The sequence below is a fragment of the Microcoleus sp. N3A4 genome (assembly GCF_036701805.1).
GTDB lineage: Bacteria > Cyanobacteriota > Cyanobacteriia > Cyanobacteriales > Microcoleaceae > Microcoleus.
Genome location: NZ_JAUBRJ010000030.1, coordinates 1 through 57671, shown reverse-complemented (window position 1 = coordinate 57671; position 57671 = coordinate 1). Strand labels below are relative to the sequence as shown.

The following is a 57671-nucleotide window of genomic DNA, read 5'->3' as shown; positions in this document are numbered from 1 at the left end:
GTAGAAGTGGCGATCGCCCAAAGTGCCAAAAAACAGGGTTCTCGCGCTGTCTACATCTGGGATTTTGTAGACGGCTACCAAGGCAATCCCAACGATGCTGGTTTTGGCAAGCGCAACCCGCTGCAAGCTTTGGAATTTCTCGAAAAATTGCCCCCCACCGCGCCGGCAATTTTTATTCTGCGGGACTTTCAGCGGTTTTTGGAAGATGTCTCGATTTCCCGCAAGCTGCGAAATTTGGCGAGACTCCTCAAATCTGTACCCAAAAATATTGTCATCGTATCTCCTATAGTTTCGATCCCGGAAGACCTCAGCGAAGTGATGACAGTTTTGGAGTTTCCCCTGCCTGCTGCAGCGGAAATCAAAATTGAGGTGGAAAGGCTGTTAGGGGCTACCGGACAGGCGATAGAAGGGCGTTTGCTGGACGAAACGGTGCGCTGCTGTCAAGGATTGTCGATCGAACGCATCCGCCGAGTTTTGGCAAAGGCGATCGCCACCAGAGGCGAACTCCATCCCGACGACGCGGAACTGATTTTAGAAGAAAAGCGCCAAACAATTCGCCAAACTCAAATTCTGGATTTTTACCCAGCCCGCGAAAATATCTCCGATATCGGCGGTTTGGACAATCTCAAAGAATGGCTGCTGCGGCGCGGCGGTGCTTTTTCCGATCGAGCCCGCCAATACGGTTTGCCGCATCCCAGAGGTTTATTGTTAGTCGGAATTCAAGGAACCGGAAAATCCTTAACAGCAAAGGCGATCGCCCACCACTGGCATTTGCCTTTACTCCGTTTGGATGTCGGGCGCTTGTTTGCCGGATTAGTCGGGGAATCGGAATCGCGCACCAGGCAAATGATTCAGCTAGCGGAAGCTTTGGCCCCCTGCGTGCTGTGGATTGACGAGATTGACAAAGCTTTTGCCGGATTGGACGGTAAAGGAGATTCCGGGACAACCAGCCGGGTGTTCGGAACATTTATTACTTGGTTGGCAGAAAAAACTTCTCCGGTGTTTGTGGTAGCAACCGCCAACAACATCCAGTCTTTGCCGCCAGAAATGCTGAGAAAAGGCAGGTTTGACGAAATATTTTTTGTGGGTTTGCCCAGCCAGGAGGAACGGCGGGCGATTTTTGAGGTACATTTGTTGCGGTTGCGATCGCACAGCATCAAAAATTACGATGTAGAGCGCTTGGCTTACGAAACTCCCGATTTTTCAGGGGCCGAAATCGAGCAAACTTTGATTGAAGCAATGCACATTGGGTTTAGCCAAAATCGAGACTTTACGACAGATGATATTTTAGAATCAGCTAGCCAGATGGTACCCTTAGCCAGAACGGCTCAAGAACAAATCCAGTTTCTCCAAGATTGGGCCGCTGCTGGGAAAGCTCGCCTTGCTTCTCGATACGGCAGTTTGAGCCGCCGGATTCAGGGGTAAGCTTTTGAAGTCAGTAGTCAGTAGTTAGTAGCCAGTTGTCAGTTGGCAGTTACCAGATTTTACTCAACATTCAGCAGTCAACATTCAACAGTCAACCCTCTTCCCTCTTCCCTCTTCCTTCTTCCTTCTTCCCTCTTCCTTCTTCCCTCTTCCCTCTTCCTTCTTCCCTCTTCCTTCTTCCCTCTTCCCTCTTCCTTCTTCCCTCTTCCTTCTTCCTTCATTTGCGGATTTATGAACAGTGTATATAGCGTTTTCAAATTTTTAGTAGGTTTTCTGCTAGCGATCGTCCTGATGGCAGGTGCTAGCGTGGCGGCTGCACTTTACTTTGCCGCTAAGCTAACTACTGTGCCCGAAAGACCTGTTTTTCCCAACGATAAAACACCTGTTCAGATTGCCGGCGCTGGGCCGAATTCAACAGCCCAGGCTAGCCCTGTTTCTACATCTAGCGATGCCCCGTCTCCGAAACCGCTGGAACCGGGAGCTTACCGAGCGATGGTGACTCAGCCGATCGGCTTAATTCTCCGGGATACTGGTAGCCGAGATGCGAACCGCATTGGCGGTGTTGGTTACAAGGAAAAAGTGGTAGTTTTGGAAGATTCGCCCGACAAAGAATGGCAGCGAATTCGGGTTGAGGATGGCAATCGCGAAGGTTGGGTCAAGGGCGGGAATACTGAAAAAGTTGAGGGGGAATAGGACCAGCGCAGTCCATATCACAGAGTTATAGCAAGCGCCAAGGTGGTTAAGCCCTATACTGGAAGTATCCCTTAATCTTGCTCCGCCTGTACCGGAGCGAGACCCATGCCCAAACCCTACAGTTACGACCTCCGTCAAAAAGTGATCCAAGCAATCAAGCTTGATTGCTTAAAGATTAGTGAAGCTTGCCTTATATTTAGCATGAGTCGTAACACTATTCGTTTATGGTTGAAGCGGGAACGCGAGACAGGGGACTTTCAAGCCTTGCCTAATCAACCGCCTGGTAATGGACACAAAATTACTGATTGGGAAAAATTTACCAAATTTATCGAGGTTAATGGAGATAAAACTCAAGTAGAGATGGCTAAACTATGGACGGAAGAAATTAGCGATCGCACTATATCACGGGCATTTAAAAAAATTGGGTTTACGCGAAAAAAAAAACTTATGGTTATCAAGAAAGGGATGAAGTTAAACGACTTCTATTTAAACAAGAGATAGCGCTGTATGTACCACAGAACATAGTGTATATAGATGAGTATGGGATGGATAGTAGAGAAGATTATAGCTATGGTTGGAATGCTAAAGGGAACCGCTTTTATGCTTTAAAAAGTGGCAGAAGACAAGGGCGAGTTAATATGTGATCGCTGCATATTGTGATGGTGAGTTATTGGCTCCATTTACTGTTGAGGGTTCTTGTAATCGAACAGTGTTTGAAACACGGGGCTAGAAACTTGTTTAATCCCAACGCTAAAACCGGGACAAATAGTGATTGCAGATAATGCCACCTTTCATAAAGGTGGGCGGATTATTCAATTAATTGAAGCCGCAGGTTGTCAGTTAAAATACTTGCCCTCCTATTCACCGGATCTTAACAAAATTGAGCGATGCTGGTCATGGTTAAAAAGTCGAATTCGCAAACAACTAATTAAATTCGACTGTCGAGCGGGATGCCATGGAAGCTGTGCTGAGTACAGTGGCTTAACCGCCTTGGCGGTTGCTATAACTGTTGAACAGTGTAGCGTTTGGCAGGAGAGCAATGTTGTGACTGCAATGATACGCTCAACTCGCTCATCCACGGCGTTTTATAGGCATCGCAGACTTCTCGGACGATGAAATGAGACAGCAATGCCTCAAAGTCTTAATTACCTGTGCAGATCGATCGACCCAATTGCCAGAGCAGGATAGTAAAGCCCTCTCCCTCTCGCCAAATCGGGACGTTTCCCCTGCCTTTACAGTGTTGTGAGAGATGGATGTCTGGACAGATAGATTTCGGAGAGATATATTCTTAATACTGGGTACAGCGAGTGACATTTAACAAAAGTTTGGAAGTATAGAAAATGACCAAAAACGTATCAGTAGTGATTCCCTCCTATAACAGCGCCCAATTTTTACCGGAAGCAATTGAGAGCGTACTTGAACAGAGTTACCCTCCTTTTGAGGTCATTGTAGTAGACGATGGCTCTACTGATGATACGAAAGAAATCTGCGATCGCTACCCGAAAGTAACATACGTCTATCAAAAAAACCAAGGCGTTGCTGCTGCACGCAATACTGGTCTGCGGGTTAGTACGGGAGAGTATATTCTTTTCCTGGATAGTGATGACTGCCTTTTACCTGAAGCGATTGAGATTGGAGTCAAGCACATCAACGCCCTGCCAGAGGTGGGCTTTGTATTTGGTCGTTATTTCTTCTATTCCATTCAAGCTGATGGCTCCTACAAAGTAGAAGAGAAATATGAAAATCAGCCTGAAATTGCTAATTATCAAACCATTTTAGCCACCCAGCACAAGATTCAATGCGGTTGTATTATTTTTCGGCGCGTGGCTCTGGAGGCCGTCTCTATTGAGTCTGTTGGTGCATTTGATCCAAGTCTAGTGCCGATGGAAGATATCAATTTATTTCTGCGGGTGGCCCGTGAATTTCCGATATATTTTCACGGTGAAGTCGTTTCTAAATATCGCTACACTGGCAATAACCTATCCAGTAAATCGGCAAAAATGCTGCTCCAGGCAAGACTATCTCACGGTCGGCAATGGAGTTACATTCAACAGACTGGAAAAGAAGAATATATAGCGGCATACGAACAAGGTAAAAAATCTTGGACTAAGCTTTTTGGCGATCGATTGCCTTACGAAATCCAGAGATATATACGAGCTAAAGAATGGGTCGCAGCCTTGGGGATTCTGAGATTAATCTTGTATTACGATCCCAAATTGCAATGTATCGATCGGGCAATCTACGAAACATCCTATACAACTCTGATGTCAGAGCTACGAAAGCTCCCCCTTCAAGACTCCCTCGCCTATTGGCAAAAACAACTTGCGGGTGCTCCCCCTTTATTGCCCCTCCCCACTGACCGGCCACGCCCCCCAGAGCAATCCCTCCAGGGAGCTTCTGTATCTTTTGGCATTTCTGGGGAAATCACGACGGCCCTGGGCAGATTGGGCGGGCAGGAAGGGGTCTCCCTATCAACAACCCTGTTAGCTGCGTTTAATATTTTGCTGTATCGCTATACAGGGACGGAAGATGCGATCGTTGGCTCCCCCTTTGTGAGCCGTGTGAATTCAGAAAATTTTGTGAATGCTGTCCCCCTCCGTACAGATATGTCCGGCAATCCCACGTTCCCAGAGTTTCTGGGACGAGTGCGGAAAGTCGTTTTGTTAGCGCAAGCCTATCAAGATGTACCCTATTGCTTGTTGGTCGATCAATTTTGTCCAGAGATCGACTTGAGCTATTCTCCTCTGTTTCAAGTGACCTTTGTCTTTGAGGAAAATATTCCCTTCCAAAAAATAGATCTGTCAAGATTAACGGCAAGTCCTTGGGTGATTGAAAATAACGAAGGGAAGTTTGACTTAACTTTGTTCTTAAAACCAACCAGCGAAGGATTGGAGGGGAGTTGGTCTTACAGCACGGATTTGTTTGATGCAGAAACCATTGAACGAATGAACGAGCATTTCCAGATTTTGTTGGCTGGGATTGTGGCTCATGCACAACAACCGATTTCTGCATTGCCGTTGTTGCCAGACAAAGAGAAAAATTTGTTGCTTGTGGAATGGAATCAGACTCAAACAGATGAGTCACAAGATCGATGCCTCCACCACTTAGTGACCGGGCAAGCAGAAGCAACTCCAGAGAAAATTGCGGTTTCCTTTGAAGGTCAAACATTAACTTACCAAGAACTGCATCAACGCTCCAATCAACTGGCCCACTATTTACAAAAAAAAGGGGTAAAACCAGATGATTTAGTTGGCATTTGTGTCGATCGTTCTCTGGAAATGCTGGTGGGATTATTAGGTGTGCTGAAGGCGGGCGGAGCCTATGTTCCCATAGACCCGAACTACCCTCCCGATCGCGTGGAATACATGATCGAGAATTCCGAAGCCAAACTATTGTTAACACAACAGCAGCTTGTCAAGAACCTGCCTACCAAAGCAGCCAAAGAAGCATTGGTCATCTGTTTGGATGCGGATTGGCCCCTGATTGCTCAAGAGAGCCAGGAAACACCGATCGCAAGTGTTAAGCCAGAAAATATGGCCTACGTCATTTACACGTCTGGTTCTACGGGTAAGCCCAAAGGCGTACAAGTTCTTCACCGCGGGGCAGTCAATTTTTTAAATTCGATGCGCGAGCAACCGGGAATCTGTGAGGCGGATATTTTGCTGTCTGTCACCACTCTCTCTTTTGATATTGCAGTCTTAGAACTGTACTTACCCCTGACTGTGGGAGCGCAGGTTGTCATCCTGAGTCGGGAAGCTGCCATGGATGGCAGAAAGTTATTAAAGACGATCGCCCAATCGGGGATTACGATCCTGCAAGCGACCCCAGCGACTTGGCGATTATTGCTGGAATCGGGTTGGGAAGGTCAGTCCCCGATGAAAATGCTCGCCGGTGGGGAAGCCGTGCCTAAAGAATTGGCTGCCCAATTGTTAACCAAAGGTACGGAACTTTGGAATATGTACGGGCCGACAGAAACAACAGTTTGGTCAACGGTTTATCAAATCAAAGATGCCCAACAGCGAATTTTAATTGGTAAGCCGATCGCCAACACCGATATCTACATCTTAGATCCTCTCCTGCAACCTGTTCCCGTTGGGGTGGCTGGGGAATTACATATTGGTGGTTCAGGATTAGCCCGAGGCTATTTGCAACGTGACGATTTAACGACAGAGAGATTTATTCCTAATCCCTTTCGGGAAACCGAACGAATCTACAAGACGGGGGACTTAGCGCGTTATTTGCCAGATGGAAATATTGAGTGTTTGGGTCGCCTAGATTTTCAAGTCAAAATTCGCGGTTTTCGCATCGAACTCGGTGAAATCGAGTCTGTTTTGGTCAAACATCCCAATGTGCAGCAGGCGGTGGTCATCGTCAGGGAAGATTTTCCTGGCGACAAGCGTCTAGTGAGTTATATTGTCGCCGTCAACAATCAGAACCCAACCATCGAAGAACTGCGAAGTCTGCTCAAGGAGTATGTACCAGAATATATGGTGCCGTCTATCTTCGTTTTCTTGGAAGCTCTACCTCTAACACCTAATGGTAAGGTCGATCGTAAAGCTCTACCCGCACCTCAACAATCTGCCCAACCACCAATCACACCCGCCACTCCAACTCAAGCAACGCAAGAAAAGCCAGGAGAATTTGCCAAGCCCCAGGATGATTTGGAAGTTCAACTCGTCAATATTTGGGAAGAAGTATTGCATACTTCACCCATCAGTACGACAGATAATTTCTTCGAGATGGGAGGACATTCCCTATTAGCGATATCCCTAATTCGTGAAATAGAGAAAACCTACAATAAAGAGCTACCTTTACCTATCCTTTTCCAATCGCAAACGATTCAGCAGTTGGCTAACACCCTTCGTAAACAAAGATTCTCGTCTGCTTCGCAGGCTTTAGTCACGATTCAGAAAGGTAGTTCCAAACTGCCTTTATTCTTTATTTACGGCATATTCCTTTACTATAATTTATCAAGACACCTGGGCAAAGACCAAACCTGTTATGGAGTCTATGTCAAAGAGGAAGTCAATATGTTCCAAAGGAATAAACTTGACCAATCACCAACGCCTTCAGTGAGTATTCCAGATCTGGCCACTCGCTACCTCAAAGAAATACAAAAACATCAGCCTACAGGCCCTTACCTCCTAGCGGGTGAGTCATTGGGTGGCTTAGTAGCCTTTGAAATGGCACATCAACTTCATTTACAGGGTGAGGAAGTAGCTTTACTGTGCCTTTTGGATAGTGCGATTCCAGGGCAAAACCAACTGTCATTGAGTCAGAAGCTTGCTTTTCATGCCAAAAAGCTGCGCGAAAAAGGGCTTACCTATGTTTTCCAAAAGATACAACAATTTCAGAAGGCTAAATCGACTTCTAACATTAATAATGCTCCTGTAGATCCTCGATTAGAGTTTCGGGATTACGCTTTCAACAGTTACAGGCCACAGCCTTACCCAGGCAGGGCGATTTTGTTCCGGGCGATGGAGGAAAGTCACTTTAGCACTTTGGAAAACTGGAATGAACTGTTGGTTGGAGGATTAGACATATATGATATCCCTGGAAATCATCTAACTATCCTTCAAGAACCCAATGTCCCTCTCTTGGCGGAAAAAATGAGACTGCATATCGATCGAGCCTTAGCAAAACTTTAGGCTGCTATCTGAGCTGCTATCTGCCTCTGGTATGCAGCAGCTCATACCATTTCTCTATTAAGCTGCGCTTAATAGAGAAAGTGGCGATCGCATCTTTAGCTGGATAGGATTATCGGCTCTCCCGTAGTTGTGGTGATAACGTAAGCTTATAATCTAGCAGTATCAAGGGTTTTATTTGTCTGGCCAGGCTTTCAAGTTGGTTGTCACCGCAGTATTTTTAATAAGGCTCCTCGATAAATTTTTCTACCTTCAGAGTTAAGATGGACGCCATCTTTTGTTGCATTTTCTTTTAAGACTGTCCCTTCATAAAGGGGCTGAATTTCTTTTTCTACTATCAAAACTTTCTCTGTCGCTGCCACTTGACGAGTGAACGATCTAATTTTTTCCACTCTTTCCAAAGGACCCGCTAGTGTGAGATCGTGGCTGGCTGCAACCGTTGAGTAAAATGAAGGGATTAACAGCACTTTTTTGGCGTTCATTTTTGTTCTAATAATGCTGATGATTTGCTGCATATTGTTAATAAATTGTGCATCCGTCGTTCGATAAATCGCATCATTAGTACCGAGGGCAATAATGGCTTTATTACATTTAACTCGATCGGCAGTTAATTGTTTTAGCTGTTCAAGCTGAGAAATTGTTGACATACCGGGTAAGGCAAAATTAAAAGTATCATTACCCATAGTATTCCCCAGCCCATAGGTAATAGAATCGCCAAAAAAGCAAGTATCAATTTGAGTTTGTTTAGTCAGATCGAGTTGATACTTAACTTCATCCTCCCACCAAGGGTTAGAACTGAGGGTGTCTGTGGGTAATTCGATATAAGTTTCATTAAACATGACGAGGATTCTACCTAAATACCCCGTCTTTATTGCCCATCCTAAAATCCCTGTTAAGACAATGACATTCAATAGCAGTGAAATGGTCGCGAGCAGTTTTTTCATACAGGTATTAGCAAGGAAACTAACAGAACCGATCGATCAATATGCTACCCTAACGTAATTCATAATTATCATCAGTTTATCTCATCACGAATTAAGCGGTCGCAGTCCTCCATCTCGTTTGAGATTAATCGGCTTAAACCCTTGTATAGCTAAGCTTTCAAGTTGCTTGTCACCCCGTCAGCTTGATGAGGCAACCGTCACCTTCGTACTACTCAGATATTGCACCATTCTCAATAAAGTTCTACAACCCTCGATCTTTCCTCCATCGAATGACCAAAAACCTAGTTTTTTGAGGCTGATTGACTGGCGTGCAATATCTGAGTAGTACGAAGGTGTCTTTTTTGTGCCAGCACCTATCTTAATTATCTGGTCTTTAATATCATAACTAAATGTTGACCCGTCGGCTATCCATATATTTTCAAACTTTCTCAAGGCAAATTGTACGCTGTCGGGTAAGGGTATTGATTTTCTTGACAGCCATGAACTACTAAAATGAGGCAGTAATTATTTGAAAAATTTTTCAAATATAATGGCCGGGAAAGTTAGAAATATGAGCGATAATGCTTGTTGAGTAATTTCTTGTGGCTCACACCATAAAAATCCCTCTCTCTTTAATAATCTCGCACTCCTCAATGCCAATGGAGTTTGTGCCGTAAGCTAGCGCTCAATCTTTGCGATCCATGCCCTCTGGAGACGAACAAAACAACTGTGATGTTAGCATTAGGGAATAAATTGGCATCAAGCAGACTGCCCTTTTGTCAAGGCGATGAAGAGTAAAAATTGTTGGAAAGAGAATGGACGCAGGATTTGGCATACGCTTAGAGAGATATTTTGGTTTGTAAGGCAACGATCTATGTATATCTTGCCTTACAGCTTTTTTGAGCTCGCTTGAGCAGTGCCATTAAACTTTAGTCCTCATGATTTTACTAGACAAGATTGCATTCATTCGCTAGTTGGGATTGCCGTCTGAGACGCTGACATTGTGGGTGCTATCGCCCCAGCCAACTCCTCAATTTCACATAAAAGCTCAGCAGACAAAAGGTTTCACCAGCTAAAACTCAACAGAAAAACTCATGAATAACATAAGTTTAAATTATGTGATTGATGAGAGTATGTTAAGAAACTTAGCAAAATTTTAAGCTTAGTTGCAAAACGCAGGCTGTTGTCACCTCCGCAGAGGCAAGAGTGGTAGCTTTGATCGCAAGATGTAAGTTTTCAGCTTAACAGCTACCAACCATAAAAAATATGTACGACAAACGTCCCGATCGAGATTTGGCGACTGCTGCTGTTACTGCGGCTTTGGGAGCTGGGGTTGTCACCTCTTTTGCAGTTAGCCGAGGGCAAAATCCACTTTTGGCATTAGGAATTACGGTTTTTGCAGCGGGAGTAGCTTTAATTTGCGATCGGTTCGGCTTAATTTAAGCGATGTCAATTTTTTAATACAAAGTCAACTTATCAAAAAATCCCCGTCCTATTGGCAACTAGCAAGGGTGGGGATTTTTATTTGCTCGTTTTTCTGTCGATCGGCGGTACTTTCCCAGACGCACTCGCAACATGAAGAAACCGCGTTTATTAACAAAAAAACCTGCGCTTTCAGGCTCTTTCCCAGACAACAAATTAAGGTAATTACAGCTTGCGCGCAAGTCTTGTGGTAATTTCAGCGGCAGCCAGATAAAATATTAGCCAGCACTACCCTAGAACTTATCGTCTTTTGGTCTCAAAGGCTAAGACTGTGCCTGCAAACTTTTTTCTTGACTCGCGTCTCTATAAACAGCGATGCTATCTTGGTTGTTACCTGTAATTATTTTTGAAGGCAAATTTTTTCAAAAACGGGTGCTTCGCGCAAACAGGTAAAACTTAGCCTCGATCGATCCGCAGCAGCCCAAAGCTCAGCTTGAGTTTGCTCGTACACCTCAACCACAATTTCACACTAAAAAGTTATGGAATCCCTCGCCTACCTCGAACTTGCTCTTGTTTGCGAAGCACCCGCAGAGTCGAAAATTTTTGATTGGCCCAAGTGGCAAAACCTATCGAGTCAGACTTATGTCCGTTTGCTGTCTCTGGCTTTGATGGTGTCGGTTTTGAGTGCAGCCGGTGCGGCTTTTGCTCAAATAGATCCGAGAAACCCAAATTTGCGATCGGTTCAAGACAGGTTGCGGGATCTCGGCTATTTTCCCAGGTCTTCGACAGGTCAACTCGGCCCGGTTACTAGACAAGCTCTGACTAATTTTCAGCGAGACTATCAACTGTCGCTAACTGGCAGGCCCGATCGAGCTACTGTGATAGCACTCAACAGTTTTGCCGGGGATGACGATCGACCTTTTAAAACCTCTTTGACAACATACCATACAAATTATCGGGAACTGGGTTTTGGAGACGCGGGTGCAGATGTTTCGGCCCTCCAGCGCAGGTTGCATCAGCTAGGCTACTTCAACGCGCATCCCACAGGGAGTTTTCGCGAAGTTACTCAAAATGCGGTTAGATACTTCCAGCGAATTAATCGACTGCAGGTGACTGGAGTTGCTGACAGGCAAACTTTAGCTTTGCTGTTTGGTTCCACCAGGCCGATTCCCCCCGTTACGCTTCCGGGGAATATTTCGGGACATGGCGGTTGCAAGGGGCTGCGGTTCGGGGACAGAGGGGCGACGGTAGACTTGATCCAGCGGCAGTTAAAAGCTTTGGGCTATTTTGAAGGTGGCGTTGACGGCAAGTTTCGCGAACGCACTCTCTACGCTGTGACTCGTTTTCAGCAAGATTACAATCTGGTTTCTGACGGCTGCGCTGACACTGCTACTTTGACTGCTATAGATGCCCAGATGAGGGAAGCTCAAATTACCTCATGGACTGAGGAAAATGACCTACAGACTAATGACGGAGATTTTCTGGAGTTGGGCGATAGAGGCCGACAAGTAGAATTTGTGCAGCGGCGGCTGCAAGAATTGGGTTATTACAGGAGCCAGATTCACGGTTGGTTCGATCGACCGACTCAGGCAGCTTTGATCCGCTTTCAGAGGGATAGCGGGCTGTTCGGGACTGGGAGGGTCGATCGCAGCACTCGATCGGCTTTGCGACAAGCCAACAAGCAGGCCTCCGCGCCTGTGCCGCAAATCGCCGCTGGTCTACGGCGGGGCGATACTGGATCTGCTGTCGCACAGCTTCAGTCTGCGCTCAGAAGTCTGGGCAAAAACCCCGGTCCGGTGAACGGAGTATTTGGAGCCGAGACCGAGTTTGCGGTGCTGTCGTTTCAACAGGAACGCAATTTGTCACCGGCGACGGGTATTGCCACTCCGGCGACTTTGGCTGCGCTCCAAAACGGATTACCTGGGCGGGTGGCTGTTCGTGCTGTTCCAATTAGCAGCAGTTTTAACTCTCGATCGAGCATTCAGCAATGACAAAGGCGGCTGCAAGACCTCGGCTTTTACACAGGCCCGATCGGCGGAGTTTTTGATGCTTCAACGAAAAACGCCATCGATCGAGCGAGCGCGCAGTTACGGGGTCAGCAGCGACGATTTGTTGAGCCAAACTTTTTAGCCCCGGACTTGCGGATGCTACATCAAAGAAATCGGGTTTCTGGTTTCCGACTCATTCCTGAAATGATGTATTTTTCTTAAGAAACCCGGTTTCTGCGTAACTGCGATCGCACTTGCGCCGAAGAGTTTTGTTAAAAAAGGTAACAAGCCGTACTTGAAATCAGAAAATAGTGCACTGTCACTCGATTACATCCGTGGCGCTGATGCCGTGCTGGGCGATCGACCTCGGACAAGACCAATTGCTGGAAACCAAAGACGGCCATCCCATCCGCAAAGCTTCGTGGCAAACCGTATGAATGGTTAGCTGGCAGTCTAGCAAGTGCAACCCAGACTTTTCAGCTTGCTTCATGCCAATTTTCAAAATCGAGTCGTTGTTAAATTCGATCGTTCTGTTGCACTGAACGCAGACTAAGTGGTGGTGGTGGTGCGGGTAAGGCTGATTTATTTCATAGTGTTTGTGACCTTCGGCTAGTTCGAGTTCGCGGAGGAGGCTCATCCTTGCCATTAACTTTAAAGTTCGGTAAATGGTGGACAAGCTAATGTTTTCTCCGCGATTTTTTAACAAAGTGTACAAATCCTCGGCGCTCAGGTGATTGCCTTTGGGGAGGTTCTGAAAAACGTGCAAGATAGTTTCCCGTTGGGGAGTCATCCGCCAGCCTTTGTCATTGAGTTCGGATTTGAATGAGGACGCGGTGTAAAGTGCCATAGTGACCCTCTCAAGAAAGTCTGCCTATTGACAATAATACACAACGATCGAGATATTTGCAAATATCGAAGCTTATTGAAAAAAAGGTTGAGGAAAAAATTTGGTTTTTGATATTTTTTGACTTTTGACTGACTTTATGCCTTGCGGCAGAGGACAGAGAAGTTGTTTAGAAGTTATGAAAATTTTTACTTCTGCCGAATTCCTTCTGCCTTCTGCATAAGTGCCTAATGCCTCGCTCCGCGCTCCGGCGGGCCCGCGGGCAAATTTAAGTCAGAGACTCCAGATAGTCGCGCACGCGGTTGCGGCGCTTGGGTTGACGGAGTTTTTGCAAAGCTTTTGCTTCAATTTGGCGCACTCGCTCGCGGGACAAGTCGAGAGCGCGACCAATTTCTGCCAGCGAGTAGGGGTGTCCGTCGCCCAAACCAAAGCGCATCAGAATTACATCCCGCTCTCGGCTGGTCAAATCTGCCAGCAGTTGCTGCAAGTCGCGGTGCAAAGCTTCTCGCATCAGCATTTCTTCTGGGGAGATGCTGTCGGTTTCGAGCAAGTCGCCCAACTCTGTATCTTTTTCGTTGCCCACTTTAGTTTCCAGAGAAACAGACCGGGGGACTCGCAGCAAAACTTCTCGGACTTGGGGCGCTGTCATGTCCAACTCGACAGCGATATCTTCGATCGTAGCTGTCCGACCTTTTTCTTGAGAAATTTTGCGCTGGGCTTTTTTGATTTTGTTAAGTTTTTCGGTGATGTGGACGGGGAGGCGGATGGTGCGGCTTTGAGTGGCGATCGCCCGCGTAATTCCCTGCCGAATCCACCAGTACGCATAGGTGCTAAACCGATAGCCCCGCGTCGGATCGAACTTTTCTACCGCTCGCTCCAGTCCTAAAGTACCTTCTTGTATTAAATCGAGCAATTCTAAACCGCGATTTTGATATTTTTTCGCCACCGAAACCACCAGGCGCAGGTTCGCCTTAATCATGTGGTCTTTAGCTTCAACGCCTTCAGCTTGAATTCTTTCGATCGTCTCGACCGTCATTTCTGCTAACTCGGCCCACTGGCGCTTACCTTCGGCCATAATTTTCTTGAGTTCTGGTACGTCAGCGACGCCGGCGGTTAATGCCCAGCGTTCCAGGGAAGGTTTGTGTCCCAACTGTGCTGCCAACCGATCGCGCACCTCAATTAAATGCACGAAACGCTGAATCAGCCCTTCTTCCTGGGAAGCAGTGGTTTTTCGCAATTCCAGCAATTTGATATAGCGCTGAACTTTTTGAGCTTCCGAGACTTCTTCGTCTCGACCTAAAAGACGAACCCGACCTATTTCTTGGAGGTACAGGCGCACTAAATCTGTAGTGCGGCGGCTGGCATTTTTTTGCAATTTGGCTGCTGGGTCTGCATCCTCTGTATCTGCTGGGTCTTGGTCGATCTCGTCTCCAGCTTCTTCAGCATCTTCATCCAACACATCATCTTGCAAGGGATTGACTCGCAGTTGTTCGTCGAATTCAGCTTCAGCGTAAAAAGAGGTGGCTGGCATAGTGATTTTCTCAGTTGCTCCGGGTGAAAAGATGCTACGCTTAGCGGTTATTTATAATTATGATGCCCACTTTGTTAAGACGAAGCATCACCGCTTTGTGTTTCTTTACTAACTTTCCTGACTTTTCTGCTGTTGTTCGATCGAACTTTTGCTGCCCCACTTGTTTTACCAAGATTCTGGAAAACGCTAAGAACTTTCTGATGTAACAGGTTGAAGGCCCGAAAAGTGTGTTGTACTTCTTTGTTTATGTAGCTAGTATAGATAGTGACTGGCTAGAAACAAGTGACGTTCGTCAGAAGTTAAGTTAATCTTCATCACCAATAAGCTGGTTCCCGATCACTTCTGAAAATTAGCGATTTTTTTAATAAAACTTTATATAACTCGGCGCTCTCGATTAAATATCCCGCAGCGAGAACGCAAGTTTAATCTCTTACAGAATATGACATCCAGAGTTTGTACAGTCCGCAGTACCGAGTTAGTGGCTGACGCAAAAACCGGGTTCCTGGATGTCTTTTGCGTCAGTCGCGAGTTTGAGGGGGCGATCGACCGATAATTGTTTTGCAGTTGGCTGCTGCTTCCCCGGCGATCTCCTTCAAGATCCCCAGGATCGGAAACCGGGTTTTTTGCACTGGGCTTGCATAGAAAGCGCAGGTTTTTCCTCGCTGTTACCCGATCGATCTGGTCTGATTGAGAATGGGGATCTGCGCGTCAGTTCACTCAAATTAAAATTGCTAGCGCGGGTAAAGTTTCATCAGTTCCCTCACCTGTTCGGCGTGATACGAACTGCGAGTTAAGGGAGAAGCGACAACTTGCAAGAATCCCAAAGATTCGCCAAACTTTCTCCAAGCATCAAACTGTTCTGGAGGCACAAAGTTTTCTACGTTCAAGTGCTTTTGAGTCGGCTGCAGGTACTGTCCAACTGTTAAAATATCGCAGCCGACAGCCCGTAAGTCTTGCATCGCCTCCCGAATTTCGGCGTCAGTTTCTCCGAGGCCCACCATGATGCCGGATTTGGTGTACACCCCAGGTGCGAGTTGGCGGCTTCGCTGCAATAGTTCCAAGGTGCGATCGTACTTTCCTTGCGGCCGCACCTTGCGGTAAAGTCGCTTTACGGTTTCGGTATTGTGGTTTAGTACCTCTGGGCGGGCTGCAAGAATAATTTCTAAAGCTTGCCAGTTGCCGCACAAGTCGGGAATCAAAACTTCTATAGTTGTATCGGGCATCGCCGATCGCACCGCTTGAATGCACTCGACAAACTGAGACGCGCCTCCATCTGGCAAATCGTCCCGGTTGACAGAAGTAATCACAACGTGGTTGAGTTTGAGCCGCTGCACAGCTTGCGCCAATCTTTCGGGTTCCGTCGGATCTAAAGGTTTGGGCTTTTTCTCAAAATCGATGTCGCAGTAAGGACAGGCGCGGGTACAAGCCGGGCCCATAATCAAAAATGTGGCAGTACCTGCGTTGAAGCATTCGCCGATGTTCGGACACGAAGCCTCTTCGCAAACCGTATTCAGGGCTAAATCCCGCAAAATTTCTTTGACGTTGCCGACGCGCTCCCACTGGGGGGCTTTAACTCGCAACCACTGGGGCTTAACTGTCACGTCTGTCTCCGCCTGAGTAGTGTTTTACTAATTATTATATACGAGCTTGCTCAATTTTGACTTGAATGTGATATCCTAAAGAGATAGTGACTAAATTCGGGATGTAGCGCAGCTTGGTAGCGCACCTCGTTCGGGACGAGGGGGTCGCAGGTTCAAATCCTGTCATCCCGATTGACTTTAACTCTTTACAGGTAACGGGTTTCAGATTTATTGCTCTCTAAGATATTCCATTTTCCGCTCATCCTTCGCTCAGTCCGACTTTTCCAAGTAGCTGAGTATCTCCAACAGTGCCTCCATATCAGCCAAGTCCGCCCTCGACTTTTTACGCCGCGCTTTCAACTGGTTGAGCAAGTCGGCCGGCCCTGCAGGGTAAGCTCATCTAATTTGGTATAAATTGTACTTGACAAAACCAACAAAATATACAGGTAGCCCGATCGTCAGTAACGGTTCTATAGAACCCATTTGAGATATAAAAGGCTGCAAGCCTTGTAACCATCAGCCTAATAAAACAAAGATTAAGCTGTCGCGCATTTAAATTGCATATTCTGGGCGCGACGCCCAACCCTACTCCCCACTCATTGTTTGATTGTTTTTTTACAGACAATTTAAATGCCGCAACAGCTTAACAATAGTATTTATTGCTCCCAACCAATTCATTGTTGTCTTAATGTCGCGAATCTCTACTGAGGTAAATTTAGGCAGGAAAATACCTAAATCTCTATTAGGGATTGAAACGAGCTTTCTTTTAAAGAAATATAACCATCTTCAGAGCTTATCGCCGGAAAATACCTAAATCTCTATCAGGGATTGAAACCCTCAGTAGCCTTTTTGGCAGTAGCAGTATAAGATGTAGGGTGCGTGACTGTGAATAGATTTGGGCTTGTGTAAAAAGCCTCAACCGTCACGCACCGTAACTCGCGAGTGGAGTGCTAGCATCCCACTCACACAAAATAAGTAGTAGGACACAATTAATTACACAAAAGTTGGGCTACAAGCCTTGTCTAGTAACAAATTAGCAAAAAATCAGTGTGTAATTAATTCTGTCCAATTACTTATGACTGCCGACTAAATCAATCATTGATAAATTCACCTTCACAGATAATCGAGTCTCTCTTCTCCAAATCTTCTTGATTCCATACCGCGTTTAATGCAGCCGAACTTAAGGAAGTTGACATCGTATTTAAGGTTGTATTGTAGTATTCGACAGCATTATTAAGTTCTACCTGCGGCGCTTCCTTAAAGTACGAATTAATATCAGGCGTGCACCGCTGGGCCTGGTAGTATAAATAAGATTCAGCATTGATGCACATGACGTGGTAAAAATCCTTATTTGCTGTCGCAATATCTCCAAGTTTATACAGCGCTAAACCCCGGTTGAGATAAGCTTTAACATAGTTAGGATCGAGTTCCACTGCTTTGTTAAAGTCTTCAATTGCAAGCTGCATTTGTTTTAATTTATAGCGAACGCAACCTCTGTTATAATACGCATAAACATTGTTTGGATCGATGCCGAGTGCAGTGTTATAGTCGGCGATCGCCTGCGTATTGTCTCCTAATTGGTGGAAAGAAAGGCCGCGATTTATGTAAGCTTTGATATATCTAGGGTTCAACCGCAGCGTTTCGTTAAAGTTCTCCGTTGCTGCCTCTTTTTCTCCCAAAAGGTAGTAAGCGCGCCCCCGGTTGTAATAGGTTTTATAATTGTGGGAATTGATAGAGAGAGCTCGATTGTAGTCTTCAATTGCTTCTTCGTAATGTCCTAAATTAGCAAGTACAAGTCCCCGGTTGTTGTAGATAGCGTGGCTGTTAGGCTTACTTGCTAAAGCGCAGTTGAGATCCTCAATGGCTTTTTCGTGTTCTCCGAGATGGCGCCAAGCATTACCTCGATTCAAGTAAGCCTCGAACAAATTAGGATTGATATCTAGGGCTTGGCTGAGGTCTGCGATCGCCTTTTGGTAGTCTTTCATGTAATAGTAAACCAAGCCGCGATTGTTATAGGCTTTGGCATCGGCGGGATTGACTTGCAATATCTGATCGAAGTCCTCAAGTGCCGCTTCATAGTTTCCTTTCTTGGCGCTGTGCAAACCGCGTTTGTAAAATTGTTTGAGGTTCATAGGTCAACTTTCAGGATTGCTTGATTCTGGGGGTTGATTCCTTTGCAGTCAGGGTTTAGTTCGACAGCCGTTAATCTGTTGAAAGATCGCCCGCCTGCGGTCAGAGTAACTCTTGACTGATTCTAGGCAATCTACCGGAAACAGGATTTTATGTTTATTTTAACAGCAGTTAAATCCTCTTGAAAGAGTATGCACCTCGGCTGGATTTATTTCGTCAGTTCGATTGTTTACCCGATCGACTTTCGCTTAAAAGTCTAGCTTAATTTTGCGATCTGTATCTTTTGATTGGGCTGCGATCGGCTCGATCGCCAAATTAAGTTTGAGACAGCTACTCAGTATAAATTGTTGCCAGCAGTCCCACTGAGTAAAATTTATATCTTTTTGATAAACTTCGTCTCAGTATTTGCCGCAGCACGTCTCTACAAACTTTTGTTGCCTAATTACCCATTACCGATTACCCATTACCGATTGATTTCCTCTTCCACATAAACAGTCAATTTCTCCAAATCTGGAAGTTCGATCAATTCTTGTTCCTTTTCCTTAACCGACACGGGCATCATCACAGGTTTACGGTGTTCGATCCAGCAACTCGCCAGCGGCAAAGTTTGCTCCAAATCTTCCAAAGGCCTCGGAATTACCATCACCGCGTTCAACTCGCCAATTCGCTCAGCTTCGTACATCCCCGCTTCTACGGCTACTGCGACATCTGCGACTGCACCGCGAATAATTGCCGTACACAAACCGGCGCCAATTTTCTCATAGGCGGCCAAATGTACGTCTGCGGATTTGAGCATAGCATCGCAAGCGCCGACCATTGCCGGAAATCCCCGGGTTTCGAGCAAACCGATCGCCTGATTGCTAAGCCGAGAATAACTGCCGCTTTCGGAAAGTTCCGTCAGCCGAAAGCCGATCGGCAAAACCACTTCCAAATTAGCCAAAGGCCTAGGAATCACCAACTTAGAAACAAACTGCCCGAACTGTTCAGCAGTCTGAGCTCCAGCTTCCACAGCCAAACGCACATCCGAAATTCTGCCCCGGACGATCGCCGTACAGTGACCGGAACCAATTTTTTCGTATCCTACCAAAATCACCCCTGCCGACTTCAGCATCATGTCAGCAGTCCCCACAATTGCCGGAAAACTCTTGGTGGATACCAAACCCAAAGCAGTGTCTTTGAAGTATTCCTGGCGCTGCGATCGCTCTTCGTGACTGTTACGATCTGTTTGTCCGTCCATCTTCTATTACCTTTAGAAACTGCCCAAAATAAAAATTTGTTGATAGTTTTAGTTTCTCAGATGAGAAGACAGACTGCACGAGCTACAAGACACAGATTTCCGCTGCAATGCCTGACAAATTTCTGAGCTGCGAATAATATGAGATTACCTATTTATATTTGATCTTTCTGCCTTCAGCATAGCTGCCTTTTGCCGAAATGAGGGCTACCCGGAACCGCCCGAGAGACTTTGACCGTTTTCCTCCGATCGATTAAAAGCTTGCCGGTGCGGAAACAGCGTTCCCAGCAGCCGATTGATGTGAGCTTGGCCGTAGAGAATAGTTGGCGTCTCCCCTGGTTGGGGCTGCTCTGCGGCTGTGGATTCCGGCGGCTCAGGGGCAGTCTCCGGCGCAGTTTGAGGCGGTGTTTGAGAGGGTTCTGGTGGATCGATCGGCTCGATCGGTCGATCGACCGGTGGCGTACTGGCGGAGGGTGTTTCCGGTGCTGCGGTTGCTGCTGCGGTTGCTTCTGGTGCAACTTGGCGGCTGGTATCTCCGATTAGAGAACCTGCTGGCAAAATTTGCATTTTGTCGATACAAGGATCGATCAGCGTCGTCCCCGCGCCAATACAGGCATTTGCCCCGATCGTTCCCGCACCTACCACTAGCACCCCTGCACCCAGAATCACGCCTGCCCCGATGTCCAGAGTACCTTCACGGGCGTGAAGGATAACTCCCATGCCGATACACGCACCGGCGGCGATCGAAATCCGGCTGCCCGGATCTGCTTGCAGGATTGCTCCAGGGGCGATCGTCGCACCCTCATTCACAACTACATCGCCACTCATCAAAATCTGAGAGTTGCTACTTAATTGCAGTGGCGATAAATACATTCAACTTCACCATGACATGAGCTATAATTTTAGATACAAGGACTTTAAATTACTGCGTTTTCTCGACTGATAAATTTAACGCGGTCAATCTAAGAAACGAGAATTTACTATATTGAGAAGCTTGATGCTTTAACGTTTTCTAGAAAGTTTCAGCAGATTCTAGATTTTGACCAACTGTTCTCAATCGAGCTCTCTAAATATCTAAAATCCAACTTAAATTTGCTTGGGTTTCTCCCGTGGGCCCAGCGCGAGGACTTAACGGGAGAAACAACCTAAATACCTTGCAAATTAAGGTCGCTGGATAATTTCTTCGAGCACCCGGCGCTTGGCCTTGGAGTCGATACCCAGCAAGCGGACGTACTCGCCGCTGTGTTCTTTGAGACAGCTTTCGAGGGCGGAAATCACTTCGGATTCGCGGTTGGAGGAGATCGGCGCGCAACTGCTCCAAGAACCGGTGCGGAAACGGCGCGCGTCGGCGTGTTCCGTACCAATTTTGTAGCCTTGGGAAAGCAGGTTGCGGATTTGGTCGATCGTCTTGCCGGTCAAACTTCCGCTGCTCGCCGAACCAGTCGAAGCTGCTTTGTATCCCGATGTTCCAGCCGGCTTAGATGTTGCTGCCGGCTTAGCCGATTGAGCAACCGGGCCGTCGGGACGCTGAATAATTTCTTCAACTATGCGCCGCTTAGCTTTCGGGTCAATCCCGATCAAGCGCACGTACTCGCCCGGGTACTGGTTCATCACATCTTCCAAAGCGGCGATCGCCTCAGATTCATTTCTCACTTGCAGCGAAGCCCCGCTTTGCCAAGAACTGGTGCGGAAGCGGCGCGCGTCGGCGTGTTCTGTCCCCACCTTGTAGCCTTGAGCTAGCAAGCCGCGAACCTGAGCCACTGTTTCGGCACTCAATTTGCCGCTTGACACGGAACCGCTATTGTGGTGGCGAGCTTGTGCAACTTTACCGTTAGACTTGTGAGTTTGCGCGCCGTTAGAACCGTTAGAGCCGTTGTCTCCCGGTCTTTGGACGATTTCTTCTAGTACGCGGCGCTTGGCTTTAGTGTCAATTCCGATCAAGCGGACGTATTCTCCTTCGTGCTCAGCCATGCAAGCTGACAAAGCCGCGATTACTTCAGAGTCGCGCTTTGAGGAAATCGGGCCGCAAGTGCGCCAAGAACCGGTCCGGAAGTGTCGCACGTCGGCGTGTTCGGCTCCCACGCTGTATCCTTGAGCTAGTAAATTGCGGATGCTATCGGCTAGAGAAGAACTCAATTGGGTGCCGGCATTGGTAGAATATTTGGTTTGAGTCATATTTGGGTTTTTAGTTTGTTCGTTGCGAATTGGTGCTAGACAGGCGATGTTCTCAGCGCAGCGATAACCCGTTCTCAGAGCGTCATTGATGCCGATGACATGGGTCGCAAATTGAACGTCAGAATCTAGAACGTCAGGCAAGCGATCGGCCTGCTTCTGATTAGTGATGATGGCTCCCGAAGGTACGTACTTACCGGGGGGAATCTCCACATCTTTAATTAGTACGTGCATCATGACAATGCAGCCGTTGCCCACTCTGGCATTGAACACCGTAGAGCGAAAGCCGATAAAGCAGTCGTCGCCCACGTAGGCAGGGCCGTGAATTAAACTCATGTGGGTGAGGGAAGTATTTTTCCCCACCCACACAGAATAGGATTTGTCGTCGTCTCCTGTGACTCGGCCTTGTTCTAGGCCGTGAATCACTACTCCGTCTTGAATGTTGCTTCCTTGTCCGATATAAAAAGGAGTGCCTTCATCGGCGCGGATAGATGTCCCGGGAGCAATCATCACATTAGAACCGATATGCACATCCCCAATAATGTTAGAAAAGGAATGTACGAAGGCGGTATCGTGAATTTTGGGCTCAGCCAAGTTTTTCGACCAAGGCGTCGGGGGAGCCGCAACGTTGCGGACTGCCATAAATTAAGTTCTCCTAAGCTGAAAATTTTTTTGTTAGTTGTTAGTTGTTAGTTGTTCACTGTTAGTTGTTCACTGTTAGCTGTTCACTGTTAGCTGTCAACTGTTCACTGTTAGCTGTTCACTGTTTACTGCCAACTATCAACTGCCAACTATCAACTGCCAACTGTCAACTGCCAACTGCCAACTGCCAACTGCCAACTGTCAACTAGCGGTACGGGTCGTCTTTTTTACTGTAAATGAGGCGGTTTTCTACATTGACAGTATCTATAATGCCTACTACCAGAGCGTCGATCGGACGGTTTTCGCTCCCGGGCGCGATCCGGGCTGCGCTGCCTCGGGTTACTAAAACCCATTCATCTATACCAGCGCCCACACAGTCAGCGGCTACCTCATAGCCGGGAACTGGTGAACCTTCTTCATTGATGAATTGCAGCAGTAGAAATTTCGATCCTCTCAGCGTCGGCTCTTTTTGGGTACTGACAACTGTGCCGAGAACTTTGGCCATTTGCATTTTAGGTAATAGGTAATAGGTAATTGGTGATTGTCATTTTTAAACTGTCACTTGTCTTTTTTAATTAGCTTTACTCAGTCCGCTGTCCGCCGTTTAGAGTTCTTCGTCTAGTAACTAATGACTCATGAATGATGACTAATAACCAATATCCCATGCCCACCTCAATTAAAAATTAAAAATGCTAAATCAAAAACAGCGCGCTTTTTAATTTTTAATTTTTAATTTTTAATTACCAAACGCCCCTAACAGCCGTGAAGCGAAGCTATCCCGTAGGGAATCGCCACTCTTACGATCTGTTGAGAGGGCGAATGCCGCTTACGCCTTCGCGGAACTGTTCTACAGCTTCGGTGTAGCGAATCGGCAGCACGTACTCCAAGTTTTCGTGAGGGCGGGCGATAATGTGGGTGGACATCACTTGTCCGCCGTTAACGCGCTTCACCGACTCTACTCCGGCGGCGACGGAAGCTTGCACTTCCGAGACATCTCCTCTTACAATGACTGTAACGCGAGCGCTACCGATTTTTTCGTAGCCTACCAAGGTGACGCGGGCTGCTTTGACCATCGCGTCAGCAGCTTCTACCACTGCGGGGAAGCCTAGGGTTTCGATCATGCCAACTGCAATTGCCATTGGTTTTACTCCTGATTGAATATTTGGGGAACTAAACAGTTAATTTTTGAAGATCGCACTACTTTTCGTTTTACGAAATTTTTGTGCGCTAAGAACTTAGTAGCCTCGGAACTGTTCTACTGCTTCTGTATACCGAATCGGCAGAACGTATTCTAGGTTTTCGTGGGGGCGAGCGATGATGTGGGTAGAGACGACTTCTCCGCCGTTCACCCGCTTTACTGATTCCACTCCTGCTGCGACTGAGGCTTGGACTTCCGACACGTTGCCGCGCACAATTACTGTGACGCGGGCGCTGCCGATTTTTTCATAGCCCACGAGGGTAACGCGGGCTGCTTTGACCATAGCATCGGCAGCTTCCACAACAGCGGGAAAACCTTTTGTCTCAATCATTCCCACGGCAATTGACATTTTTGAATCTCCTTTGAGGATTAGCGAAATTACCGTTACAAATCTTTGAGAAATCTAAAAATTTGGACGGGGAGGCCCACATTATTTAGTAATGCAGTGTAAAGCTTCCTATCCTTTAAGAATAGGGGAAGCTGTCCACCTTGACAATATAAACTAACATCATAATGTTTAATAACAAAAATTAAATTTTTTTATGTTACTTTGAAAAATTTAATATTTCTTTAATAATCTTAATATTGAGAGGAGTAGATGTCGGCGGCGATCGGGGAGTAAAGTAAGTAAAAATACTTGAAAAGTAGAGTTCGGTAGGTACAAGGAAGCGCTTCTCAGTGTCGGGAAACTTGGGGATTTCCCAAGGGGGATCGCGAGGAAACGGGCAAAACAGGCAGTCTTGGCGCTCGGCAGGCATTTTTTTCTTTGAGCGCCGAACTTGAGAAGCCTGTAATTTTGTATTGAGAAAATTTTCACTTTTGATGCTTTAATGTATAGTTAATCTTGTTGAGTGCAAATTATTTTGCCAGAACTATACGATCGGGTTTAGTCAAAGTTTTAGGGTATCGGGCGATCGCCCGCGACTGTTTTTGTATAAAGGCAGCCGGTAATTTGAAGTTTAAGGGATAGATTAAATGACTCAATTTCTCCTCCAAGCCTGTTGGTGGGTACCTTTATATAGCTTAATAGGCGCAATTTTAACTTTGCCGTGGTCTACCGGCACCATTCGCAGAACAGGCCCGAGACCGGCGGCTTACTTTAATTTGCTAATGACTGTGTTGGCTTTCCTACACGGGTCAGTTATTTTTACAGCGAGTTGGGATCGACCGCCCCAACAGTTGCTCGTGCACTGGGTGCAAGCAGCAGGTTTAGATTTATCTTTTGCAATACAAATCTCCACGGTCAGCGTCGGAGCAATGGAGTTAGTTTCAGTTATAAGTTTACTAGCACAAATTTATGCTCTCGGCTACATGGAAAAAGACTGGGCGCTAGCTCGATTTTTTGGGCTGATGGGTTTTTTTGAAGCGGCAATTAGCGGCATTGCGATTAGCGACTCGCTGCTTCTAACTTACGCTTTGTTGGAAATGCTGACGCTTTCAACTTACTTGCTAGTAGGATTTTGGTACGCTCAACCGCTCGTAGTAACAGCCGCTAGAGATGCCTTTTTAACAAAGCGTGTAGGAGACGTGCCGCTGTTGATGGGAGTAGTGACGCTTTCAACTTTAGCGGGAAGTTTGAATTTTTCCGATTTGGAAAAATGGGCGGAAACTGCAACTTTGTCTCCTGTAGTGGCGACTCTTTTAGGTTTGGCTTTAATCGCCGCACCTACGGCCAAGTGCGCTCAATTTCCCTTCCATTTGTGGCTCGACGAGGCGATGGAAGGGCCCAACCCGGCTTCCATTATGCGGAATACGGTAGTTGTGGGCGCAGGGGCTTATGTTTTGATTAAACTTCAGCCTGTTTTAGCGCTGTCGCCCGTGACTGATGCGGTGCTGGTGGTTTTGGGTGCGGTGACGGCTGTTGGCGCTTCCTTGGTGGCGATCGCCCAAATCGACATCAAAAGAGCACTATCGCATTCTACCAGCGCTTCTTTGGGTTTAGTGTTTATCGCAGTGGGGCTCAATCAAGTTGACATTGCTTTGCTGTTGCTGTTCGCGCACTCGATCGCCAAGGGCTTATTATTCATGAGCGTAGGGTCAATTATTACCACAACTAACACTCAAGATTTAACAGAAATGGGTGGGTTGTGGTCGAAGATGCCTGCCACGACTACGGCTTATTTAGTAGGCGCTGCGGGGATGGTGGCGCTGTTGCCTCTGGGCAACTTTTGGGCGATGCGGCGCTGGCTCAACGGTTTTTGGACGGTGCCTTTGTGGCTGGTAATTGTGTTGCTTTTGGTTAATGGTTTGACGGCGCTAAATTTAACTCGCATATTCGGTTTAGTGTTTGTCGGAAAACCGCAGCCGAAAACTCGCAGAGCTCCAGAAGTTGGTTGGCCGATGGCTTTGCCAATGGTAATTTTGACGGTGATGGGGCTGTTAGTGCCTTGGATGTTGCAGAAGTGGCAACTGTTAATTAGTTGGAGCGGGCCTTGGGCGGAAACAGGAGATTTTGATGCTTTAAATTTGCTTTTGAAGACGCTGGATACGCCGCTGTTGATGTTATCTGGGTTGATTGGCTGTGCGGTTGGGGTGGCGATTTATTGGTACGGGGTGTTACCTCGACCGGTACGGCTACCTGTTCCGGTTTTGCAGGATTTGTTTGCTTACGATTTTTATATCGATCGAATTTACCGCTTGACTGTCGTTTGGGCTGTGGCTTCTATTTCTAAAATCAGCGCTTGGACAGACAGGTATTTGGTGGACGGGGCGGTTAATTTGTTCGGTTTGGCGACAATTTTCAGCGGCGAAGGGTTGAAGTACAGCGGCACCGGTCAGTCGCAGTTTTATGTGTTGACTATTGCGGGGGGGGTTGCTGTGTTGCTGGCGTTGATTATTTGGCAGTTTTAAACTGTAGAGGTTGGCAGATGAATTTTTCGGGGTTTGTCTGCTTTTTGTCTGATGTTATTTAATTTTCAACCGCAGATGAGGGCGGATGAACGCAGATGAACGCAGGTGATTTTCTTCTGGGTTTGTCTGCTTTTTTATCGATTTTTACTCAAACTCGATCGGCCACAATTCGGCAACGGGAACTTCCCAACCGGGCAAAAGATCGGGAATTGCAATCGTGTCGCCGTCTCTCAATACAACTGGTTCGGATGTCGGAGTGTAAATTGTTACTGTGCGCTTGTCCGGGTCGATTAATATTCCGACTTTGGCTCCGAGTTCGATGAATGATAGAATTTTTTCTTGCAGGGGTTTGAGGCGATCGGACTGAGATTTGATTTCTACAACTAAGTCGGGAACGAGTTCGGCAAAATACCTTTTACTTTGTTTGAGGCGATCGGCTACCACAAACGAAACGTCCGGTGCTCTCAGATCGGAATTGGGGAGGATAAACCCGCCGCTAGATTCAAATACTCGTCCGAGTTTGCGAGGTTTGACCCAGTTCCCCAAAAGTCTGCCAAACTCAAGTCCAATTTCGCTCGATACAATGTCTGATGGGCCCATAACGATAATCTTCCCGTCTACCAGTTCTAATTGGTAGTCTAGATGTGCTTCCGAGAGTATAACTTGCACCCGTTCTAAGTCGGCAACTGTTAAGTGGGTGGAAGGATAGTCGGATTGAATTTGCAAATCTTCCCGGTCTGTGAGACTTTCTGTAAGACTTGAGGTCATGGGACGGTTCCAAATACATCTGAAGCTATGTTAACAAAAAAAATTAGCCGATCGCTTTTATATTTAGTTGCTTTGCGTTAATGTTAAATATAGTTTAAAAATCTGTAGTAAAGGAAAGTTTTAATTGATGCTCAGTGCTTTAATCTGGATACCAATGTTGGCTGCCGCCGTGATTGGGTTGTGGCCCGGTTCAGTGAGTTCTAAGATAGTTCGGAATGCCGCGCTCGCTATTGCGGGCATAACTTTTATTCTCTCGGTGATTTTGGCAACTCAGTTTGATGCTAGTACCGGTCATTTACAGTTTTCGGAATTTGTTCTTTGGATAGATGCTTTGGGATTGAATTACAATCTCGGCGTTGACGGTTTGTCTCTGCCTTTGGTAATTTTAAATACTCTGCTGACAGGGGTAGCTATTTATGCTACGGATGAGTCTATCCGCAGACCTAGATTTTATTATTCTTTGATGCTGTTAATTACCGGCGGCGTAACGGGGGCTTTTTTATCTCAAAACTTGCTGCTATTTTTCCTGTTTTTTGAGATAGAATTGATTCCGCTTTACCTGTTAATTGCGATTTGGGGAGGCGAGCGCCGGGGTTATGCTGCTACTAAGTTTTTAATCTATACTGCTTTTTCGGGCATTGTACTGCTGGCTGCTTTCTTGGGAACTGTTTGGCTGAGTGGTGCTTCTAGTTTCGATTTGGTTGGTGGAGCGGGCGCATTGCATTTGCAAGGAGGATTGCCTTTACCTTTGGTAAGGCAAATTATTTTACTGGCTGGGGTGTTGCTGGCTTTTGGGATTAAGATGCCTTTGGTGCCTTTTCATACTTGGCTGCCGGATGCTCACGTAGAAGCTTCGACGCCGGTTTCGGTGCTGCTGGCGGGGGTGCTTTTGAAGCTGGGAACTTACGGGATGCTGCGCTTTGGTTTGGGTTTGTTTCCCGATGCGTGGGCGGTGGCGGCGCCTTGGTTGGCGAGTTGGGCTGTGGTAAGCGTGCTTTACGGGGCGAGTTGCGCGATCGCCCAAAAAGATATGAAAAAAATTGTAGCTTACAGTTCGATCGCTCACATGGGCTACATTTTGTTAGCTAGCGCTGCAGCTACTCCGATTAGTATGTTGGGAACCGTTTTGCAAATGGTTAGCCACGGTTTAATTTCGGGGCTGCTATTTTTGAGTGTCGGCGTTGTTTACAAAAAATCCGGCACCCGCAACATCGATGTACTCAAAGGTTTGTTCAATCCCGATCGCGGTTTGCCGATGATTGGCAGCTTAATGATCCTCGGCGTGATGGCGAGTGCAGGCATTCCGGGTTTGGCTGGATTTATTGCTGAATTTTTCATATTTCGGGGCAGTTTGCCAGTGTTTCCCGTGCAAACTTTGCTCTGCATGATCGGCACTGGTTTAACTTCAGTTTACTTTTTAATTATGGTCAACCGCGCCTTTTTCGGCCGCCTTTCGGATTTGGTGGTAAATTTGCCGCAAGTCCGCTGGGACGATCGCATTCCTTCGCTGGTTTTAGCAATAATTATTGCAATCATGGGAGTACAGCCGGGAGTTTTAGTTGCTTTGAGCGAAAAAACTGCGATCGCAATGGCAGCTCCTGGGCCCGCGCCAGTTAAAGTTTCTCAAAACTTAGACTGATAGGATGTCCGGTCGATCGACCGCAATCCAATTCGTTTGTAGTGAGGAATGCAAGTTTTCATAAAATTCTGATGACTGTTGTACTCACTACAAACAAACGCACTCTGCAGAAACCGTAAAAAACCCGCTTTATGCGATCGAGAGTGCGTCGAGGAGGATAAGTATTTTTACATCAAAATAAAATAAATATTTATGTTTTTAGGTAGCAACTGTTGCAAAAAATGATATAATTGCACTGTTATAAAGAGTAAAAAAATAGTTATTAAATTCAGGCTGAATCCAGATGACAAGTACCGTATTAAAACCGTCTGTCCATCCCCTAGCCGCATACATTGACCTCTTGGAGTCAGGCAAAGCTTTACTTCCTGAATCTGCGGAAAATGTAGTAGAAGTTGTCGGGGTTCTCAAAAGTTACGGTGTGGTTCTCGATGCTTACTCCCGCAATCTCAACTACATCGCAGAAGAACAGTTTTTAGTGCTTTTTCCATTTTTCAAATATTTCAACGGAGAGGTGACGCTGCCGAAGTTAATCCGCTATTGGTGGCACGATCGCATTAATTTTGAGTATGCGGAGTATTGCATGAGAACAATGCTTTGGCACGGCGGCGGCGGTTTGGACAGTTATTTGGATTCGCCGGAATTTAGCAGTTTGACAGAAAGGGCGATCGCGGCTAAATTGAAAGGCAATTTTTTCATGCAGGGACTCCACAAAGCATTTCCCGATTTTTTGCCCGAACAAGTGCGGATGCTGGCTTACTACACCGGTCTCGGTCAGTTTTGGCGGGTAATGAGCGATTTATTCATGGACTTATCTGATTCCTACGATCGAGGGGAAACTAAGTCTATTTCTGATGTAGTTGATTTTGTCAAAGCCGGTTTAGTCGCCGCGGCCAGCCTACCGATTACCTACAGCGTCAAGATTGGCCCTCAAGTCTACGATATACTGCCAGCGACGGCTAATTTGACATTTTTACCAGATGTAGCGGTGCCTTATGTAGAGGCTGTTTTCTTTCGGGGCACGGCGTTTTTTGGCACAGTTTCATACAACGCGCAAGCTCATCAAATCCCGGAAGAACAAAGAGAATTTGCCTACGGGGCTTTGTTTGCTGACCCTTTACCGATCGGAGGTGCAGGGATTCCGCCAACTCAATTAATGCAAGATATGCGGCATTATTTGCCGGAGTATTTGCACGAAGTTTATCGCACTAGCTGTCGGGGTGAAGACGATGTGCGGGTGCAAATTTGCCAGAGTTTTCAGAAGTCGATGTTTTGCGTGACGACGGCGACTATTTTGGGTTTAGCACCTCATCCCATGAATACATCAGATCCAGAGGAAAAAAAGGCTAATCGGGCTTATTTGGAAGGTTGGATGGATCGGTTTGGGAATTCTCGCTTGGATTGGGCAAATCAGCCAACTAACAGGGCCTGTCAGTTGTTCCCAGAACGGTAGAATGGCGACTGGTTTCAACCTGCTAGATTTGATATAGCAGAAGGAAGAAGTAATTAGTTAGTTGTTAGTTGTTAGTTGTTATTTGTTATTTGCTAGTTATCATAATCAATAACTAATAACTAATAACCCTACTATCTAAATTCGGATTAACAGACTGAGACCGTGAGAATCGGTTCCGCAAGTTCCAAGCAAACGGTGAGTTTCTGCTAAATCTTTGACTAAAGCAGTTTGTTTGGGGCTTGGTTTCCAAGGATTGGGATTATTGTAAGCATAGTATGTTTCTACGCCGTCAATGCCAAGACGAGCGGCTTCTGGGATGAGTTTATCTGCGGTCGATCGATACCGGCAAGGATGTGCGAGAACTGCTAAACCTCCTGCTTCCTGAATAGCTTTAATTACTTTTGCGGCTGGATAATTATCGCTACCTACCGTACCTTTATCACCTCGCAAGTAAGGTTTGAGACTGGGATGTTGCGGATCGAAGGCGTAAGCGAGAATGTGTACGTCGTTGTTGAGCAATTCGGCATTAATTTCAGCGCCCGTCCATAGAGTTGGTGCTGCGATGTTGTTCTTGGGATGGTTTAATTTCCAATTATCCAACCAAATTTGAGCTTGGTCGTAGCCTTTGGTGCTGTGGTGGTCGGTGATAGCTAAGCCTTTGAGACCGATCGCGATCGCTTGTTCCATCACTTTTTCTGACTGCGATCGCCCGTCAGAGTTAATTGTGTGCAGGTGGAAGTTATAGGAACCCGGACAGCTATCGACATCAATTGTCTGGAAGACTTGTTTGAGTGCTGAGCTATTTTGGGCTTCTGGTTTGAGACTAGAATCGTGGCAGGGAGCGATATTGACAGCCATAAGGGTTTCTATAAAAAAAACTAGCCTTGTTTAATATATCGAATAAATTGATATGTTGCACCGATCGCGATAGTTACAATAGCGATTTACCGTGGTGCGGGGGCGGGTTTATGAGATTATTGATTTTAGGCAATTACGATCGGTAAAACCTGCCTCTACAGGTTTGTTGAGAATGCCACAAGATATTAATTCAATCGCACTTTAAACCTGCGGCTGCGGCTGTGGGAAATTCGATCGGCACAAATGTAAAGCCATATAGTTCTTTAGAACATCGAACGATATGCGCCAATCCTTTAGGAGGGTTTTTCCGATTGCCGGTTTTCGGGTAAAACTCAATTATACCTGTAGCTCCCTCGGCTTTAAAATTTGGATCGGCTAAGGTTTGTTGCATTCCCTCGCGGCTTGGTTCCGGCTGCATTTCTAGGGCTTTAATCAGCGTCCGACTCGCGTCGTAGGTTAAAGCCGATCGAGTATTCACCGGGCCTCCCCACAATTTTTGAGCATTTTCAGGAAATGTTTTGTCAAAACTTGTTAAGGGATGCCAAAACACAGATATAGCAAGTTTTTCGATAGATTTTAGCTGGGATGCAGCTTCTAAAGTTCTCGGTTCGTACACCGTCCAGGGCGCGACAATCCAATTGCGATCGCCGTTAGCTTTAATCATTTCGATCGCATTTTCTAAGGCATTAGTGACTTGAGCGTCAGGAATTAGAACTAAGGCTGTTTTTCCGTTGTTATTAATTTTATTGATTTCTTTGATTGCTTTTTCAGCGGTGAAATCTTTGCTAGACAAGTCGTAAAACCCGTTTATCCTGACTGGTGAAATTCCTTTGGTTTTCGATAGCTTTTGAAATTCTTCCCATAAAGAAGCAGTGAATGGACTATTAGGATTGTAAAAGCCGATGACTTTTTCTTGACCTACTTTGAATAATTGAGTGACTAAAGATTCAGCTTCTATGCTGGTGGTGGGAGCAGTCCGAAAGAAAAAGTTTCGAGGTTTCCTGGTCAGTTCTTCCGTGGTACTTCCTGGCGAAATCGCAACTAATTTATTGACATTATAAATATCTACTGTTTCCACAGTCATATCACTGGTGTAGTGTCCGATGACTGCTAAAATATCCGATTCAGCAACTAAAGAATTGGCTCTTTTAACTGCCTCTGACTTGATATTTCCATCATCGGCAATGATTACTCTCAGACCTTTGCCATTAATACCTTTTGGTTCGATAAATTCTTGACCGGGAAAATCTTTATTGTTATCATTTACAGCGATCAGGCCTAAATTAACTTCGGTTTGAGCTTGAGCAACGCCGCGCAGTAGTTCTTCGGCTAAGTTGGCATTGATGATACTACCGTCCTGATTTCTACGGATGGGAACAACGATCGCGATCGTGTAATACTCTGCTTTTGTTGCCATCAGCAGCGCATTATTCATGTAGATTACAGTTTCTGGATCTTTACGATCTTCTCGCCACGACTGTTTGAACAATTTCAAAGCTTCTGGATAATTTCCAGCGGCAAACTCTTTAATTGCTCTTTGTTTTGACCACAATGGCGAGGCTTGAATGATGAGTTCTTCTCCCGCGCTGACTCGCTCAACACGATCTAATGAACTTTGTTGTCGAAGTAAAAGGTGGATAAAATAGGCGATCGCCAATGCAGCGCCCAGTCCCGCAACTGGGAACAACAACCAGCGAAAGTTCCATCGAGCTAATCTACCTGGTGGCTGTGGCAATGCGATCGGCTGTGGCAATGCGATCGGCTGTGGCAATTCGATCGGCTGTGGCAATGCGATCGGCTGTGGCAATGCGATCGGCTGTGGCAATTGAAGAGAATCCAAGGCTTGCAACACCTCAGTAGCAGATTGGTAGCGCTGCTGAAAGTGGTAACGCACCATTTGATTTAAAATATTTTTGAGACCATCGCTAACTTGTAACATCGGTCGATCGGATGTTGAATAATCCCAGATAACTTCGCCAGTATCGGAGTCATGTGGTAGATTTCTAGGATGTCGGCCGGTGAGAGCTTGAATAGCGACAATTCCTACTGTATAAATATCATTGTAGGGTTGCGGAGTTAATCGCGGCCTATATTGTTCGGCAGGCATATAACCGGTTGTGCCGATCGCCTGCGATGTGAATATTTCACCTCTACTGTTAGAGGTGAAAGTGCTGATTTCTTTGACAGCTCCAAAATCAATCAGTACAATTGTACCATCGTTTGTGCGCCGAATTAAGTTAGAAGGTGTAATATCCCGGTGAATAACATCTGCTTGGTGAACAAAAATTAAAATTTCTAGAATTTCTTGTAAAAAGGTGATTACACCTGCTTCCGTCCATTGCTGGCCCTGACAGAGTTCTTGAGTGAGGGGTACTCCTTCAATGAATTCTTGAACTAAGTAAAATTTGCCATTTTCATCATCGAAATGATCGAACAATTGTGGAATGCGCGAGTCATTGCCCAGAGTCTGCAAAGCCCTAGTTTCTCTTTGAAATCGCCTCGTTGCTTGTGCCAATACATCGGGCTTTTCGGGTTCGCGACAAAGAATTTCTTTAATTACGCACGGAGGACGATCGGGATTTTGTAAATCTTGAGCCGTGTAGGTTCTAGCAAATCCTCCCTGTCCTAATCTATCAATGATTTGGTAGCGTCCAGCTAGTATATCTCCGGGATTGAGACACATAAATTTTATAGTACCTGTTGGGGCGCGATCGTTGGTGCTGATTATCATACCAAATCCGGGTTCGCTACGCTATTTATGAGACTCGGCGGTTGAAACTCATATGTTGCATCATTCTCAAGAACGGGCAAGATGCCCGTTCCACAAGAAAATTGAATTTTTGTGGAACGGGCATCTTGCCCGTTTCTACTCTAAAAACAAATTCCCAGGGATGACCTGGGAATGATAAATTTTAAAAAAAAGTAGTGCTGTTTTAATATATTTAATTAGCTCAAAAGCTTTCATAATCGAACATCGACCGTGGGAGATTTGAAGGTGGACTGCGGGGCGGGCATTCCTGTGCAGGTGCCGCACCCGATCGCATTTTCCAGTCTCAAGAAAACAGTTGCATTCATATTCTAGTACCAGTTAAGCTTGGCTGCTGTTGCGAGTCTGGCTAGCCAGCTCCAACAGTTGCGCCCAGCGTTTTTGGACTTGTTTGGGAGTGCATTTGAGCGCGGTGGCGATCGCCTTGTCGCTTTCTTGATTCCGCTTCATTTCTAACAGTTGCTGCATTTCCGGCGAGAGTTGAGCGCGAAATGCTTCCCATTTGTCAGAAGTCATTCCCAGCTTTTGATCGACATCAGCACCCAGCCATTCGTGTACGAGTTGCCAATTTTGAGTGCGGGCAAATTTTTCGACGTGGTACTTAAACCGCTGTTGCAAGTAGTCGCGCTGGCGGGAAGACAAACCGAGAACGCGATCGATTTCTGAAGCAGAAAGGTCTTGCAGTTTTAAAGTGAGGTAGTCCACACATTCTGGTTGATTTTGCGCTTCCAAATAAGCAATCAATTCCGAGACTACCCGATCGCGCAGCACTGCATCAGCCGGATCGACAGTTTCCGATACCATTTGCTCGCGCACTTGTTGCAGCGCCGGAGAGCGGCTGTGCATTTCCGCATCTTCTCCCTTGCCCGACTCTACAGCCATTTCAATGTCGATCGCAGTTTCGGGAGGTTGGCCCTTGGCAAATCCTTGAGCGCGCAACACGATCAGGCGCTGGCGGTTGCGGCCGGGCAAACCAATTTGGCGTTTGGCGTAGTGTTCGGTGAAAGCCATGTACTCAGCCAATTCTAGCTGCGTGCGGGGCTGGTAGGTGGCATCGAGTTGGTGTTCGCGGCGGAAAGCTCGCAGAGATTCGATGTAAAAGCCTTGCAAAAAGTCTTCAATCATGTTGTAGCGAGCTTGAAAGTTCAAGTTCGATCGGAAGGAAGCAACATGGCGGTAAACCATCGCCGCGAGGTGGGAGTGCAATTCGACGCGGCCTTGTTTTGAACCGAGGCGGTAGTATTGCAGGGTTTTTTGCAACCGGTGCTCGGCCAAGGTGATTTGCCAAGCTTCCACTTCGCCAGAAATTTGGATGCGATCGCTTTTTTGGCAAATCCGTTCGACTTCCTTAGCAATCCGCATCGCCACTGCTTGAGCGCTGCGGCTGGCAGTTTTCATCTCTGCTTGCAATTCTTTGAGGGCGAACTCAGCCAAAGCCAGGGTATTGATGCTGGAAACTGTATTGATTTCGGCGGTTTGTTCGGTGGAGGCGGCCGGAATGGAGTTGAGGTTAGAAGCGGTGTTGCAGTTGGCGGTGGTGGCGGCAGTTTTGACAGTCATGGCGTTTATCTGGTAGCGCACAGCGTGCGAGGACATTTGTCAGAGAGCGAGGCGGCAGTTGCTGGCGGTTTCGCTTGCTGTGCTGATTCAACTCTCCATACATTGAATATTAGGGAAGTAGAAATCATTGCAGTGATGCGAGTGTTCCACTCTCTCATGCAACAGTTTTTGGCTGCTGAATCTGATTCTAAGCGCTGGCTGTGGAAGATTGGTTTTATTGCCCTTAAAGCCAGACTGTACAAGCATTCTGAGCTGTTAGTCGGGTAGGGCGATCGCGACAAAGATGGACGGTGTTCTGGGGCCTCTGAGTGGACAATTTACCAACTGGCCTTTTGAGGTGGTTTTGGGCGATCGAGATTACGGAATCGAGACTCGGCAGAGTGTAGCGAACTGCAATGTATTCTGAAGCTACGGCACAGCAGTTAGGAAACCCGGTTAATCTGCAAATTCGATCTTATGGCAGAAGGAAGAAGGAAGAAGGAAGAAGCACAGAGAGCTTTGTTTGCAAACAATTCACGCTGATTCTTTCTCTAATACCAAAGTCACCGGCCCGTCATTCTCGATCGAGACTTGCATCATCGCTCCAAACAGCCCTGTTTCGACTTTTAAGCCGCTCTGGCGCAACTTTTCGACAAATTTCTCATAAAGAATTTCAGCTCTTTCAGGAGCCGCTGCTCGATCGAAGGAAGGTCGCCGACCTTTGCGACAGTCGCCGTAGAGCGTAAACTGACTGACAACCAGCAACTCGCCGCCGATGTCTTGTACGGACTTGTCCCAGCGGCCGGTATCTCTAGCCGAGTCTGGAAACAAACGCAATTCTAGGCATTTCCGAGCCATCCAATCGAGTTCTGATTCGGTGTCGGTGTCTGCAATACCTACAAGCAAGTTAAGTCCGCGGCCAATTTTGCCGACAATTTGACCTTCAATTTCGACTTGAGATGATTTTACTCGCTGGATGATGACTCGCATTGGAAATCGGTAATTGGTAATAGGTAATTACTCGTTACCAGGCTAGAGCCTGGTAACGCAGATCCAGAGGCTCTGCCTCCTATCTTCCTAAGTACCAGAGAGGCAGAGCCTCTAGACATCGGTTCCCAGGCTCTAGCCTGGGAACCAGTAGATTTAGTTTTTCCCAAAACCTTTGCCGCGACTGGTTGAAGGCATACAAAGACAGTTTTCGAGTTGCGATCGCAAATTCTCGGTATCCAAACCCTGACCGATGAGAACAAGCTGGTTTTTGCGCTCACCTTTCCACTCGTCGTCGTCCATCGAAAATCGCTTGCCGCTCAAATGGAAAATATGCCGTTTGGGACTTTCTTCAAACCACATAATCCCTTTCGCGCGAAACACGTTTGTTGGCAGTTGGTTGTCTAAGAAATATTGAAATTTCCTAAGAGAAAAGGGCTTGTCGCTCTGGAAAGAAATTGAGGTAAATCCGTCATTTTCTAAATGGTTGGAGTGGTCGTGACCGTGATGGTCGTGACCGTGATGGTCGTGACCGTGATGGTCGTGACCGTGATGGTCGTGATGGTCGTGATGGTCGTGATGGTCGTGATGGTCGTGATGGTCGTGATGTTCGTGGTCGTGATGTTCGTGACTGCTGGGAGTTTCCTCAGATTGGAAATATTTGTCAGATTCAAACAATCCGACGCTGAGGACTAGCGGTAGGGGAACTTGCGATTTTACTGTTCGCAGAATTCGAGCACCTTCTTTGACATCGCGAATCTTAACTTCCAACAAATCTAAATCTGCTTCTTCAACCAAATCTGTTTTGTTGAGGATAATTATATCGCCGTAAGCTATTTGACTGTAAGCTGCTTGAGAGTTGAACAAATCTAAGCTGTAGTTGGCTGCGTCTACTACTGTCACTATCGAATCGAGACGAGTCAGGTCGCGCAGTTCTGTGCCTAAAAAAGTCATCGCTACTGGCAGCGGGTCGGCGAGTCCGGTTGTTTCGACTACTAGATAATCGAGATTTTCTTGACGTTCCAGAACTTTGTAAACTGCATTAACTAAATCTTCATTAATTGTGCAGCAGATGCAGCCGTTGTTCAGCTCAACCATGTTGTCGTCGGTGGTGACAATCAGTTCGTTGTCGATGCCGATTTCGCCAAATTCATTTACCAAAACTGCTGTTTTCAAACCCTGCTGGTTGGTCAGGATGTGGTTGAGCAGGGTTGTTTTGCCGCTGCCGAGAAATCCTGTAATGATTGTAACGGGCAATCCGTGTTTGGGAGCGTCCATCGCCAGTTCTGTCTCGGACTGAGTTGTAGATTGCATAGCATTGACTGTCAAATAAGGTCTGAAGCTTAAACTTGTTGTTTTTATTGTATCTTATATGAATTCCGAACAGCGCCCTGCAAGCGCTAATTATCGGAAGTTACCAACTATGCGATCGCACCCTGTTTAATTTGGCGATCGAATAGTTGGCAAAAGTACCTCTAGGAGTTGGTCTGCAACGTGTTTCCAGGTAAACCCACTCGCTACAAATTTGGGGCCTGCTTCGCGAGAGCGATCGCACAAGTCCGGCTGTTCTATAATATTTTTCATTAAGGCGATCGAATGTTCTAAATCTGGCATCAGGCGAAATATCGGCAGATCGTTAGAAGTACCTTCTTGAAACGTACTTTCGACGTGCAAAGCAAAATCTGGAGTTGTAAAATCATCCGTCGGGCCGCCTTTAGTGCAGATAAGCGGCAAGCCGCAAGCAATTGCTTCTAGTGCTGGCAAATTGAAGCCTTCTGCTAAATAAAGAGATACGTAGGCATCGGCGGCTTGATAAAGTTGAGCCATTTTTGCAAAAGGCAGTGTTTCTCCTATGTAAGCCATGCGCGGCAAAACTTTTTCTGCTTCGTCAAATGTCAGTTCGTCTATGTTTTGAGCGATCAGAGAATCCGACTCATATATTGATTCTTCTCCTTTCAATACTAATCTGGCTTCCGGATAACTTTCAACTACAACTGCGAAAGCTTTTAACAATAAATCGATGCCTTTATTGGGAGATCCTGCACCGATATTCAAAAATACAAATCCGTCCCATCCTAGCTGTTTCCGCAAAGCTTCGCGTTCCGATTTTGTTAAAGGTTTGTAAATATTCGGATCGATGCCGCAGGGGATGACAATTGTGCGATCGGGATTCGCACCGCTGCGGATAAATCCGGTTTTCGACCAATGGGAAGGCGTAATAATAATTATATCGGAGTTGCTGTGGCCTTCGCGGAGGGAAGCTGCGCCCGTTATTCTAAAGTTTTCGTTGTGCAGAATTCCCCATTCTGTTGTGGCAAACAAGCACGTCCGTTTTGTATTTGAGGGTGCAAAATTGTAAGGTACTGATATCCGTAACGTAGCGTCTGCTTTGAGAGACGCGGAAGGGGGAGGAATATTTTTTATTGCTGCTTCAGCAGTTGCGTCTAACAAACCGGTTGCTGGCTGCCAATTTTCGTCTAGATATGGGATATCTTTGTGGAAAATTTCTAAGTTAGGATATTTCAGCATTTCTAGTAGCTGAAATTGATTGGCGATCGCGTAGGAGTGCGGCAAAAAGCGCCAGCCTTCAACAATTATACGCATTTAGTTGTTATTTGTTACTTGTTAGTTGTTATTTGTTTTTTGTTAGGGTTCGCCCTCACCAATTACCCTTACCAATGCCCTCTTACAATTACCCATTACCCATTAAGAGAAAGGGTTATTTGGTTATAGCTAAGTCGTTAAAAATTTTAAGTGTAAATTTTATTGCTCCTTTTTTTGGGTGAAATGACATTTAGTAACGGCTCTACTGGGTGTTTCCCAGTAAAGTTTTTAGCTACAAAACGGGGGTCTGCAATTCGAGTTTTGGCTGTAAGTGCAGGTTGTGCGATCGCTGTCTGCATCAACTGAGTCAAATGTTCCCATTCGGTAGCTAAAATAAATAGTTTTTTTTGCTATTTCCACAGACATAAATTTACTTTCTACTTACTTTCTACGGGCAGTGCAAAGTCTGGGTGAGTGAAATCGTCTGTAATGCCGCCGGCTGTGGCGAATCTGGTTGTTTCGACTACTAGATAGTCGAGATTTTCTTGGCGTTCTAAAACTTTGTAAACTGGATCAACCAATGCCAAGAAATCCTGTAATGATTGTAACGGGCAATCCGTGTTTGGGAGCGTCCATCGCCGGTTCTGTCTCGGACTGAGTTGTTGTAGATTGCATAGCTTGAATGTCAAATAATGTCGATCGCACTTTCCTTGTGGTTTTTATTGTATCTTAATTAGGACAAAGCCTCGTAAACCCAGTTTCTCGGAGAAATGTTGGGTTTGGTGGCATGGTATCTACGCATCAACCGGAAATCAGCCCCAGAGTGCAAAATAAGTGGGGCGCTAATTATCGGCAATTGCTAACGCTGGCTAAAGCACGTTTTTATTTTTTTGATAAAATTTTGTCCAGAGTACCTGTCGCAGTTAGCCTGCAATCAGTTTTGCCAGTAACTCCAGCAGCGACAAATTTGGGGCAGAGTCATTCGATTTGAGATTTTCGATTTGAGATTTTCGATTGACCCCACGGATAAATTCGGGGGCTTGAGGATTTGAGATTCCAGATGCTTTCGATTGATTCCACGGATCGCGTGGCGGGTACCACCTTTGAAATTCGCTTGTCAAGCTGAGTGCGATCGGGAGCATCTCAGTTTTGCATTTATAGTGCGAGCGTCCCCGCTCGCGTATTGTACTCGCGAGCGGGGACGCTCGCACTATCATAAAAAAATGCTTTTTGCAAAACTGAGATGCTCCCGTGCGATCGGCCAATTCCCGCTACTCTACAATAATTTTAATTATCGAGCTGCGTAAAATATTTAACTTTCAACTATCAACTAAAACAGGGCGGTGGCTAACAACAGCCACCGCCCTCAAGATAGTATTGCGCTATCTAAATCTGTGCTTACGCAGGAAGCAAGACTGCATCAATAATGTGGATGACACCATTATCAGCAGCAACATCGGCTGTTGTAACGGTAGAATCATTGATTTTGACGCCATTGGAAGCATCAATTTTCACTTCTGAACCTTCAACTGTCTTGGCAGATGTCAGCTTGACCACATCAGCGGCCAAAACTTTGCCAGAAACTACATGATAAGTCAGGATTTTTGTGAGCTTAGGAATGTCCTTAAGCAGTGCTTCTACAGTACCTTCGGGAAGCTTAGCAAAAGCTTCGTCAGTAGGCGCAAAAACTGTGAAGGGGCCAGCGCCTTTGAGAGTATCTACTAAACCAGCAGCTTTGACAGCAGCAACTAGGGTTGTAAAAGATCCAGCCGCAACGGCGGTGTCAACGATATCAGCCAAGTGAGTCACCTAGTTTTTGTAATCTATAAATCACTATAACGCTAAAAAGTTAATTTAGCTACATTAATTTTTTCTCTAGTTCTATCTGGTTTTCTGATATTTAAGATAACAATTTTTTTATTTAACTCCTTCCTAAAATACCTATCTAAAGGTAGATATTTTTTTTCACTTTTAGTGTATTTTTAATTTAGCAATGTAATCCTAAATACATTAGTAAGACGATCGCGCCAGATATAGCGAATTGCAAGTTTATGAAGTACAGCGATCGATCGATCCGTAGGGACACGGCATTGCCGTTTCCCTACAAGGGCTGATATCGTTTCCGGTTGCATCGGAATAATATATTTGGATAATGTCAGTGCGAGCTTAAGAGCTCGCACTACATAATTCCGATGCTACCGGATTTGATATGACCTGAAAAGTGCTGTATCGATCGCCCCTGCGTGGTGTTAAAAGTAAATGAAGGGCGATGCCGTCGGGCCCTCGCCCGTGCTGCGACATTTTAATTAACTTGGCAAAACATTCAAGATTCTGCACAGCGCTAAAGCGCCACAAAAGCCTGCCACCCCCGACTTATGGCAACAGGGCAAATCCCGATCTAAACTGTTAACAACCATTAACTAGCGGATGGGTGATATGAGATACAAACTACTAGGCCACAGCGGACTTCGCGTTTCGGAAATCTGCCTCGGAACCATGACTTTTGGCGAAGAGTGGGGTTGGGGCGGTTCCTACGACGAAAGCCGTAAAATGTTCGATGCCTTTGCAGAAGCGGGCGGCAATTTCATTGATACCGCGAATCTCTACACCAACGGTACTAGCGAAAAATATGTCGGCGATTTCATCGCAGCCGATCGCGAAAAATGGGTAGTTGCCACTAAGTATAGCCTCAACATGAAGAATGGCGAAATCAACGGTTTCGGCAACCACCGCAAAAATATGGTGCAAGCAGTAGAAGCAAGTTTGAAGCGATTGCAAGTTGAATACATAGATTTGCTGTGGCTGCACGCTTGGGATTTTACCACACCAGTCGAAGAAGTGATGCGCGCTTTTGACGATTTGGTGCGCGCCGGCAAAGTTCTTTATATCGGCATTTCCGATACGCCGGCTTGGATTATTTCTCAAGCAAATACGATCGCCAACCTGCGCGGTTGGACACCATTTATCGGCTTGCAAATCGAGTATTCTTTAAAAGAGCGAACTCCCGAACGGGACTTGATCCCTATGGCAAAAGCCTTTGATATTGGCGTCACAGCTTGGAGCCCCCTAGCAGGCGGCTTGCTGACAGGAAAATACAACACTTCAGAAACAGCCACCGAAACTAAACGGCTTAATTCACGGGACTCTGGAAAAATTAACGAACGAGACCTCAAAATTGCTGACGAAGTTACCAAAATAGCAGCCGAAATTGGCAAGCCTGCTTCTCAAGTAGCCCTAAATTGGCTGCGACAACAGCCAGTCAAAGTTATTCCAATTGTGGGTTCGCGCAAACTCTCGCAACTTCAGGAAAATCTCGCTTGTTTGGAGTTTGAATTAACCCCGGAACAAATGCAGCAGTTAGACAAAGTAAGTGCAATTGAATTGGGTTTTCCCCACGATTTCTTAAAGAGTTCGAGTGTGCAAGATTTTGCCTTTGGAGGGGGAATCGCCAAAATTGACAGCAGCCGACTGTAAAGTTGCTGCTATTTTTTAGTCGCGGGTTTACGTGAATATTTTGCGTTCGATCGCAGATATCGGCGAACCCGCCCTTAGAGGGATGATTGACATTTTTGTTGTGGGCGCGAGGTTAAACTTACGCCCGCAGCGCAAATGTCATCACCTTGGTTTCTTGCCGCAGACTCGCGCAAAATCTTAGGTTTATCATTGCCGTTTCCTGGTTTCTTTGGTATTGTTGAGACAGGTGCTCTTCGGTGAGTTTAACCCCGCTGCATAAATTGTCAATTGTTAATCTATCGGAAGTCTGAAATTTTTGCCAAACTTTGTATATTAGGATACAAAGTTTTCCGACTAGCGATCGGATGACTTTAAAAAAGGCGAGGTTTGTCAAATCAAAAAGCAACATAAACCCGCGCGAGCGAAGCTATCGAGAAAGGAATCGCAAATTTTCTATCCTCTCCAAATAAGTCAATAAAACACGCTCTTTTTTCACCCCGTACCTGCCAGTTAAGAGTCATTTTACAAGGTCGATCGGCATTTTAACCGCTTTTGAACCAAGCGTGCAAGCTAAGCGCGTCCTGAGAGTGAACTCATCCTTCAGATAGAAGTAATCGCAAAAAAACTGGGTTATACTTAGCAGCAATAGCAAGTCTAAGAATATTAACTTATCTCCAAGTTTCAACTCTGAAAAAAGCAGATAAGCGTGTTTTTCCGCAGCTAAGCAGTTTCTTTGTTTGGTTAGATGAATGCTGCGCTTGCTCGTCAATAAAGTCTCTCTGATTGATGCTTGCGACTTTCAGTAAGACAATGCTGAGAAATATCTTCTATTGACCAATTTTAACTGACTAATTTTTGACAAATTTCCGAGGCTAATTATGTCGCCCCCAGCCAACTCAGTAAACAATAATTATAGCAATAAAGATCGAGCATGGGAGATCCGATTTACCTCTATAGATCCAGCCAAATCGCCCTCTCAATTCGCACCCTCGCCCGCATTGCGCGCCAACTTATCTAAAGCGGATGCTTTAGATGCACCGGATTTAGTTTGCCTGTCTCATTTGCGGTGGAATTTTGTCTATCAGCGCCCGCAACATCTCTTGGGTCGCTGTGCCAAAAATCGTCGCGTATTCTTTATAGAAGAACCAGTTTTGAGCGCGGCTACAGATTGGTGGCTTGATGTCAGCATCCACGAAACCGGAGTTTGGGTAATAGTACCGCACCTGAGCGAAGGAATCAGCGAAGCAACAGCACAAACTGCTCAGCAAGCCATGCTAGATGATTTGTTTCGAGCGGCAGAAATTAGCCAGTACATCCTCTGGTATTACACACCAATGGCTGTCAGTTTCACAAGCCACTTAAAGCCACTAGCCGTAGTCTACGACTGCATGGATGAACTGTCAGCATTCCAAGGCGCGCACCCGGATTTAAAAGCCAATGAAAACCAACTATTAAAGCGCGCCAGCGTAGTATTTACCGGCGGACACAGCCTTTACGAAGCCAAACAGCACCAGCACCCAAATATTCACGCTTTCCCCAGCAGCATCGAAAAAGAACACTTTGGCACAGCCAGAAATCTTGCAGAAGAACCAGCCGATCAAAAAGACATTCCTCACCCGCGTTTGGGATTTTTTGGTGTTATAGACGAACGCATGGATATCGAACTGCTGGGGGGCATTGCGGAAGCAAAGCCGGACTGGCATTTAGTCATTATTGGCCCCGTGGTAAAAATCGATCCGGCCACTCTGCCAACTCACCCAAATATCCACTATCTCGGCGGCAAATCTTATCAAGAACTGCCTGCGTATCTTGGCGGGTGGGATATAGCAATGCTGCCTTTTGCGATTAACGAATCGACTAAGTTTATTAGTCCGACGAAAACTCCAGAATACCTCGCTGCCGGCAAACCGGTGATTTCTACTCCTATCCGCGACGTGGTGCGGCCCTACGGAGAAAAGGGCTTGGTTCGGATTGCTAGCAATTTTTCAGAATTCGTTGCTTGTGCCGAAGAAATCTTCAGCGAAAGTTCGGACGTTCGCACCAAGTGGCTGAGCGAAGTTGACGCTTTTTTAGCCGACAATTCTTGGGACAATACCTGGGGCGAAATGCTGGGGTTGATCGAAAGTGCGATCGAAGGCAGAAAGCAGAAGTCATTAGTCAGCAGTCAGTAGTCAGTTGGCTGTTGGCTGTTGACTGTTGACTGTTGGCTGTTGACTGTTGTTATCGATGCCCAATGCCCAATGCCCAATGCCCAATTACTAATTACCTTACCCAAAATCAGAGGTGTTTTAATGTTTGACTATTTAATCGTCGGAGCAGGATTTGCAGGTAGCGTCATTGCCGAAAGACTAGCAAATGAGGCCGGAAAAACAGTCTTGATAATTGATACCCGCAACCACATCGGGGGCAACGCATACGATCACTACGACAACCACGGCATCCTCGTACACAAATACGGCCCCCACATTTTTCATACCAATTCGCGCCCAGTTTTTGAGTACCTTTCGCGGTTCACCGAGTGGCGGCCCTACGAACACCGCGTCCTCGCCAGCGTTGACGGTCAACTGCTGCCAATTCCGATCAATCTCAACACCGTAAACCAACTTTACGGACTGAATCTCACATCATTTGAAGTCGAAGATTTCTTTGCGAAAGTAGCAGAACCAAAAGATTATATTCGCACTTCCGAAGATGTCGTTGTCAGCAAAGTCGGCCGCGAACTTTACGAGAAATTCTTCCGCAACTACACCCGCAAACAGTGGGCAATGGACCCGTCGGAACTTGACAAATCAGTGATTGCGCGCGTACCCACTCGCACAAACCGGGACGATCGCTATTTCACCGATACCTATCAAGCAATGCCGCTGCACGGCTACACTCGGATGTTTGAAAAGATGCTCGATCACCCAAACATCAAGGTGATGCTGAATACCGACTACCGCGAGATTGAGGGTTTTATTCCTTACGGAGAAATGATTTACACCGGGCCGGTTGATTCTTATTTCAATTATTGCTACGGCAAACTTCCTTACCGTTCTTTGGAATTCAAGCACGAAACGCTAAACGTACCCGTACACCAAGCAGCACCGGTGGTAAATTACCCCAACGAGCATTTATATACTCGCTGCACGGAGTTTAAATACCTCACGGGACAAGAGCATCTAAAAACTAGCATTGTCTACGAATATCCCCAAGCTGAGGGAGACCCTTACTACCCGGTTCCGCGTCCAGAAAATGCCGAAATTTACAAGAAATATAAGGCTTTGGCTGATGCAACTCCGGGAGTTTCTTTTGTGGGAAGGCTGGCGACTTACAGGTATTACAACATGGATCAAGTGGTCGCTCAAGCTCTGACAACTTACACTCAAATTACTACCAAGCCGGTGATTGAATTGGTGGAAAATCTTAACGGTTCTGCCTCTAAATTAAGCTCCTCAAATGAAGTTACCGATCGCCCAGCCGCAGCTTCTCTAGAAGTCTCTGCTGTCAACGCCAACGGCAACGGCAACGGCAAATCTGGTAGCAAGTAGCTGCAAGCTGCGAGTTACGGGTAAAAATGTAAGGTGCTGATGGCGCACCTTACTCGGTTTGAATAAAAAGTTATTTAACAATTCAAACAAGCGTTGAGGTGAAAATGAACGTTATCGTTAAAATTGTTTTGTCTCATGAGGTTTTGGAAAAATCTCAATTTCCTCATTTTCATAAAGAAATAGAGCGCCTCATAGAAAGCGGGGGCAAAATTCTGATGCTCGATTTCTCAAAGATCAGTTTCCTGAAAAATTCGGAGTTAATGGCTGTAGTGGCGATCGTGAAATTAGTTAGAGACAGCGAATGTATACTTTTGATATCGGCTATGAGCCAACAAGTGAAAATCCTATTTGAACTCACGGGACTAGAACAAATATTTCAGTGTTTGCCCCCTTCGGAAGAAAATTCTCTTAAAAGTGACCTAACTGAACCGTTAGGAGATTTGCAAAGTGTTGTCGGCTAAACTAGAGTTTGGAGTTAGAGAGAGTGTCCGAGTGTCTGAGTGTGCCAGGGGAAAATATTTCTTCTTCATTCTCAAAACGTCGGACAATTTTTGCTGGACAACCGTAGAATAATGGTTTCAGGGCAATTGGGGAATCGAACTGCCAACGGAAAATGAAGGGTTTGAGACTACAACCTAAAAACTTTCCGGAAGATTGCTTGTGACTAATGACTAATTACTAATCACTAATGACTTCTGCATAAGAGCTCCTTCAGATGAGGCTGTTTTAGTGTACAGAACTTTTACAAATTAATCAGCAAAAAACTTGTCCAAGTGGGAGCAATAGTCGCTAACGTATAAATATAACTTAGGGTAGATGTGCCAATGAGTTGGTTAGGTAGAGAACTAGAAAATTGCGATATTGAAGAGTCTTCCACTCTAGACACTAAGGTGACTGTTCAAGGACGGAAAACAGGTTATCCGCGCCCCCAATTGCGCCGGAGCAACTGGATTTGTCTCAACGGTCAGTGGAGGTTTGCTTACGACGACACGGGACTCTGCGTGCAGCCGATCGATATTTCTGAGTGGAGTCAGACTATAGAAGTGCCTTTTGCTCCAGAATCGCCAAAAAGCGGGATCGGGGACACGAATTTTCACGCTAACTGCTGGTACGATCGCGAATTTGACGTACCCCACACAGAAGGCAGAGTTCTCCTCCACTTTGGGGCCGTAGACTACCGCGCCCGCGTCTGGGTGAACGGTCAGTTTGTCATCGAACACGAAGGCGGACACACTCCTTTCACCGCAGACATTACATCAGTTTTGAACCTCAGCGGGCCGCAGCGGGTGACAGTCTGGGCCCAGGACGACCCGCAAGATTTGGAACAACCGCGCGGCAAGCAAGACTGGCAAATAGAGCCGCACAGCATTTGGTATCCGCGCACGACCGGCATTTGGCAGACGGTGTGGGTAGAATTGGTGCCTCACACTTATATCGAGCGCATCCGCTGGACTCCGCAGTTTGAACGTTGGGAAATTGGTTTTGAAGCGTTTGTCGCGGGCGATCGCCAGTCGGGAATCCAAATTAAAGTTAAACTGTCGATCGGCTGTATGCTGCTGGTCAACGACACCTACGAAGTCATCAACGGCGAAATCCACCGCCGCATCGCCCTCTCCGACCCGGGTATCGACGACTACCGCAACGAACTGCTGTGGAGTCCCGAAAAGCCGACGCTAATTAACGCTCAAGTGCAGTTGTGGGCCGACGGCAAACTGCTCGACGAGATTAAATCCTACACCGCCATGCGGACTGTCAGCATCCAGCGCGATCGCTTCATGCTCAACGGTCGCCCCTACTACTTGAGGCTGGTGCTCGACCAAGGTTACTGGCCAGACACCCTGATGACTGCCCCCTCCGACGAAGCTTTGCGCCACGATGTCGAATTAGTCAAAGCAATGGGTTTCAACGGCGTCCGCAAGCACCAAAAAATTGAAGATCCGCGATTTTTGTACTGGGCTGACGTGCTCGGGCTCCTAGTTTGGGAAGAAATGCCCAGCGCCTACCGTTTCACTCCCAAAGCCGTGCAACGGCTGACGCGAGAGTGGACGGAAGTCATCGACCGCGACGCCAGCCACCCCTGTATCGTAGTCTGGGTGCCGTTCAACGAATCTTGGGGAGTTCCAAATTTAGTAGAAGCGCCAGCCCACCGCAACTACGTGCAAGCGCTCTATTTCTTGACAAAAACCCTCGATCCAACTCGCCCCGTCATCGGTAACGACGGCTGGGAAAGCATCGATACCGACATCCTGGCGATTCACGACTACGACAACAACCCGCAAACCCTAGCCAAGCGCTACGGGCCCGAAGTCCAGCTATCCGATTTGTTCGATCGCGGGCGTCCGGGAGGGCGTATCCTCACCCTCGACGGACACCCGCACCAAGGACAGCCGATGATGCTGACAGAATTCGGCGGCATCGCCTGCGCCGGCCGCGAAAACCCCGATTTTTACAGGGTTTGGGGCTACGTGCGCGCGTCCGACACGAAGGAACTGCAAAGGCGCTACACCGCGCTGCTGAAGGTGGTAAACCGAGTGGAAATGTTCAGCGGATTTTGTTACACGCAGTTGACCGATACTTTCCAAGAAGCTAACGGTTTGCTTTATGCCGATCGCACTCCCAAGTTTCCCCTAGAGGCGATGGCGGCGGCTACTCTCGGCTGGGATATTCCCGAAGAAAGTTCACAGCCAGCTATTACTCAGTGCTAAATAGACTAAAGAATCAAGAGGGTATTTAAGTAAAAGTAGGGTGCGTCGCTGCGACAATCCCAGCTATTTACCAAGATTCCTTAGCGACGCACCATAACGCCATAATTAAAAGTAGAGTGCGTCGCTGCGACAATCCCAGCTATTTACCAAGATTCCTTAGCGACGCACCATAACGCCATAAGTCTGACGTAACTTAAGGTTTAGTCTGGTGCGTCGCTACTGAGATTTTTGGTTTGAGTTGAAGCTAGTCGAGGGCGACGCACCCTACCATATTAAAGGTGCGTCGCTACTGAGATTTTTGGTTTGAGTTGAAGCTAGTCGAGGGCGACGCACCCTACCATATTAAAGGTGGGTCGCTACTGAGATTTTTGGTTTGAGTTGAAGCTAGTCGAGGGCGACGCACCCTACCATATTAAAGTCATTACTACAAACCTTAAAAACTCGCTGTCAACTGTCAACTGTCAAGGGTACATCAGATGGCAAAACCTTAATTATTTCCTATACCATAAGTCTGACGTAACTTACGGTTTAGTCTGGTGCGTCGCTACTGAGATTTTTGCTTTGAGTTGAAGCTAGTCGAGGGCGACGCACCCTACTAAATAACCAATAACCAATAACCAATAACCAATAACCAGCAATGTTTCAAAGTTTTTTCATGGGCGGTTTTGAATGTTCCACCCACAAATTGCGATCGGGAAAACGCCTCGATGTCACAGCCGCCACCGGCCACGATAAATTTGTAGTCGCCGACTACCAACGCTTGCAGCAGCAAGGCATTTACACAGTCCGCGAAGGCCTGCGCTGGCACTTAATTGAACAGTCGCCCGGAAAATACGATTTTTCCAGTTCCCTCCCAATTATCCGCGCCGCCCGCGACATGAAAATGCAGGTAATTTGGGATTTGTTTCACTACGGCTGGCCCGACGATATTGATATTTTCAGTCCCGAATTCGTGTCCAGGTTTGCCAAGATGGTGCGCGCTTTTATGGAAGTGCTAACTGAGGAAACAGACCAAACACCTTTCGTGACACCTGTCAATGAAATTTCATTTATTGCTTGGGCAGGCGGCGATGTCGCCTACATCAATCCGTTTGCAAAAGGGCGGGGAGACGAGCTCAAAATCCAGCTAATCAAAGCTGCGATCGCCGCGATAGAATCAGTTTGGGAAGTCAATCCCAACACCCGCATCGTTCAAATTGACCCCACAATTAACATTATTGCCGATCCTGACAAACCGGAGGATCGGGACGCAGCGGAAGGTTATCGCTTATCTCAATATCAAGCTTGGGATATGTTGGCGGGACGCTTTCGCCCGGAACTCGGCGGCAAGGAAAAATATCTCGATATTATTGGGGTGAATTATTACGATCGCAATCAGTGGATTCACAATGAAGAGCCCATGAAATACACCGATCCGCTGTACCGCCCGTTTCGCGAACTGCTGCAAGAAGTGTTCGATCGCTACCGCCGCCCCTTATTCGTAGCCGAAACAGGTACTGAAGACGATTTGAGACCTGTCTGGTTTAACTATGTTTGCACTGAGGTCGCGGCGGCAATCAAAGCAGGAGTTCCAATAGACGGAATCTGCTTGTATCCGATTGTCAACCATCCGGGTTGGGACGACGACAGGCACTGTTACAATGGTTTGTGGGATTATTGCAATGAATCGGGCGATCGAGAAATTTACCAGCCTTTGGCGGATGAATTGCAGTTTCAAAGACAGCAGATTGAACCGCTGTTGAAGTTGAAGAAATAACAATCGGGGCGATCGGCGATTTAAAAATAGGCGATTTCAATCGGCGATTGAAATCGCTTCTATACAAACGAAGTCCGCCTGCGCGGACTAAGAGATTGAGGGATTTTTAAGCCAGATTTGGGATTAGATAGAAAAGGGCGATCGCTTTTGGCTGACGTTTATTCTACAGACTTAATCCAAGGTGGAAGTTGGCCATAATTCAGCCTTTCTATATATTTAAGAGCGCGATTGCACTTGTTCCCAAAAACGATCGCTCGACTAAAGTGTCACATCCTCAATGAATGCCTTTAGGTTTTCTGTTTCTCGGTAAGGATTCAGGTCACTGAACTCCTTGCTGGGCAAAGACTTTAGATCGGGAGCTTGATGCTAAATCAATCTCTATTCTCAAGCTTAGGAAGAAAAATGACAGCTTTTCGTCCTTTATTGACAATCAACCACGAAAGACAAAAACCCTTATTTTGCGCTAAAACCCTTGCCAGACAAGCGTTGGAGCCGCAAGTTTTTAGACCTGAATCCTTACGTTTCTCGGATAGCGATCGCCATCTCGTTCGGTGCAGACAAGCCCAAACCACAGCAAGCAAAATCACCTGTTGAAATCAACGGGCGCGGCGCTTGAATAAACTCTATTGTTTCATACTGACCGACGAAGGGTGAACATCCTGATTTGAGGATCTCGCGCACAACTTCTAAGCCTTGGTTTTAGGTGACGTAGGTTAGTTGGGACAGACAGGCCATTTCGAGCGATCGCTGACGATTCAGACCGTGTTTGATTTTTATTTGGTGGGTAGGAGTAGGGTGCGATCTTTAATTTTATGCTCTTGGGTACAGCGACATAAACTTCAATTCAGTAAACGTTCCATCTAGGACAAATCGTTGAAGAACTGGACGAAGTTCTTCAAGTTCTGATTTATTCAGAGAACCGCGCACCCCAAATTTAATTACACCTAATATTTTGTTTAGTGTTGAGATTTCATTGTTTATTTCATTGTCTTTTTTTACTACTCTCATGTTACTCCGCTCGCTTTGAAGTTCAGTGAGAGTAGGCTCTAGTCTAGCTAGGGCTTGCTGAAAAAGCCTAAAACCTTTACAGAGAAAGACTTTGACTGGTTTGAACGCTCCACGTGTGCAAGCTTATGAGCTAAAATCTGTCCAAAGCCTAGTACAACATCACTTTCGTAATGTACCGAAAAGTTGACCCAACCCCAAACCCGCCATCCAACTTTGACTTGCCTTTTGAGGGGCAATTGTTAGAAGATAATCGTTGGATAATCATGGCGAAACTAATTCCGTGGTCAGCATTTGAAGCAGAATATGCTCAAAACTTTTCCGTAGATATGGGAGCTCCAGCGAAATCTTTTCGGATGGCATTGGGAGCATTAATTATTAAAGAAAGGTTAGGAACTAGCGCTCGCGAAACAATAGAACAAATCCGAGAAAACCCCTACTTACAATACTTTATAGGCATGACCAGCTATAGCAGTCAAGCACCATTCGACTCATCAATGTTGGTTCATTTTAGACAGAGAATAGGTGTCAACCTAGTCAATAAAATCAATGAAAAAATGGTCAAAGAGCAGACCGAAGCACCAGGCAAAGTAGTCGATAAAAGGTCATCGGACATCAGCGAGCCGAAAAATCAAGGAAAATTAATATTAGACGCAACCTGCGCGCCAGCCGACATTAAATATCCTAACGACTTAGGAATATTGAATCAAGCCAGGGAACAAACCGAAACAATCATAGATGCTTTGCACAGTCAAATTCAGTCACCCGTAAAAAAAAACCAAGAACTTATCGAAACCTAGCCAGAAAAGAATACTTGACAGTAGCAAAGAAACGAAGACCATCACAAAAAAAACGAAGAAAAGCGATTAAGAAACAACTTCAATATATTAAAAGAAATTTAGCTCATATCGCGGCCTTGGGTGAGCTAACGTGGCTGAATAAATATTATTATAAAATGCTATTAATAGTCACAGAAGTCTACCGTCAACAGTTATGGATGTATGAAAAAAAAACACATAGTATTGAGGACAGAATAGTAAGTTTAACACAACCACACATCCGCCCGATCGTTAGAGGAAAAGCCGGGAAATCCGTCGAATTTGGGGCAAAGCTGTCAGCGAGTTGTCGTAACGGATACGTGTTTTTAGACCGAATTAGTTGGGATAATTTTAACGAATCTGTAGACTTAAAAAAACAAGTAGAAGAATTTAAACGGTTCACGGGATTCTATCCCGAATCAATTCATGTAGATCGAATTTATCGAACTCGCGAGAATCGAGCTTGGTGCAAAGAAAGAGGAATTAGAATGAGTGGTCCCCCTTTAGGAAGGCCCTCGACAAATATGAGTAAGTCAACGAAGAAACAAGCTTTGGAAGACGAGAGAATTCGTAACTCGATTGAGGGAAAATTTGGAGAAGCTAAAAGAAGATTCAGCCTCGGTAGAGTGATGGCTAAACTTTCTAATACTTCTCAAACCACCATCGCCATAACTTTTTTGGTGATGAATCTTTCGGCCCTGCTACGGCAGGCTTTTTGGCTTTTTTTATGTCTATTTCAGAATATACACTTTTTTTCCGGTTTTCCACCTGTGATGATTAATAAAGTTTATGCTTTGGACAAAATATCGCAAACAAAGCTTATATTATCAAGGGACTGGCGAGTTCATTCATCTTTCTAAATGCTGTTTTCTTACTTTTTCAGCAAGCCCTAGCTATCATCTCTTCGCGACTCAAGCCTTCGAGTTGTTTGAGTATAGATGTAATTGTCATATTCTACAATCTCCTTTTCTTGACAAAATGGGTAGTAATAAATATGTAGTGATTAGATATTTATTGGCTCAAAATATAGTTGTAATGATGGATAAAATACCAAATAGCACCAATATGGTTTTCTAATTTTTTAGAAAATGAAAGAGTCTTTCTTACGATCCGAGAAACACGTTGGCGCAATGTATTATTAAATCTTTCAATGTGATTAGTTTTTCCACTCTCTTTACCAACTGGCTGATGGCGTAGCGAAGGAAAAATACAAGCATATGCAGCCCAAAAATCTGTATAGCAAACAGCACATTGTCGATATACAGGAGGTAGAGAATTCCATAATTGTTTTGCTCCTTCTTCGCTACGAGCGCCAATATAAACACCAATAATTTCTCTGGTTTCTCTATCCATTGCTAACCACACCCATTGCTTATTTTGTTTGCTATCTACAAATGACCACAGTTCATCACATTCAACATTCAATCTGACTTTTTTTTTAGGTTTAACCTTTACTGTGCGTTCGATTGAGGCATATTTATTATTTACGTAATCCTGTAACCATTTTTGAGAAACACCCGTGCTTCTAGCTATACCAGCCAAAGAAATCTTCTCCAAAAGAAGTCGATCGATTAAATCTTTTGTTTCTGAGCTAATTACTTTGTTGGTCGGATTCTCGACAAATTGGCGACCGCAACTTTGACATTTGTATTTGGGCTTTTTATTGTGAATTCTACCATTTTTAACTATGTGATTTGAACCACAGTCAGGGCAATTTGGTCGTAAGGATAGCATATGATATGACTAAATTAATTTTGGCAGAGATCAAGGATTCCTACAATAGTTACTTATGATAGCATCACTCTAACTCAATCTACATTCAAGCGCGTCAAGAAATATTAAAATTACAAATTTTGATTGTTTGAGTTATAAAATTATCCTATGTATTCAATGACTGTAATTAAATTTCACTACATATTTATTACTACCACAAAATGAAATCAATTGAGTTTTTGAGAATGATAGGGCAGATTAAAACTCCCATTCATGATCTGGATCTTCAAGGGCTGCTCTGACAGATGTCAAATCAGCAAGGTCTTTGAGCGGACTAGACTTAGCTATTTCAGTAATTGAAGTCATGGCTAAAGCTAACTGGTTGTTATCACCGATTGCTATTGCCTCATCGACCTTTTTAAACAGAAAGTTAAAGTTCTTAGTACGCTCATCAAACGAGCATTCAAGATAGTTGATTAAAGCATCGCGTTTTGCTTGAATGTCGGCAATTGTTGCTTTTTCCCAAGCTTCTATACCACGCCGTTTAGTCTGTTCTTGCTCGGCAACTATTTTGTATTCGGTGTAAGCTTCAACAACATCGCGGAAGCACTCAGCAGCGGAGCCGGGATTAAAGATTTCTACAGGAACTTTTTTAGCTATCATTTCTATTTGCCTGGTAAAATTCGATATTTCAACAGAACAGAATCCTAAAACACCCGCGTCTGCCACCAAGGAGTATTCTTAATTTCCTTCTGAAGATTGCGGACTTCTTTTTGAAGATTTCGGACTTCATCCATCATGGATTTTTGGCGAAAGAGGCTGATAGCTTTCTGAAAATCTGCTACGGCTTCCTCTCTTTTTGCCTTTTCTCTGCGTATAGAACCCCTTTTAACGTAGGCATAAGCATTGTCTGGCTCTATTTTGATGACCTGATTGTAGTCGGCAAGAGCTCCCCGCTTGTCTCCCTTTTCATGGCGGACGCATCCCCGATGAAAATAAGCATCTGTACAGTTTGGTTCTATCTTGATGACTTGATTGTAGTCAGCTATTGCACTATCATAATCCTTGTTTGCTACGTGTGCATGACCGCGATACAAATAATTAACTGCTTTATTAGGGCTAAGCTTTATAACCTGAGTGAAATCGGCAATAGCTCCTTTATAATTCTTTACTTTGGCGCGAGCATAACCCCGCTGAAAATACAGGTTAACATCATTAGGTTTAGTTTTGATAACTTGAGTGAAGTCAGCAATGGCTTTTTTGTAATGTTCTAGCTCAACAAGTAAACAGCCCCGCGTGAAGTAGGCATCGACACAGTTAGGGTCAAGTTTGATAACTTGAGTATAATCAGCAATTGCACTCTCATAATTCTCTAGTTCAGTATATGCTAAACCACGACAGTAGTAGGCATTCACATTACTAGGATCGATAGTGATAACTTGAGTGAAGTCAGCAATGGCTTCTTTGTAATTTTTTAGTTCGCTGTAGGCACTTCCTCGTATTAAGTAGATATCCGCATTGCCGGGAGCGAGTTTGATGACTTGGGTGTAGTCGGCAATTGCCTTGTTATAATCATTTTTAGCGACGTAAATGTTACCTCGATTGCGGTAAGCATCTACATAGCTAGGATCGAGCTGGATAGTTTTAGTGTAATCTGAAATTGCTCCTGCATAATTGTGCTGTTCATCGAGAATACAGCCGCGCACAAAGTAGGCATAAACATTTTGAGAATTGAGTTCGATCGCTTTCGTAAAATCTTCAAGAGCGGCCGCGTACTCTCCACTTTCAAGCTTTTCTATTCCTCGGTTAAAAAAGTCTTCATCGCTTTTGAAGAAATCAAAAAATCCTGTAATTCCCTTAGATACGCCTTTGCCTACATTCTTAACTGTAGATCCTGCTGTGGCGCCAGCCATTGCTACGCCTTTGCCTACATTCTTAACTGTAGATTCTGCTGTGGCACCCGCCATTGCACCGCCCACCATGATTAAAGGAATAGCCACAGGCCCTAGAGCAGCCGCACCCAAAAAAGTTACACCAGCCACAAGTGCTGCACCTCCTCCTACAACTGCACCCGCTTGGTTTTCTTTTGCGAAGTCATTCTCAGTACATATCTGATGTAAATCACCAACATTTCCTAAAATTTCCCACGGATTCATTGCAACCTCCTTATTTTTAAGTAGTAAGGTGGGAAATGCCCACCCTACAAATAGATTTTCTCCGTAAGTCTTGAGACTACTTCGATCGTGATTTCTATTTCCCTGGTAAAATCCGATATTTCTCCAAAACCTTCACAGTACCGAGGTTAAGCTTACCGTCATTATTTAAGACAGGAGTTTTCAACATTTCTACAAGTCCCTTCATCAGAAGACCTACCTGTTGGAACTTCTCAGCATCCGTCTTAGCATCAAAAGGCTGAGATTCAAGTTGACTCAAACCTTCAATAGGACGAGTGTTCATGGATTCAAACACTCCTCTCAACTCAGTTATCCGCTGTCTTACCTGTTTTGCAAAGTCCTTAGCAAGTTTCATGTCTGCGATCGCCTTATTAACTTGAGCTTCATGCTCTCGCGCCTTTGTCATCGCTTTCTCGCCTTCACTAGCAGCAAAAAAGCCACCAATCGCCAAAGCTGGTAAAAGGGTGATACCGCCTAGCACAGCAGCACCCAGAGCCATACCGCCGCCACCAGCGGCGATCGCTCCACCGCCAAACCATGCTAAAGTTGCGTTCCAAGCAGCCGCTCCGCTGAGAGTTGAGATAGCTGTTCCCGTGCTTGCTGCTCCTAGTGAAGTAACAGCACCAATAGCACCGCCGTAACCTGCTGCGGCTGCTCCAGCAGATTTAACGCCACCCATAAAATATTGTTCGGCTCCTACCGCCGCAGCTTTGTACTCCTTCATCTGCTGAACTGAAAAATCCATCCCTTCTAAAAGCCGCTTTTCACTTTCTGAAGCCTTCCGACCACTATTTTCAAGGAAGGTAACAAAGCGCTTAATTGTGCTTCTTATGACATTCAGTTGAAGTTGACCATACTCTTCTGCCAATTTGTTTGTGGCTGCTTCTTCTCTTTTCAAATCTTCAACCGCACGCTCGAATCGCTCTTGAGCTTCCTTGGCAAGTTCATTAGCTTTCTGACCGGGATAGAATGAAGGCATAAAATACTCCTAAGTTTGATTTTTAAGTCGGATTTTTCGACATCTTAAAAACAGGCGATTTTTTAGATACTTTGGCTTAATAACTCTGTCCTGGAGAAAACTCTACGCGGCAAGAAGTGAGCCTTGCCCGAATTGCTTGTGTAAAATTAATCACGATCGTGCTTTTCCTGATACTAACCTAACTACCTTTAACAAAGAAACTAATAAGCATTAGGAATCGTGTTAGACTTTGATTATAAAAAATCCAGAAACCTATCCCCTGCAATGGCATCCACTAACGATCGCTTCCCCGAAGCTGCCCGCGACTGGGACTTAGAAACCCTCTACACAGACCTAGCATCCGCCAAGGGAAAGCGGCTCACGCCCACAGAGAAACAACATCTACGGGGTCTACTCTGCGGCTACAGTCCCGCCGAAATTGCCGAAAGGCTCGGTAAAAACCCCAAGGGAATCGCCGTAGATTTCTGTAATACTTTATACCAATATGTAAAAAATCTTGTAGGTAAAGCTGATGAAAAGGTAGAAAACTGGAGGAAGATTTGTGAATGGCTGGAGGACGCAGGATATAAAACTCAGCCATCTGCCGAACCTGAATCAGGTGATTGTTTACCAATAAAATTCTTAATAAAAAAGGTTCTTCATTAGTTGGTATGCTAAACTAACAATTAAATGCTTGCGTAAGCAAACATCTATTTTTGTAGTTGTCAAA

45 protein-coding genes, 1 tRNA gene and 2 pseudogenes (1 of these 48 running past the window's edge) are annotated in these 57671 nt (G+C 45.8%); 21 read left to right on the top strand and 27 right to left on the bottom strand.

Annotated elements, in window-relative coordinates; all coding sequences use genetic code 11:
- Positions 1 to 1425 carry the 3' portion of an AAA family ATPase gene (locus tag QUA56_RS18375; protein ID WP_333360126.1) on the top strand. It extends 84 nt beyond the left edge of the window, so only the last 1425 of its 1509 coding nucleotides appear in the window; the start codon falls outside the window, past its left edge; it ends in the stop codon at positions 1423 to 1425.
- A 77-nt stretch (positions 1426 to 1502) separates the two neighbouring features.
- Here the strand turns inward: QUA56_RS18375 and QUA56_RS18370 are convergent, their stop codons facing one another.
- A complete protein-coding gene (locus QUA56_RS18370; protein WP_333360123.1) occupies positions 1503 to 1646 on the bottom strand; it encodes a hypothetical protein in 144 nt (47 codons plus the stop codon).
- 10 nt (positions 1647 to 1656) lie between these two features.
- On the opposite strand from QUA56_RS18370, the gene QUA56_RS18365 reads away from it, so the two are divergent.
- The 3 genes and pseudogenes from QUA56_RS18365 (at position 1657) to QUA56_RS18355 (ending at position 7766) form a co-directional block, all read left to right on the top strand.
- Complete coding sequence (locus QUA56_RS18365; protein WP_333360121.1) at positions 1657 to 2118, top strand: SH3 domain-containing protein; 462 nt, start codon at positions 1657 to 1659, stop codon at positions 2116 to 2118.
- Positions 2119 to 2223: 105 nt separating this feature from the next.
- Positions 2224 to 3103, top strand: a pseudogene (locus QUA56_RS18360) (IS630 family transposase).
- A 355-nt stretch (positions 3104 to 3458) separates the two neighbouring features.
- Positions 3459 to 7766 carry an amino acid adenylation domain-containing protein gene (locus tag QUA56_RS18355; protein WP_333360119.1) on the top strand — a complete coding sequence of 1436 codons (4308 nt, stop codon included), beginning with the start codon at positions 3459 to 3461 and terminating at the stop codon, positions 7764 to 7766.
- Positions 7767 to 7969: 203 nt separating this feature from the next.
- On the opposite strand, the gene QUA56_RS18350 is transcribed toward QUA56_RS18355, so the two are convergent.
- Positions 7970 to 8707 carry an SGNH/GDSL hydrolase family protein gene (locus tag QUA56_RS18350; protein WP_333360117.1) on the bottom strand — a complete coding sequence of 246 codons (738 nt, stop codon included), beginning with the start codon at positions 8705 to 8707 and terminating at the stop codon, positions 7970 to 7972.
- Between the two features lie 1245 nt (positions 8708 to 9952).
- Here QUA56_RS18350 and QUA56_RS18340 point away from each other — a divergent pair.
- From QUA56_RS18340 to QUA56_RS36855, 3 genes are all read left to right on the top strand, one after another.
- Positions 9953 to 10129, top strand: a complete 177-nt coding sequence (locus QUA56_RS18340) for a hypothetical protein (protein WP_333243964.1) — start codon at positions 9953 to 9955, stop codon at positions 10127 to 10129.
- Positions 10130 to 10647: 518 nt separating this feature from the next.
- The gene (locus QUA56_RS18335; RefSeq protein WP_333360113.1) at positions 10648 to 12099 is read left to right on the top strand and encodes a peptidoglycan-binding protein; all 1452 of its coding nucleotides are present in this window, start codon (positions 10648 to 10650) and stop codon (positions 12097 to 12099) included.
- Positions 12100 to 12108: 9 nt separating this feature from the next.
- Positions 12109 to 12318, top strand: a complete 210-nt coding sequence (locus QUA56_RS36855; RefSeq protein ID WP_445242923.1) for a peptidoglycan-binding domain-containing protein — start codon at positions 12109 to 12111, stop codon at positions 12316 to 12318.
- A 97-nt stretch (positions 12319 to 12415) separates the two neighbouring features.
- On the opposite strand, the gene QUA56_RS18325 is transcribed toward QUA56_RS36855, so the two are convergent.
- The 3 genes and pseudogenes from QUA56_RS18325 to lipA form a co-directional block, all read right to left on the bottom strand.
- Complete coding sequence (locus tag QUA56_RS18325; RefSeq protein WP_333360110.1) at positions 12416 to 12943, bottom strand: transcriptional repressor; 528 nt, start codon at positions 12941 to 12943, stop codon at positions 12416 to 12418.
- Between the two features lie 265 nt (positions 12944 to 13208).
- Positions 13209 to 14471, bottom strand: a complete 1263-nt coding sequence (sigC, locus tag QUA56_RS18320) for an RNA polymerase sigma factor SigC (RefSeq protein ID WP_333360107.1) — start codon at positions 14469 to 14471, stop codon at positions 13209 to 13211.
- 731 nt (positions 14472 to 15202) lie between these two features.
- Positions 15203 to 16078: pseudogene (lipA, locus tag QUA56_RS18315) on the bottom strand (lipoyl synthase); the annotation flags it as partial.
- 91 nt (positions 16079 to 16169) lie between these two features.
- Here lipA and QUA56_RS18310 point away from each other — a divergent pair.
- Positions 16170 to 16243 (top strand) — tRNA-Pro (locus QUA56_RS18310).
- Between the two features lie 899 nt (positions 16244 to 17142).
- Here QUA56_RS18310 and QUA56_RS18305 read toward each other — a convergent pair.
- From QUA56_RS18305 to QUA56_RS18270, 8 genes are all read right to left on the bottom strand, one after another.
- Complete coding sequence (locus tag QUA56_RS18305) at positions 17143 to 18183, bottom strand: tetratricopeptide repeat protein (RefSeq protein ID WP_333360104.1); 1041 nt, start codon at positions 18181 to 18183, stop codon at positions 17143 to 17145.
- Positions 18184 to 18644: 461 nt separating this feature from the next.
- Positions 18645 to 19418, bottom strand: coding sequence for a BMC domain-containing protein (locus QUA56_RS18300; RefSeq protein WP_333360102.1), 774 nt, complete (start codon positions 19416 to 19418; stop codon positions 18645 to 18647).
- A 204-nt stretch (positions 19419 to 19622) separates the two neighbouring features.
- Positions 19623 to 20288 (bottom strand): carbon dioxide concentrating mechanism protein, encoded by a 666-nt coding sequence (locus tag QUA56_RS18295; protein WP_333360100.1) that lies wholly within the window; start codon positions 20286 to 20288, stop codon positions 19623 to 19625.
- A gap of 288 nt (positions 20289 to 20576) precedes the next feature.
- Positions 20577 to 22229, bottom strand: coding sequence for a ribulose bisphosphate carboxylase small subunit (locus QUA56_RS18290; RefSeq protein WP_333360099.1), 1653 nt, complete (start codon positions 22227 to 22229; stop codon positions 20577 to 20579).
- 205 nt (positions 22230 to 22434) lie between these two features.
- On the bottom strand, positions 22435 to 22740 hold the full coding sequence (locus tag QUA56_RS18285; RefSeq protein ID WP_293133525.1) for a EutN/CcmL family microcompartment protein: 306 nt from the start codon (positions 22738 to 22740) through the stop codon (positions 22435 to 22437).
- Positions 22741 to 23026: 286 nt separating this feature from the next.
- Complete coding sequence (locus QUA56_RS18280; protein WP_006635058.1) at positions 23027 to 23368, bottom strand: carbon dioxide-concentrating mechanism protein CcmK; 342 nt, start codon at positions 23366 to 23368, stop codon at positions 23027 to 23029.
- Between the two features lie 96 nt (positions 23369 to 23464).
- Complete coding sequence (locus QUA56_RS18275) at positions 23465 to 23776, bottom strand: carbon dioxide-concentrating mechanism protein CcmK (protein ID WP_006635059.1); 312 nt, start codon at positions 23774 to 23776, stop codon at positions 23465 to 23467.
- Between the two features lie 196 nt (positions 23777 to 23972).
- Positions 23973 to 24185, bottom strand: a complete 213-nt coding sequence (locus QUA56_RS18270; RefSeq protein ID WP_333360094.1) for a hypothetical protein — start codon at positions 24183 to 24185, stop codon at positions 23973 to 23975.
- Between the two features lie 217 nt (positions 24186 to 24402).
- Here QUA56_RS18270 and QUA56_RS18265 point away from each other — a divergent pair, with 217 nt between their 5' ends.
- Positions 24403 to 26277: an NAD(P)H-quinone oxidoreductase subunit F gene (locus tag QUA56_RS18265; RefSeq protein WP_333360092.1), complete on the top strand. Its 1875-nt coding sequence runs from the start codon at positions 24403 to 24405 to the stop codon at positions 26275 to 26277.
- 144 nt (positions 26278 to 26421) lie between these two features.
- Here QUA56_RS18265 and QUA56_RS18260 read toward each other — a convergent pair whose 3' ends face one another.
- Positions 26422 to 27045: a Uma2 family endonuclease gene (locus tag QUA56_RS18260; RefSeq protein WP_333360090.1), complete on the bottom strand. Its 624-nt coding sequence runs from the start codon at positions 27043 to 27045 to the stop codon at positions 26422 to 26424.
- A 127-nt stretch (positions 27046 to 27172) separates the two neighbouring features.
- On the opposite strand from QUA56_RS18260, the gene QUA56_RS18255 reads away from it, so the two are divergent.
- Together QUA56_RS18255 and QUA56_RS18250 are read left to right on the top strand one after the other, a co-directional pair.
- On the top strand, positions 27173 to 28684 hold the full coding sequence (locus QUA56_RS18255; protein ID WP_333360088.1) for an NADH-quinone oxidoreductase subunit M: 1512 nt from the start codon (positions 27173 to 27175) through the stop codon (positions 28682 to 28684).
- Between the two features lie 283 nt (positions 28685 to 28967).
- Positions 28968 to 30134, top strand: coding sequence for a CO2 hydration protein (locus QUA56_RS18250; RefSeq protein WP_333360086.1), 1167 nt, complete (start codon positions 28968 to 28970; stop codon positions 30132 to 30134).
- A gap of 135 nt (positions 30135 to 30269) precedes the next feature.
- On the opposite strand, the gene QUA56_RS18245 is transcribed toward QUA56_RS18250, so the two are convergent.
- The 3 genes from QUA56_RS18245 to QUA56_RS18235 form a co-directional block, all read right to left on the bottom strand.
- Positions 30270 to 30992 (bottom strand): PHP domain-containing protein, encoded by a 723-nt coding sequence (locus QUA56_RS18245; RefSeq protein WP_333360084.1) that lies wholly within the window; start codon positions 30990 to 30992, stop codon positions 30270 to 30272.
- A 190-nt stretch (positions 30993 to 31182) separates the two neighbouring features.
- Positions 31183 to 33723 (bottom strand): protein kinase domain-containing protein, encoded by a 2541-nt coding sequence (locus QUA56_RS18240; protein WP_333360081.1) that lies wholly within the window; start codon positions 33721 to 33723, stop codon positions 31183 to 31185.
- A gap of 357 nt (positions 33724 to 34080) precedes the next feature.
- Positions 34081 to 35319: a HetZ-related protein gene (locus QUA56_RS18235; protein ID WP_333360079.1), complete on the bottom strand. Its 1239-nt coding sequence runs from the start codon at positions 35317 to 35319 to the stop codon at positions 34081 to 34083.
- A 36-nt stretch (positions 35320 to 35355) separates the two neighbouring features.
- Between QUA56_RS18235 and QUA56_RS18230 the strand changes: the two genes are divergently transcribed.
- On the top strand, positions 35356 to 35586 hold the full coding sequence (locus QUA56_RS18230) for a hypothetical protein (protein WP_333360076.1): 231 nt from the start codon (positions 35356 to 35358) through the stop codon (positions 35584 to 35586).
- Positions 35587 to 35832: 246 nt separating this feature from the next.
- On the opposite strand, the gene dtd is transcribed toward QUA56_RS18230, so the two are convergent.
- From dtd to QUA56_RS18205, 5 genes are all read right to left on the bottom strand, one after another.
- On the bottom strand, positions 35833 to 36288 hold the full coding sequence (dtd, locus tag QUA56_RS18225; RefSeq protein ID WP_333360073.1) for a D-aminoacyl-tRNA deacylase: 456 nt from the start codon (positions 36286 to 36288) through the stop codon (positions 35833 to 35835).
- A gap of 153 nt (positions 36289 to 36441) precedes the next feature.
- The gene (locus tag QUA56_RS18220; protein ID WP_333360071.1) at positions 36442 to 37599 is read right to left on the bottom strand and encodes a GTP-binding protein; all 1158 of its coding nucleotides are present in this window, start codon (positions 37597 to 37599) and stop codon (positions 36442 to 36444) included.
- A gap of 126 nt (positions 37600 to 37725) precedes the next feature.
- Positions 37726 to 38889: a glycosyltransferase gene (locus QUA56_RS18215; protein WP_333360069.1), complete on the bottom strand. Its 1164-nt coding sequence runs from the start codon at positions 38887 to 38889 to the stop codon at positions 37726 to 37728.
- 377 nt (positions 38890 to 39266) lie between these two features.
- Positions 39267 to 39410: a hypothetical protein gene (locus tag QUA56_RS18210; RefSeq protein WP_333360066.1), complete on the bottom strand. Its 144-nt coding sequence runs from the start codon at positions 39408 to 39410 to the stop codon at positions 39267 to 39269.
- Positions 39411 to 40227: 817 nt separating this feature from the next.
- Positions 40228 to 40629 (bottom strand): fasciclin domain-containing protein, encoded by a 402-nt coding sequence (locus QUA56_RS18205; RefSeq protein WP_333360064.1) that lies wholly within the window; start codon positions 40627 to 40629, stop codon positions 40228 to 40230.
- A 636-nt stretch (positions 40630 to 41265) separates the two neighbouring features.
- Between QUA56_RS18205 and QUA56_RS18200 the strand changes: the two genes are divergently transcribed.
- The 7 genes from QUA56_RS18200 (at position 41266) to QUA56_RS18170 (ending at position 50889) form a co-directional block, all read left to right on the top strand.
- Positions 41266 to 42303 carry an aldo/keto reductase gene (locus tag QUA56_RS18200; RefSeq protein ID WP_333360061.1) on the top strand — a complete coding sequence of 346 codons (1038 nt, stop codon included), beginning with the start codon at positions 41266 to 41268 and terminating at the stop codon, positions 42301 to 42303.
- Between the two features lie 857 nt (positions 42304 to 43160).
- Positions 43161 to 44453, top strand: coding sequence for a glycosyltransferase family 1 protein (locus tag QUA56_RS18195; protein ID WP_333360059.1), 1293 nt, complete (start codon positions 43161 to 43163; stop codon positions 44451 to 44453).
- 69 nt (positions 44454 to 44522) lie between these two features.
- The gene (gene glf, locus QUA56_RS18190; protein WP_333360058.1) at positions 44523 to 45812 is read left to right on the top strand and encodes a UDP-galactopyranose mutase; all 1290 of its coding nucleotides are present in this window, start codon (positions 44523 to 44525) and stop codon (positions 45810 to 45812) included.
- 104 nt (positions 45813 to 45916) lie between these two features.
- On the top strand, positions 45917 to 46273 hold the full coding sequence (locus QUA56_RS18185; RefSeq protein ID WP_333360056.1) for an STAS domain-containing protein: 357 nt from the start codon (positions 45917 to 45919) through the stop codon (positions 46271 to 46273).
- 363 nt (positions 46274 to 46636) lie between these two features.
- Complete coding sequence (locus QUA56_RS18180; RefSeq protein ID WP_333360054.1) at positions 46637 to 48517, top strand: glycoside hydrolase family 2 TIM barrel-domain containing protein; 1881 nt, start codon at positions 46637 to 46639, stop codon at positions 48515 to 48517.
- Between the two features lie 637 nt (positions 48518 to 49154).
- Positions 49155 to 50273, top strand: coding sequence for a beta-glucosidase (locus QUA56_RS18175; RefSeq protein ID WP_333360051.1), 1119 nt, complete (start codon positions 49155 to 49157; stop codon positions 50271 to 50273).
- Between the two features lie 472 nt (positions 50274 to 50745).
- Positions 50746 to 50889: a hypothetical protein gene (locus QUA56_RS18170; protein WP_333360050.1), complete on the top strand. Its 144-nt coding sequence runs from the start codon at positions 50746 to 50748 to the stop codon at positions 50887 to 50889.
- A gap of 194 nt (positions 50890 to 51083) precedes the next feature.
- Here QUA56_RS18170 and QUA56_RS18165 read toward each other — a convergent pair whose 3' ends face one another.
- Entirely contained in the window at positions 51084 to 51281 is a 198-nt protein-coding gene (locus tag QUA56_RS18165; protein ID WP_333360048.1) for a hypothetical protein, read from the bottom strand.
- 170 nt (positions 51282 to 51451) lie between these two features.
- Between QUA56_RS18165 and QUA56_RS18160 the strand changes: the two genes are divergently transcribed.
- A protein-coding gene (locus QUA56_RS18160; RefSeq protein ID WP_445242922.1) for an IS5 family transposase occupies positions 51452 to 52956 on the top strand; the annotation gives its coding sequence in 2 pieces (ribosomal slippage) (positions 51452 to 52049 and positions 52049 to 52956; 1506 coding nt in all).
- A 151-nt stretch (positions 52957 to 53107) separates the two neighbouring features.
- On the opposite strand, the gene QUA56_RS18155 is transcribed toward QUA56_RS18160, so the two are convergent.
- The 4 genes from QUA56_RS18155 to QUA56_RS18140 form a co-directional block, all read right to left on the bottom strand.
- Positions 53108 to 53830: an IS1 family transposase gene (locus tag QUA56_RS18155; protein ID WP_333360043.1), complete on the bottom strand. Its 723-nt coding sequence runs from the start codon at positions 53828 to 53830 to the stop codon at positions 53108 to 53110.
- Between the two features lie 237 nt (positions 53831 to 54067).
- Positions 54068 to 54472: a hypothetical protein gene (locus QUA56_RS18150; RefSeq protein WP_333360041.1), complete on the bottom strand. Its 405-nt coding sequence runs from the start codon at positions 54470 to 54472 to the stop codon at positions 54068 to 54070.
- A gap of 44 nt (positions 54473 to 54516) precedes the next feature.
- The gene (locus tag QUA56_RS18145; protein ID WP_333360039.1) at positions 54517 to 55965 is read right to left on the bottom strand and encodes a tetratricopeptide repeat protein; all 1449 of its coding nucleotides are present in this window, start codon (positions 55963 to 55965) and stop codon (positions 54517 to 54519) included.
- Positions 55966 to 56059: 94 nt separating this feature from the next.
- Positions 56060 to 56962 carry a hypothetical protein gene (locus tag QUA56_RS18140; protein ID WP_333360036.1) on the bottom strand — a complete coding sequence of 301 codons (903 nt, stop codon included), beginning with the start codon at positions 56960 to 56962 and terminating at the stop codon, positions 56060 to 56062.
- 264 nt (positions 56963 to 57226) lie between these two features.
- On the opposite strand from QUA56_RS18140, the gene QUA56_RS18135 reads away from it, so the two are divergent.
- The gene (locus QUA56_RS18135; protein WP_333360034.1) at positions 57227 to 57607 is read left to right on the top strand and encodes a helix-turn-helix domain-containing protein; all 381 of its coding nucleotides are present in this window, start codon (positions 57227 to 57229) and stop codon (positions 57605 to 57607) included.
- The last annotated feature ends 64 nt before the right edge of the window (positions 57608 to 57671 follow it).

Excerpts from the sequence above, each read along its gene's own strand:
- QUA56_RS18370 (WP_333360123.1), bottom strand. The coding sequence starts at position 1,646 with ATGAAGGAAGAAGGAAGAGGGAAGAAGGAAGAGGGAAGAGGGAAGAAG.
- QUA56_RS18365 (WP_333360121.1), top strand. The coding sequence starts at position 1,657 with ATGAACAGTGTATATAGCGTTTTCAAATTTTTAGTAGGTTTTCTGCTA.
- QUA56_RS18355 (WP_333360119.1), top strand. The coding sequence starts at position 3,459 with ATGACCAAAAACGTATCAGTAGTGATTCCCTCCTATAACAGCGCCCAA.
- QUA56_RS18350 (WP_333360117.1), bottom strand. The coding sequence starts at position 8,707 with ATGAAAAAACTGCTCGCGACCATTTCACTGCTATTGAATGTCATTGTC.
- QUA56_RS18340 (WP_333243964.1), top strand. The coding sequence starts at position 9,953 with ATGTACGACAAACGTCCCGATCGAGATTTGGCGACTGCTGCTGTTACT.
- QUA56_RS18335 (WP_333360113.1), top strand. The coding sequence starts at position 10,648 with ATGGAATCCCTCGCCTACCTCGAACTTGCTCTTGTTTGCGAAGCACCC.
- QUA56_RS18325 (WP_333360110.1), bottom strand. The coding sequence starts at position 12,943 with ATGGCACTTTACACCGCGTCCTCATTCAAATCCGAACTCAATGACAAA.
- sigC (WP_333360107.1), bottom strand. The coding sequence starts at position 14,471 with ATGCCAGCCACCTCTTTTTACGCTGAAGCTGAATTCGACGAACAACTG.
- QUA56_RS18305 (WP_333360104.1), bottom strand. The coding sequence starts at position 18,183 with ATGAACCTCAAACAATTTTACAAACGCGGTTTGCACAGCGCCAAGAAA.
- QUA56_RS18300 (WP_333360102.1), bottom strand. The coding sequence starts at position 19,418 with ATGGACGGACAAACAGATCGTAACAGTCACGAAGAGCGATCGCAGCGC.
- QUA56_RS18295 (WP_333360100.1), bottom strand. The coding sequence starts at position 20,288 with ATGTATTTATCGCCACTGCAATTAAGTAGCAACTCTCAGATTTTGATG.
- QUA56_RS18290 (WP_333360099.1), bottom strand. The coding sequence starts at position 22,229 with ATGGCAGTCCGCAACGTTGCGGCTCCCCCGACGCCTTGGTCGAAAAAC.
- QUA56_RS18285 (WP_293133525.1), bottom strand. The coding sequence starts at position 22,740 with ATGCAAATGGCCAAAGTTCTCGGCACAGTTGTCAGTACCCAAAAAGAG.
- QUA56_RS18280 (WP_006635058.1), bottom strand. The coding sequence starts at position 23,368 with ATGGCAATTGCAGTTGGCATGATCGAAACCCTAGGCTTCCCCGCAGTG.
- QUA56_RS18275 (WP_006635059.1), bottom strand. The coding sequence starts at position 23,776 with ATGTCAATTGCCGTGGGAATGATTGAGACAAAAGGTTTTCCCGCTGTT.
- QUA56_RS18270 (WP_333360094.1), bottom strand. The coding sequence starts at position 24,185 with ATGCCTGCCGAGCGCCAAGACTGCCTGTTTTGCCCGTTTCCTCGCGAT.
- QUA56_RS18265 (WP_333360092.1), top strand. The coding sequence starts at position 24,403 with ATGACTCAATTTCTCCTCCAAGCCTGTTGGTGGGTACCTTTATATAGC.
- QUA56_RS18260 (WP_333360090.1), bottom strand. The coding sequence starts at position 27,045 with ATGACCTCAAGTCTTACAGAAAGTCTCACAGACCGGGAAGATTTGCAA.
- QUA56_RS18255 (WP_333360088.1), top strand. The coding sequence starts at position 27,173 with ATGCTCAGTGCTTTAATCTGGATACCAATGTTGGCTGCCGCCGTGATT.
- QUA56_RS18250 (WP_333360086.1), top strand. The coding sequence starts at position 28,968 with ATGACAAGTACCGTATTAAAACCGTCTGTCCATCCCCTAGCCGCATAC.
- QUA56_RS18245 (WP_333360084.1), bottom strand. The coding sequence starts at position 30,992 with ATGGCTGTCAATATCGCTCCCTGCCACGATTCTAGTCTCAAACCAGAA.
- QUA56_RS18240 (WP_333360081.1), bottom strand. The coding sequence starts at position 33,723 with ATGATAATCAGCACCAACGATCGCGCCCCAACAGGTACTATAAAATTT.
- QUA56_RS18235 (WP_333360079.1), bottom strand. The coding sequence starts at position 35,319 with ATGACTGTCAAAACTGCCGCCACCACCGCCAACTGCAACACCGCTTCT.
- dtd (WP_333360073.1), bottom strand. The coding sequence starts at position 36,288 with ATGCGAGTCATCATCCAGCGAGTAAAATCATCTCAAGTCGAAATTGAA.
- QUA56_RS18220 (WP_333360071.1), bottom strand. The coding sequence starts at position 37,599 with ATGCAATCTACAACTCAGTCCGAGACAGAACTGGCGATGGACGCTCCC.
- QUA56_RS18215 (WP_333360069.1), bottom strand. The coding sequence starts at position 38,889 with ATGCGTATAATTGTTGAAGGCTGGCGCTTTTTGCCGCACTCCTACGCG.
- QUA56_RS18200 (WP_333360061.1), top strand. The coding sequence starts at position 41,266 with ATGAGATACAAACTACTAGGCCACAGCGGACTTCGCGTTTCGGAAATC.
- QUA56_RS18195 (WP_333360059.1), top strand. The coding sequence starts at position 43,161 with ATGTCGCCCCCAGCCAACTCAGTAAACAATAATTATAGCAATAAAGAT.
- glf (WP_333360058.1), top strand. The coding sequence starts at position 44,523 with ATGCCCAATGCCCAATTACTAATTACCTTACCCAAAATCAGAGGTGTT.
- QUA56_RS18185 (WP_333360056.1), top strand. The coding sequence starts at position 45,917 with ATGAACGTTATCGTTAAAATTGTTTTGTCTCATGAGGTTTTGGAAAAA.
- QUA56_RS18180 (WP_333360054.1), top strand. The coding sequence starts at position 46,637 with ATGAGTTGGTTAGGTAGAGAACTAGAAAATTGCGATATTGAAGAGTCT.
- QUA56_RS18175 (WP_333360051.1), top strand. The coding sequence starts at position 49,155 with ATGTTTCAAAGTTTTTTCATGGGCGGTTTTGAATGTTCCACCCACAAA.
- QUA56_RS18165 (WP_333360048.1), bottom strand. The coding sequence starts at position 51,281 with ATGAGAGTAGTAAAAAAAGACAATGAAATAAACAATGAAATCTCAACA.
- QUA56_RS18155 (WP_333360043.1), bottom strand. The coding sequence starts at position 53,830 with ATGCTATCCTTACGACCAAATTGCCCTGACTGTGGTTCAAATCACATA.
- QUA56_RS18150 (WP_333360041.1), bottom strand. The coding sequence starts at position 54,472 with ATGATAGCTAAAAAAGTTCCTGTAGAAATCTTTAATCCCGGCTCCGCT.
- QUA56_RS18145 (WP_333360039.1), bottom strand. The coding sequence starts at position 55,965 with ATGAATCCGTGGGAAATTTTAGGAAATGTTGGTGATTTACATCAGATA.
- QUA56_RS18140 (WP_333360036.1), bottom strand. The coding sequence starts at position 56,962 with ATGCCTTCATTCTATCCCGGTCAGAAAGCTAATGAACTTGCCAAGGAA.
- QUA56_RS18135 (WP_333360034.1), top strand. The coding sequence starts at position 57,227 with ATGGCATCCACTAACGATCGCTTCCCCGAAGCTGCCCGCGACTGGGAC.